Below are 48,082 nucleotides of genomic sequence, written 5' to 3' on the forward strand. Positions count from 1 at the left end.
AAAGTTCCACAGAATACATCTCCCAGCCCTCAGCTTCCGCCTCGGGCATCAGAATGGCGGACTTTTAATCCGCGACGGTCAGGTAATCCGACCGTTTCTGTGGACCAGTTTGCCTCCGGGATTCACACTCAGGCCATGCACGCAGAACAACTCTGCACTTGGCATGCCGCTTTCGCCCCGGTCGGGAAAAAAATACCACGCCGAGGATGGCCTCGGCGTGGTATTTCACAGGATTATCGAAGGCCTTATCGCGCAAGATTTCGAATGTCGTCTCAGTCCGGAACCGCGACTCGCAGCGACAACTCGCGCAACTGTTCGTTCATCGGCTCGGATGGAGCGCCCATCATCAGGTCTTCGGCGCGTTGGTTCATCGGGAACATGATCACTTCGCGGATGTTGGCTTCGTCGGCCAGCAGCATCACGATCCGGTCGATCCCAGCAGCACAGCCACCGTGCGGCGGTGCGCCATATTTGAAGGCGTTAACCATGCCGCCGAAGCGCTTTTCGACTTCATCCTTACCATAGCCTGCGATCTCGAAGGCCTTGAACATGATCTCGGGCTTGTGGTTCCGGATTGCACCCGAGACCAATTCATAGCCGTTGCAGGCTAGGTCGTACTGATAACCCAATACCTTAAGCGGATCGCCCTCCAAGGCCTCCATCCCGCCTTGCGGCATTGAGAACGGGTTGTGCTCAAAATCGATCTTGCCGGTTTCGGCGTCTTTTTCGTAGATCGGGAAATCGACGATCCAGGCAAAGGCAAACCGGTTCTTGTCGGTGAGCCCCAGTTCGTTGCCAATTTCCATCCGCGCGCGTCCGGCGACGGCTTCGAAGGTCTTGGGCTTGCCGCCGAGGAAGAAGGCGGCATCGCCAACGCCAAGGCCAAGCTGCTGGCGGATGGCTTCGGTCCGTTCGGGGCCAATGTTTTTGGCAAGAGGTCCGGCAGCTTCCATGCCGTCGGCACCGTCGCGCCAGAAGATATAGCCCATGCCGGGCAGGCCTTCTTTTTGGGCGAAGGCGTTCATGCGGTCGCAGAATTTGCGGCTGCCGCCACCGGGGGCCGGGATGGCGCGGATCTGGGTGCCGTCTTGTTCCAACATCTTGGCAAAGATGGCAAAACCGGAGCCAGCGAAATGCTCGGACACGATCTGCATCTTGATCGGGTTGCGCAGGTCGGGCTTGTCGGTGCCGTACCACAGAGCCGCGTCACGATAGCTGATCTGAGGCCAGTCCTGATCGACCGGACGGCCACCGAATTCGTCGAACAGGCCGGTCAGAACTGGCTGGATGGTGTCGAACACATCCTGCTGGGTGACGAAGCTCATTTCAAGGTCGAGCTGGTAGAAGTCGGTGGGCGAGCGGTCGGCGCGCGGGTCTTCGTCACGGAAACACGGCGCGATCTGGAAATACTTGTCGAATCCCGAGACCATGATCAACTGTTTGAACTGCTGCGGGGCCTGCGGCAGGGCGTAGAATTTGCCGGGATGCAGGCGGCTTGGTACCAGAAAATCGCGCGCACCTTCGGGCGACGATGCGGTGATGATCGGGGTCTGGAATTCGGTGAATTCTTTGTCCCACATCCGTTTTCTGATCGAGGCGACAACCTTGCTGCGCAACATGATGTTATTGTGCAGTTTTTCGCGGCGAAGATCGAGGAATCGGTATTTCAGGCGGGTTTCTTCGGGATATTCCTGCTCGCCGAACACCATCAGGGGCAATTCGTCGGATGCGCCAAGGATTTCAATGTCTTGGATGAAGACTTCAATCGCGCCGGTGGGAATTTTTGGGTTCACCAGCGCGGCGTCGCGGGCTTTCACCACGCCGTCGATGCGAATGCACCATTCCGAGCGGACGCTCTCGACCTGTTTGAAGGCCGGGCTGTCGGGATCGGCCAAAACCTGTGTGATTCCATAGTGATCGCGGAGATCGATGAACAGAAGTCCACCGTGATCCCGAACGCGATGAACCCAGCCGGACAGGCGGACGGGCTGGCCAACGTTGGCGGTGGACAGGGCGGCACAGGTGTGGCTGCGATAGGGGTGCATTTTTCGGGCCTCGGGGGCTGATCAAGGGTTTGGGTCGGTACACCTTGCCAAGGGCCAAGTGTCAAGGGGCGGCCGCGGCAAGAGAAAAAGCCGCGTCGGAAAAACGTCGGACTTTTATCGGACTTTTGTCGGACTTTTGCATCCGGCGGGCTGGGCGGTGCGGGTCACGCCGCAATCTGCGGGAGTGCCGGGCCGGAGAGATGATAGACCTCTCTGGCCCGGCGCTTTGCCGTGTTGTGGTGGGCTCTGATCCCACCGGTACGTTAACCCTCTTGCAGGGAACGGACCTCGATCTCGTTCTCGCTGCGGGCCTTCATTGCCAGCGCCGCGGCATGGCTGGCGGCGAGGGTGGTGAAGTACGGGATCCGGTCCATCAGTGCCACGTTGCGCATGGCGCGACTGTCTTCGATCGCTTGGGCGCCCTCGGTGGTGTTCATCACCAAGGCAACCTTGCGGTCCTTCATGACGTCGACGATGTGCGGACGGCCCTCGTAGACCTTGTTCACGATCTCGCAGGGGATGTCGCCGGTGGCCAGATAGGCGGCGGTGCCCCGGGTCGCGAGAATGGTGAAGCCCAGACCGGTTAGGGTGCTGGCGGCCTCAAGCAGTTGCGGGGTCTTGTCGCTTTCCTTGATCGACAGGAACACCGTTCCCGAGAGGGGCAGAACCGTGCCCGCGCCAAGCTGTGCCTTGAGGAAGGCCATGTGGAAATTGGCATCCGCGCCCATAACTTCGCCGGTGGAGCGCATTTCTGGCCCAAGCAGCGTGTCGACGCCGGGGAAGCGGGCGAAGGGCAGCACGGCTTCCTTGACCGCAAACCGGTTGGTCGGTTGCGGCTTCAGTTCAAAGCTGGACAGTTTCTCGCCGGCCATGACCCGGGCGGCGATGGCGGCAATCGGGCTGCCAACGGCCTTGGCCACGAAGGGCACCGTGCGCGAGGCGCGCGGGTTGACTTCGATCAGGTAGATTTCGCCGTTCTTGACTGCGAACTGGATGTTCATCAGGCCGACAACATTCAGGGCAAGCGCAAGGGCGCGGGTCTGCACCTCAAGCTCGGCAATGATCTCGGGCGGCAGCGAGTAGGGTGGCAGCGAACAGGCGCTGTCGCCGGAATGGACGCCGGCCTCTTCGATATGCTGCATGATGCCCGCAACGTGAACGTCGGTGCCATCGCACAGGGCGTCGACGTCGATTTCCACGGCGCCCGACAGATAGCTGTCGAGCAGGACCGGGCTGTCGCCAGAGACGACCACGGCTTCGGCGATATAGCGCTGCAACTGCGGCAGATCATGGACGATTTCCATCGCGCGGCCGCCCAGCACATAGGAGGGGCGGATCACCAGCGGATAGCCAATTTCAATGGCGGCGGCGAAGGCCTGTTCATCGGTGGAGGCGATGGCATTGTGGGGCTGCTTGAGGCCCAGCTTTTGGACAAGTTGCTGGAACCGCTCGCGATCTTCGGCCAGATCGATGGCGTCGGGCGTGGTGCCGAGGATCGGGATGCCGGCCTCTTGCAATGCGTTGGCCAGCTTCAGCGGGGTTTGACCGCCGAACTGAACGATGACGCCATGCAGGGTGCCATTTTGCAGTTCGACCCGCAAAATTTCCATCACATGTTCAAAGGTCAGCGGTTCAAAATACAGCCGGTCGGACGTGTCATAATCGGTCGACACGGTTTCCGGGTTGCAGTTGATCATGATCGTCTCATAGCCCTGATCGGTCAGGGCATAGCAGGCGTGACAACAGCAATAGTCGAATTCGATGCCCTGACCGATCCGGTTGGGACCGCCACCAAGGATGACGACTTTCTTGCGGTCAGACGGGCGGGCTTCGCATTCCACATCGCCCATGACGGGGGATTCGTAGGTGGAATACATATAGGGGGTCTGGGCTTCGAATTCTGCGGCGCAGGTATCGATGCGCTTGAACACGGCTGTGACGCCGAGGTTGATGCGGGCCCGGCGGACCTGCGCTTCGTCACGACCGGTCAGGGTGCCGAGGCGGGCATCCGAGAAGCCATACATCTTGAGGCGGCGCAGGCCGTCTGCATCAAGGGGCAGACCATCGCGGCGAACCTGCGCTTCGATGTCGACGATCTCGCGGATCCGGGCCAGGAACCATGGGTCAAAAGCGGTGGCGGCACCGATGGCGTCATCGGACAGGCCGTGCCGCATGGCTTGGGCGACGACGCGCAGGCGGTCTGGGGTTTTCAAGGTCAGGGCGCGGGTAACGGCGGCGGGATCGGGGGCGCCGTCGATGGTGATCTCGTCAAAGCCGGTCAGGCCGGTTTCCATCGAGCACAGCGCTTTCTGGATCGATTCGTGGAAGGTGCGGCCAACGGCCATGGCCTCGCCCACCGATTTCATCGCGGTGGTCAGTTCCGGCTTGGCGCCGGGGAATTTCTCGAAGGCGAAGCGCGGGATCTTGGTGACAACATAGTCGATGGTCGGCTCAAAGCTGGCCGGGGTGACACCGGTGATGTCGTTGTCCAACTCGTCCAGGGTGAAGCCGACCGCCAGTTTGGCGGCGATCTTGGCAATCGGGAAGCCGGTGGCCTTGGATGCCAGTGCCGAGGACCGCGACACGCGCGGGTTCATCTCAATGACGACCATCCGGCCATCGGCGGGGTTGATTGCCCATTGCACGTTGGACCCGCCGGTTTCGACGCCGATCTCGCGCAGCACGGCAATCGAGCCGTTGCGCATGATCTGGTATTCTTTGTCGGTCAGGGTCAGGGCAGGGGCGACGGTGATGCTGTCGCCGGTATGCACGCCCATAGGATCGACGTTTTCGATGGCGCAGACGATGATGGCGTTGTCGGCCTTGTCGCGGACGACCTCCATCTCGAACTCTTTCCAGCCGAGCAGTGATTCGTCGATCAGGATTTGGCTGACCGGCGAGGCGTCGAGGCCGGTGCGGCAGTAATGTTCGTAATCTTCGCGGTTGTAGGCAATGCCGCCGCCGGTGCCGCCAAGGGTAAAGGCGGGACGGATGATTGCGGGCAGGCCGACATAATCAATGGCGTCCATGCATTCCTGCATGTTGGTGGCGATGGTCGCTTTCGGATTTTCCAGCCCGATGCGGTCCATGGCCTCGCGGAACAGCTTGCGGTCCTCGGCCATTTCAATGGCTTCGCGCTTGGCCCCGATCATCTCGACGCCGAATTTCTCAAGCACACCCATCTCTTCCAGCGCGAGGCTGGTGTTCAGACCGGTTTGGCCGCCCATGGTGGGCAGCAGGGCGTCGGGGCGTTCTTTTTCGATGATCCGCGCCACAACGTCGGGCGTAATCGGTTCGATATAAGTCGCATCGGCCAGTCCGGGATCGGTCATGATCGTCGCCGGGTTGGAATTGACCAGGATGACCCGGTAGCCTTCTTCGCGCAGGGCCTTGCAGGCCTGGGCACCGGAATAGTCGAATTCGCAGGCTTGCCCAATCACGATGGGACCCGCGCCGATGATCATGATGGAGGAGATGTCGGTGCGTTTGGGCATGGGGAACCTGCAGATCGGGGACGTACAAAATCCCGCGGGTTATAGCTGAGCCCCGTCGCTGTGCAAGAGAAGGCTTGGGACGCAAGCCCATCTCTGCGAATAGAATTTGTGACGTAACGGTAAGTAATGTGCTATCTAAGCCGTTATTGTTATCGGGTTGGTTGGGCGGAAGGTATTGTAAACCATGTTGAATCGGATAGGGAGGGTCGTGTTCCCGGTGGTTGTGACGGCGGGCTTTGCCTTGTCGGCGGGGGATGGTGTCGCATCGACGCTACCCGCTCATGAACTGGAAAATGACGGCTATACCCTTCTGGGAAAGAAGTGGGGGAATCCCGCACTAGGTACACCCGGCGGGGTGGTGACCTATAGTTTCATGCCGACCGGCGCGTCTTGCGGGCTTGAATACACCGGCTGCACAGTGACGTCGTTTTCAGATATGTTCGCCACCTTGACGGGATGGGCCGATGTCGTGACCGACGCCTTCGCCGCATGGTCGTCGGTCGCGGATATCAGTTTCGTCCAAGTCGCCGATCACGGTGGAGATTTCAACGCCTCTGGTGCTTATGGCGATATCCGGATGGGCGGACATTCAATGGGGGAAAGGGGCAGGTCTTTGGCGCATGCGTTTGCGCCGCCGCCGAATGGCACCAGCGCCGCTGGCGACATCCATCTGGATACCGAGGAACCGTGGGCCATCGGGTTTGGCGGTCTCGGATTTGACCTGTTTCAGATTCTAACCCATGAGATCGGCCATTCGATTGGTCTGGGTCATTCGCCCTCGACCGAGGCCCTGATGTACGGCATTTACACGACCCGCTTTCGCGGATTGCAGACTGAGGACATCTTGGGTGCCGTCGCCATTTACGGCGCAGCCCCGGTTAGCAATGTCCCACTTCCGGCCAGCTTGCCCCTCATGCTGGGCGGGGTTGCCCTGATGGGGATGCTGCGGTTGCCGCGGCGCATCATGGGATAAGCTGCGCCGGGATTGCCGGTGCAGACACCTATTGCGGCGTGTCTGAGGTATCGGTGCCGTGCGCCGAGATGGCCGCGCGGCACCGATATAGGGTTAGGCTGAGGGGGCGCGATTGGCCTCTAGTGCGTCAAGCCGCGCCTTCAGCGCCTCATTTTCTTCGCGGGCTTTCTGCGCCATGGCGCGGACGGCATCAAATTCTTCGCGGGTGACAAGGTTCCGTTCGGCCAACCAGCGGTCAATCAACCCCTTCATGGCGGTTTCGGCTTCGTCCTTGGCCCCTTGGGCGACGCCCATCGCGTTGGTCATCAGTTTGGACAGATCGTCGAGGATCTTGTTCTGGCTTTGCATGGTATGCTCCTGTTCCGGTCTTCCCATGATATGGCGACCCTTGAACGCAACCTCAAGGTTGACTTCCGCGATGGGCGATTGGCAAGTGGCGCCATGATATTCGCCTTGCCCTTCCCGAACCTGAGCCCCGAGATTTTCACCATCGATCTGGGCGGGTTTTCCTTTGCCCTGCGGTGGTATGCTTTGGCATATATCGCTGGCCTGTTGATCGGCCTTGGCCTGCTTCGGATGGCGCTGTCCCGTCCGAACCTGTGGCCGGGGGGCGTGGCGCCGATGACGTTGGAGCAGGCCGAGGCATTGCTCAGTTGGGTGGTAGTCGGTGTGGTTCTGGGCGGGCGTCTGGGCTTTGTGCTGTTTTATCAGCCGGACTATTATCTGGCGCATCCCGGCGAGATCCTGAAGGTCTGGCAAGGCGGGATGGCCTTTCACGGCGGATTGACCGGCGTAGTGGTGGCCACGGCGCTGTTTTGCTGGCGGCACGGATTGTCACCGCTGAGCGTCGCCGATGTCATGGCTTTGGCGACCCCGCCGGGGCTGATGCTGGGCCGAATTGCCAATTTTATCAACGCCGAACTGTGGGGGCGTCCAACCACCCTGCCTTGGGGGGTGATCTTTCCGGGCGACCGGGCCCAGAGTTGCGGGGCGGATCTGGTGGGGCTGTGCGCCCGGCACCCGTCGCAACTGTATGAGGCCGGGCTGGAAGGGCTGATCTTGGGCGGCGTGCTGCTGTGGCTGGCCTTTGGGCGCAAGGCGCTGCAACGGCCGGGGCTGATCGCGGGGCTGTTCTTCATCGGTTATGCGGTGGCGCGGATGGTTGTGGAATTGTTCCGGCAGGCCGACCCACAATTCGTCACGCCGGACAATCCTTGGGGGCATGTCTGGCGCCTTGGCGAGGCGGGGCTGAGCATGGGCCAATTGTTGTCGCTGCCGATGCTCTTGGTCGGGATTGGACTTTTGATGTGGTCGCTTCGACCAGCGGCCCGATGACGGCGCTGACCGAGATCATCGCACGCCGAATCGCGGCGGTGGGGCCGATGACGCTGGCCGATTACATGGCCGAGTGCCTGCTGCACCCCGTCCATGGCTATTACACCACCCGCCCGCCCTTTGGCGCCGAGGGCGATTTCATCACCGCGCCCGAAATCAGCCAGATGTTCGGCGAGATGCTGGGCCTGTCATTGGCGATGGCATGGCTGGATCAGGGCGCGCCCAGCCCGGTGGCATTGACCGAACTTGGTCCGGGGCGTGGCACCTTGATGGCGGATATGCTGCGGGCCGTGCGCAACGTGCCCGGCCTGTCCGACGCCGTTGAGGTCCATTTGGTCGAAGCCTCGCCGCGCCTGCGCCTTGCGCAAGAGCGCACCTTGGCGGGGTATGCGGTGCAGTGGCATGACCGGATCGAGGACCTGCCCGAAATGCCGCTGTTGCTGGTGGCCAACGAATTCTTCGACGCGCTGCCAATCCGCCAGTTTACCCGAAGTTCCGGTGGTTGGCGCGAAACGCAAATCGTTCAGGAGGCCGGAACGTTGCGCTTTGCGCTTGGCCTGACAACCCGGCCCGGATTTCTGGAGCACCGCATTCGCGATACGGTCGAGAGCGATGTGGTCGAGCATTGCCCGGCAGCGGGGCCGATTATGACGGTTTTGGCCCGGCGCATCGCGACCCACGGCGGGGCCGCGCTGATTGTTGATTATGGCGGCTGGCACAGTCTGGGCGACACGTTTCAGGCGTTGCGCCACCATGCCCCCGAGGATCCGCTGGCCCGGCCCGGTGCCGCCGATCTGACCGCCCATGTCGATTTTGAAGCGCTGGCCTTTGCCGCCCGGGTGGTCCCGGACATTCAGCTCAGCGCCCTGACCCCGCAAGGGGTGTTGTTGGAGCGTCTGGGCATTACCGCGCGGGCGCAGGTTCTGGCCCGAGGGTTAACCGGCGCCGCGCTGGAGGCGCATGTCGCCGCACATCGCCGCTTGACCCACCCCGAGGAAATGGGATCATTGTTTAACTGTATCGCTCTGACACCGGGAGGGTCCCAGTTGCCACCGGGTTTGACTGCATGACATTGGAAATTCTGACCTCTGCTGCGATGAGGCCGGTTCAGCATGGCTTTTTCACCCGCAAGGGCGGGGCGTCCTCCGGGGTCTTCTCGGGGCTGAATTGTGGGCGTGGCTCTAGCGACCAAACCGCTGTGGTTGAGATCAACCGTGCCCGGGTGGCGCAGGCCATGGGCGGCGACCCTGCCGATCTGTGCGGGCTGCATCAGGTGCATTCGGCGGATGTGGTGGTGGTGGATGCGGCGCCCAATGGCAGCCTTCCCAAAGCCGATGGGGCGGTGACCCGCACCCCCGGACTGATCCTGTCGGTGCTGACGGCGGATTGCGCGCCGGTGCTGTTTGCCGATTCCGAGGCCGGTGTCATCGGTGCAGCCCATGCCGGATGGCGCGGTGCATTGGGCGGGGTTCTGGACGCGACATTAGATAAAATGGAAAGCTTGGGGGCGCAGCGCGGGCAGATCCGCGCGGTGGTTGGCCCGACGATCAGTCAACGGGCCTATGAGGTCGGGCCGGATTTCTTTGACCAGTTCATGTCTGAAGACCCCGCTTATGGCCGGTTCTTCGCTGGCGGCACGGACGACCGGATGATGTTCGATCTGCCGGGATTTTGCCTGTTTCGGCTGCGCAATGCCGGGGTGCTTAGTGCGGAATGGACTCACCATTGCACCTATTCCGACCCATCTCGGTTCTTCTCCTACAGACGAAGCGTGCACAATAAGGAAGCAGACTATGGCAGGCTTGTCACAACAATCAGGCTGTAGCGTTTAGAGCGTTATCGCACACATGCTAATCGTTAAATTGTTACATTCGCTGTGCTAGACGGAACTTGGGTGTTGTGAGTTCCTCTCATTTTTAGCGAGTGTCATCCACGTATTTTAGTTTTTTCGTATCGAGTTTGGGCCGTCCGGGCAACATCCGGGCGGCCTTTCGATTCGGGGGCGTGACGTCATGGTCCGAGCAGGTGAGACGGGTCAGGCGATGCGGCTGAGCCGATCTTCCAGCACTTCGAACGGCACGCCGGGTTCTTCCTTGGCGGCGCGGATCACTAGCGATGTCTTGACGCTGGCGACGTTGTCGGCGGCGGTCAGATGGCCGGTCAGAAAGCTTTGGAAGCTGCTTAAGTCGGGGGCCACACATTTCAGGATAAAATCGACCTCGCCGTTCAGCATGTGGCATTCGCGGACCAGCGGCCAGCCCCGGCACAGGTCTTCAAACCGCGCAAGATCCGCCTCGGCCTGACTTTGTAGACCGACCATGACAAAGACCCGCACCTCGAAGCCAAGTTCGCGGCTGTCGACCTGCGCGTGGTAGCCGCGAATAAACCCGGCTTCTTCCAAGGTCCGCATCCGCCGCAAACAAGGCGGCGCCGAAATGCCGACCCGCTTGGCGAGTTCGACATTTGTCATCCGTCCGTCGGCCTGAAGCTCTGCCAAGATTTTACGATCAATGGGATCAAGTTTCGTCCCGGCCATAGCCACCTCCGTCAATATGGAGAATCCTATTCTGTCCCGAACCTGCGCGCAATAATATTTCGCGGATTGCGTGATTTAGGGACCGTGACCCTGCAAGTCAGGTCGCGACCGCGTTGGATCGGGTCGGACCGGGATGGGGCTTTCGAAGCCTGAGATTCGTGACTATATCGGGGGGCCAAACGTCGAAAGGAAGTCCAATGTCCGAAACCCTGTCCACACCCGTGCTGATTATCGGGTCCGGTCCTGCGGGTTATACCGCAGCGGTCTATGCATCGCGCGCGATGCTGAAGCCGATCCTTGTTCAGGGCATCCAGCCGGGCGGACAGTTGACGATTACGACAGAGGTGGAAAACTGGCCCGGTGACGTCACCGTGCAGGGGCCGGATCTGATGGTTCGGATGGAAGCCCATGCCCGCGACGTGGGCACGCAGATCGAAACCGACATGATCACGGCGCTGGACTTGTCACAGCGGCCGTTCCGGGCCACGGGCGACAGCGGCACGGTCTATGAGGCGGACAGCGTCATTCTTGCCACTGGGGCGCAAGCCCGCTGGATGGGTCTGCCGTCGGAAGAGACGTTCAAAGGCTTCGGGGTCTCGGCCTGCGCCACCTGCGACGGGTTTTTCTATCGCGGACAAGAGGTCGTGGTGATCGGCGGCGGCAATACCGCGGTGGAAGAGGCGCTGTTCCTGACCAATTTCGCCAGCAAGGTGACGCTGGTGCATCGTCGGGATAGCCTTCGGGCCGAAAAGATCTTGCAAGACCGCCTGTTCAAGAACCCCAAAGTCAGTATCCTGTGGGATCATGCGGTCGAGGAAGTGACCGGAACCAGTGACCCGCTGGGGGTGGAAGGACTGCGCGTGCGTCATGTCACAACCGGTGAGATCACGGAAATCCCGTGCAAAGGCGTCTTTGTGGCGATTGGCCATGCGCCGGCATCGGAATTGGTGAAGGATCAGGTCGAGACTCACCTGGGGGGGTATGTTGTGACTCGCCCGGGCAGTACCGCCACCTCTGTGCCGGGGGTGTTTGCTGCGGGCGATATTGCCGATCCGGTCTATCGTCAGGCGATCACAAGTGCGGGCATGGGCTGCATGGCCGCGCTGGATGCGGAACGGTTTCTGGCCGAAAACGACGGCTAAACAGAACGGGAGTATTGGATGCCGCATCGGGAGGAGGACGGCGCGGGTGGCAAAACGGTCGCCACCGCACGCCCGGCGCAAGTCGGGATTGTCTGGCTTGTCTGCTGTTGCCTCGCCGGTGCGGCCCATGCGGCATCATTGGCCCCCAGCGGGTCGATGTGTGCATTCGGATGTGTCTCCGAAGGGCTGAACCCAACGGATGGCGGTGCCGACGTCCGCACCTTCGCCGATCCGAAGATCTTTTCTGATCAAGATTTTATTGGGGATTATCGGGTGACGCCTGAGATTTTTCCAGAATTTAAGACATCACCGGCATTGCCGTTCGCACCCGTGGGCACGCCCGGGACCGTTATCGATCCGTCCCCGGGCAAGTGAGCGCGACTGCGCTTACTGAATGTGAACCGGCGTCAGGTGATTTTCCCGTGCCAGCGCAAAGGCCAACCGACGGTTGGCCACCAGTGCCAGACGTTCTCCATCCGCATCGTGGACGGCGAATAGCTGTGTGACGCCATCGACCTGCTCTTGAATTTCTTGCGGCAGGTCACTTGTGGCGACGGGGCGGATATAGACGATCGGGTGTGATTGATCCGCTTTGGCAACGGTCTGAGGGGTGATCATGACTCGGTCTCCTTTGAAATCTCGATACGGCGCACAACGGTTTCCGGGGCAGAGCGGCGCAGATCAATGTGTAACAACCCATGATCCATGGACGCGCCCGTCACCTCGACGGAATCGGCCAGAACGAAGCTGCGCTGGAATTGCCGGGCAGCAATACCACGATGCAGGAAAACCCGTTCGGTCCCGTCATCATGTTGCCGGCCGCGCACGACCAATTGGCGATCTTCGACTGTAATCCCGAGATCATCGTCCCGAAACCCGGCCACGGCCAAGGTAATTCGGTACGAATCCGTCGATGTCTGTTCGATATTGTAGGGCGGATAGCCTTCGTTGCCAGTTTTTGCGGTATGCTCGACCAAGCGTTCGAGCTGCTCAAACCCAAGCAGGAAGGGGTGGGTCCCCAAGGTAAGTTTCGTCATGGACACGTCCTTGAACAAGCGACTGTGCGATCTGGCCCCGGATTCGGCGACCTTCTCCATCAATATGGGGAGTGGCGGCACTGCTTGCAAGCCGAAGGCCTGTGGCGCAACAGGCCGTACCCTGACGCCCGGTGCGCAGAAACAATTCCGTCGCGCGCCGATCTGTGGTTGAACAGGGGGTAGGCCAAAGTGCGGCCGTGTTCCGTTCGATTCGCCGTTGAAGGAGACCGATGACGTTTTTTCCTCTGATCCCACCCGGTCTTTGGCCCCATGTCAGACCTCGCCGCGCTCCGCTTGCAACCGGGGTGGCGCGATGAACGCCTATGGTGAAATGAGCCATGATGATGTGCAACTGGTGAAGCTGGATGTGTTGCGCCGCGAACATCGCGATCTGGACGAAGCCATCCATGCGCTGGAACTGTCGTCGCGGGGCGATCACCTGACTCTGCGCCGCCTGAAAAAGCAAAAGCTGCATATCAAGGACCGCATTCGCCAGATCGAAGATGATCTGTTGCCCGATATTATTGCCTGATCTGGCAGAGGGCGCGGGCTTGGCCGCAGCAAAGGGCGTGGCGCACAAGGATTGAATTGCAGCCCGGCGTCGAGCCGGTATAGTCCATGCCTTCACCCGGCGGCGGACCCGGCGGGCCAAGCGGCGAGTTACGGCAGGCAAGGAACGGCAATGGCGAAGATTGAGGTCGGGATCATCATGGGCAGTCAGTCGGACTGGCCCACCATGAAACTGGGTGCGCAGATACTGGACGCATTGGGGGTGCCTTATGAGACCCGCATCGTGTCGGCCCATCGGACACCGGACCGGCTGTGGGACTATGGCCGCACGGCCGTTGAGCGCGGGCTGAAATGTATCATCGCGGGCGCAGGCGGTGCGGCGCATCTGCCGGGCATGATGGCGTCAAAAACCCGGGTGCCGGTGATCGGGGTTCCGATCCAGACCAAGGCGCTTGGCGGTGTCGATTCGTTGTATTCCATTGTGCAGATGCCCCGGGGCTTTCCGGTGGCGACCATGGCAATCGGTGCGGCCGGTGCGGCCAATGCCGGGCTGATGGCCGCGGCGATTCTGGCGGGGCATGACCCGGCGCTGGGACAACGTCTGGACCAATGGCGCGCCGATCTGGCGGCCTCAATTCCGGAGGTGCCGGTCGATGACTGACATTTCCAGCCAAGCTCTGACTCCCGGAAGCACCATTGGCATCCTTGGCGGCGGTCAATTGGGCCGGATGCTGGCCCTTGCTGCGGCACGTCTGGGGCTGCGCAGCCATATCTATGATCCGGTCTCGGGCGGTCCTGCGGAACAGGTCTGCGATCGGATCACGGTCGCCGGGTGGGACGATGCGGCCGCGCTGGCCAGTTTCGCCGCCGCGGTCGATGTAATCACCTATGAATTTGAGAATATTCCAACCGCTGCGCTGGATCTGCTCGAAGGGCAGCGGCCGATCCGTCCCGGCCGGCAGGCCTTGGCGGTGTCGCAGGACCGGCTGACCGAAAAAGCCTTCCTGCGCGATCTTGGGCTGACGACGGCGCCGTTCTACGACTGCCCCGATCTGGTGGCGCTGGAGGCGGCGCTGGATCAGACCGGCACCCCCGCGATCCTGAAAACCCGCCGCTTGGGATATGATGGCAAGGGCCAGGCCCGCATCGCGGGGCCTGAGCAAGCGGCAGACGCCTTCGCCGCCATGGCGGGCGCTGCGGCGATCCTTGAGGGGTTTGTTGCCTTTGACCGCGAAGTGTCTGTCATTGGCGCGCGGGGATTGGATGGGGCGGTGGCCTGCTTCGATCCGGGCGAGAACCTGCATCAAGATGGCATTCTGCGCCGGACCACCTTGCCCGCGCGGCTAAGTGGGACCCAGCGGACCGATGCCGTGTTGCTGACCGGCAAGATACTGAACGCGTTGGACTATGTCGGTGTGTTGGGGGTGGAATTGTTTGTCACGCCGACAGGGCTTGTGGTGAACGAGATCGCGCCCCGGGTGCATAATTCCGGTCACTGGACACAGACCGGCTGCACCATCTGCCAGTTTGAACAGCACATCCGCGCGGTGGCTGGCTGGCCTCTTGGGGACGGACAGCGCCATTCGGATGTCGAGATGCTGAACCTGATCGGCGATGAGGTGGACCAAGTGGCCGCGTACGCTGCGGACCCCACCGTGTCGATCCATCTTTACGGCAAGGTCGAGGCCCGTCCGGGCCGCAAGATGGGCCATGTGAACCGTCGGCTCGGACCGGCGTGATCGAGACGGGGCAGCAGCCCCGGCTGGCTGTCCGCGCCGTGTTGGTGCACGCGGGCAGGCTGTTGTTGGTCAACGCCTACCCGGGCGCACAGAGCGATCTGTGGTGCGCGCCCGGGGGCGGGGTTGAGGCTGGCGCCTCGCTGGCCGACAATCTGGCCCGCGAGGTGTTTGAGGAAACCGGCCTGCGCATCGCCGCGGGCGGGCTTTGCCACGTGGCGCAGTTCCACAATCCAGAGACCGGGTTTCATCAGGTGGAGCTGTATTTTCTGGCCCGCCTGCTGACCGGAGATTTGGATCCCGACTGGGGCGATCCAGCCGGGATCGTCACACGCCGACAGTTCTTTACGGCGGCGGATCTGTCGGCAGTGCGGTTCAAGCCCGACATCCTGCCGACATTGGCGTTTGGCACGCCTCCATGCCTAGAGCCCGGACTGTTGGAGTATATGGCCCGTTAAGCCCGCCGGAGTTTGATGGGGTCAGACGTCGCTGAACGGCTGCGGATAGGACAGGCTGGCACTGGTCATCGCAACCTTTGGCGATAACGGATAAAAGCCGGTATATTCCTGCGGATAGGGGCTTGAGAGTTTGGCCGGTCCGTTAAAGACAAAGCCCATTTTCCCATAGTAGCCGGGACTGCCAACCACGACCACGGCGTCAAATTTGGATCGCCGCGCCTCGTCCAAGGCATAACGGACCAGACTGCGGCCAACGCCAATGCCCTGACTTTCGGGGCGGACACTGATCGGGGCAAGCGCAACCCAGTTTTCGGGGCTGTCGAACCGCGACATGGCCAGATGTCCGACCATACCTTCATCGTCTTCCGCGACCAGTTCAATCGCCATCGCCCCGGTTGTGCGCAACGCCGTGATCAGCCGCGATTCGTTGGGCTGACCGAATGCGTTGACCACCAGAACGGAGATGTTGGTAAAATCGTCATTTGTGACCCTGCGAATTCTTAGCAAGCTTAGAATCTCCTGACAAACTTCGACGTGACTGGCAGAAACTGTAACGCTTTTCTAAAGCGGGTGCATCGGCTGATTGTGTAAATAGCAGTTTGCCCCGGCAGGAATTGATGTCCATTGTTGCAATCTCACCCGCGCGCCGGGGGCATTTGGCGTGACGTTGCGTCGGGCTCGGGCGCGCACAAAGCTGCCGCCGTGGCGCGATGTCAGATGGCAGGCCGGTTGCGCGGGTGACCAAAAAAAGGGGGCCGCTCCCGAAAGAGCAGCCCCCCAATTTTCTGCGAACAGTGCAGCGGTGATGAATTACATCATGCCGCCCATTCCGCCCATTCCGCCCATGTCGGGCATTCCGCCGCCACCAGCCGAGCCTTTGGGCTCGGGCTTGTCAGCGATCATGGCTTCGGTGGTGATCAGCAGACCCGCGATGGAGGCTGCGTCTTCCAGAGCGGTGCGGACAACTTTGGCAGGGTCGATGACGCCAAACTTGAACATGTCGCCATATTCTTCGGTCTGCGCGTTGAAGCCAAAGGTCAGGTCGTTGCTTTCGCGGATTTTGCCCGCAACAACAGCACCGTCAACACCAGCGTTTTCAGCGATCTGACGCAGCGGCGCTTCGAGTGCCTTGCGGATGATCGTGATACCAGCGTTCTGGTCAGAGTTGGCACCGGTCAGGCCGTCGAGAACTTTGGCTGCCTGAATAAGGGCAACACCACCGCCAACAACGATACCTTCTTGAACCGCAGCACGCGTTGCGTTCAGGGCGTCGTCAACGCGGTCTTTACGCTCTTTCACTTCGGTTTCGGTCATGCCGCCGACGCGGATGACAGCAACGCCACCGGCCAGTTTCGCAACGCGTTCCTGAAGCTTCTCACGGTCGTAATCCGAAGTGGTTTCTTCGATCTGCTGACGGATCTGGGAAACGCGGGCTTCGATTTCAGCTTTCTCACCGGCACCGTCGACGATGGTGGTTTCGTCCTTGGTGATGGTGACTTTCTTGGCCGTGCCCAGCATGTCCATAGTGACGGACTCAAGCTTCATGCCCAGATCTTCGCTGATGACCTGACCGCCGGTCAGGATTGCGATATCCTGCAGCATCGCCTTGCGACGATCGCCAAAGCCCGGTGCCTTAACCGCAGCAATTTTCAGGCCGCCGCGCAGCTTGTTGACCACGAGGGTCGCCAGGGCTTCGCCTTCAACGTCTTCCGAGATGATCAGAAGCGGCTTCTGCGACTGGATCACAGCTTCGAGCAGCGGAACCATCGACTGAAGCGAGCTGAGCTTCTTTTCGTGCAGAAGGATCAGCACGTCTTCCAGTTCAGCAACCATTTTGTCGGGGTTGGTTACGAAGTAGGGCGACAGGTAGCCGCGGTCGAACTGCATACCTTCGACAACAACGGTCTCTGTTTCCAGACCTTTGTTTTCTTCGACGGTGATGACACCCTCGTTGCCGACTTTCTGCATTGCTTCTGCGATCTGACGACCGATTTCAGCTTCGCCGTTGGCCGAGATCGTGCCGACTTGTGCAACTTCTGCCGTGTCGTTGACAGGGCGTGCAGCCGCTTTGATCGCTTCGACAACTTTCAGCGTGGCCAGATCGATGCCGCGCTTCAGGTCCATCGGGTTCATGCCAGCAGCAACCGACTTCATGCCTTCGCGAACGATGGCCTGTGCCAGAACGGTGGCAGTGGTGGTGCCGTCGCCAGCTTCGTCATTGGTGCGGGAAGCAACTTCCTTGACCATCTGCGCGCCCATGTTCTCGAACTTGTCTTCCAGTTCGATCTCTTTGGCGACAGACACACCGTCCTTCGTGATGCGCGGTGCGCCGAAGGATTTGTCGAGAACCACGTTGCGGCCTTTGGGGCCGAGCGTGACTTTGACGGCGTCCGCAAGAATGTTGACGCCTTTCAGCAGGCGATTGCGGGCGTCGGAATTGAATTTGACGTCTTTAGCAGCCATGGTGGATTACTCCAGAATTTTGATGTCGGAAAGGATGAGTCGCGGGCAGCCGATTAAGCGGCTGCGGCCTGCGCGTCGTCATCAAGGATGATGCCGAGGATATCGCTTTCCTTCATGATCAACAGCTCTTCGCCGTCGACGGTGACTTCGGTGCCGGACCATTTGCCAAACAGCACTTTGTCGCCGACATTGACGGCCATCTCGATCAGTTCGCCGCTGTCTTTGCGAGCGCCTTCACCGCAAGCGATGATGATCGCCTGAGCGGGCTTCTCTTTTGCGCTTTCGGGGATGATCAGTCCGCCTTTGGTCTTCTCGTCGGATTCGATACGACGAACCAGCACGCGGTCGTGAAGCGGTTTGAATGCCATCTCTGAGGCTCCTTAGCTCAGTGTTTCTCTGTCGTTATCACTCAACATGGTCGAGTGCTAACGATCCTCAGATAGTCACCGTCCGAACACCTGTCAACGGGCAATGCCTGTAAAATCTGCGCCACTCAGCGCTGGAGGTTGGCCAGAAAGCGGTCGGCATCAGCCGAGGTTGCGGACCAGTCGCAAACCAATCGCGCCATCAGCGGTTCGGCGGGGTCATCGCCGGTCAGCGAGCCGGACCACAGGCTATAGGCCGCGCCCGCGTCAAACAGCCGTTGATGCAGGGCGCGGGGCCAGCGGGCGAAGATCATATTGGCCTCGATCGGAAAACAAATCTCGGCTTGGCCCGACGCAATCAACCCGTTCAGCAGGTAATCGCATGCCGCATTGGCCTTGGTGGCAAGGTCGTGCCAAAGGTCGCCCTCAAGATAGGCGTCCATCTGTGCAGCCAGATAGCGGTGTTTGGAAAACAGATGCGCGGCGCGTTTGCGGCGCAGTTCAAACTCCCATGCCCGGGCCGGATCGAACAGGATCACCGCCTCGACCCCCAGAAGGCCGTTTTTCGTGCCGCCAAAACACAGCACATCAACGCCGGCCTTCCAGCTTAGTTCGGCTGGCGAACAGCCCAAACGCACCAAGGCATTGGCAAATCTGGCGCCGTCCATATGCACGGGCAAATTGTGGGCCCGGGCAACAGCGCTAAGGGCCGTTACCTCATCGACCGTGTAAATGGTCCCGGCTTCGGTCGCTTGGGTCAATGAGACCGGGCCGCGTTGAACCCCGTGCACGCCGCGATTTTCTTCGCCCGCAATGGCTGTGGTCAAGGCCTCGGGCGTCATCTTTCCGTCTGGCGCGTCAATCAAGGTCAGTTTCGCGCCGCCGGTAAAAAACTCGGGGGCGCCGCATTCATCGACGTTGATATGGGCCATCGCCGTGCAGAACACCGTCTCCCACGGGTTGGACAGACAGGCCAGCGCCAGCGCATTTGCCGCTGTGCCAGTGGGCACCAGATAGACGGCTGCGTCGGGAGCCTCGAACAGGGTGCGAATCCGGTCTTGCACTTGCGCGGTTAACGCATCCTCGCCGTAAGAGGCGGCATGGCCAGTGTTGGCGCGCAGCAGCGCTTCCAGCGCGGCCGGGTGGGCCGGGCCGGTATTGTCAGAGCCAAAAAACACTAGAGATCCTCGATAATGTGGTCTTCCCAGTCGTCTTCATCGACCTCGTATTCCGGGATGGTCCAACCTTGGACCGATTCGTCGGCGTCATGCACGCTTTGGGCCGTGCCTGAGATTAGCGGGTGCCAGTCAAACAAGGGCGCGCCTTCGTGCAGCAAGCGGTAGGCGCAGGTGCGTGGCAGCCAATAGGCAATGCTGGGCAGGGTTTTCGGCGTCAGAACCACACATTCCGGAACGAACTGTTTGCGGGTCTCATAATGGGCGCAGCGGCAGGTTTGATCGTCCAGCAACCGGCAGGCAACGCGCGTGAACGCGACCTCGCCGGTATCGGCATCCTCCAGCTTGTTGAGGCAGCATTTTCCGCAGCCATCGCAAAGCGCCTCCCATTCTCGGGGGGTCATGCTGGTCAGGGGCACGGAGTCCCAAAAGCGTGGGCGCAGGTGATCGCGGGGGATAACATCGTCGGACATTGACGGAACCTAAGACTTTTTCGGACGAAAGGAAGGGGTCACAGCTGTGCCAGAAGCTCACGGGCGCGGCGGCTGTCCTGATCCATCTGAACAATCAGGGCGTCGATGCCGTCAAACGTCATTTCCGGGCGCAGGTAGTCGACCAAGGCAACAGAGAGTTCGGCATCGTACAGATCGCCCGAGAAGTCGAACAGAAAGCTTTCTAGGTTGGCCGAGTTTTCGCCAAACATGGGCCGCACCCCCAATGAGGCCACGCCGTGATAGCGCCCAGCATGCGGGCCGGTCAGCACATCGACCTCAACCGCATAGACGCCCAGTTTCGGCAGGTGCAGCCCATCAAGGCCCATGTTTGCGGTGGGGTAACCCAAGGTGCGACCGCGCTTTTCACCGTGCAAGACCGGCCCGTCGATGCGATGCCAATGTCCGAGCATGGCCATGGCGTCGCGCGGGCGACCGTCGCTTAGCGCGGCGCGGATTCGGGTTGACGAGACCGGCCTGTTCCCGTCGCGAAACGTCAGAAGGTCGGCGACAGTCACCCCGAAGCCCAACTCTTCGCCAAAACGCACCAGATCCGCGGCCGTACCGGCGCGCCCTTTGCCAAAGCAGAAGTCCGAACCAATCACGACATGGCGCAGGCCAAGACCATGGGCGAGGACCTTTTCGGCGAACTCCCGTGGCGTCAATTCGGCAAGGGCCGCGTTGAACGGCACCTGATACACCCGGTCCACCCCTAACTTTTCCAGCCGGTGCGCTTTGGTTGCCGCATTCATTAGGCGGAAGGCCGGGGCGGTCGGTGCAAAATATTGGCGGGGGTGAGGTTCGAATGTGACGACGCCCAACGGACAGGCCAGTTGCTGTGCCGTATCGCGCGCCAAGTCGATGACCGCTTGGTGGCCCCGGTGAACACCGTCGAAATTGCCAATCGCGGCGCTTGCACCGCGATCAATGTCATCGAGATCTGTAATGGTTTGGACCAAGCGCATCCCGGTTGGGTATCGCCGCCGCAAGCCGGACGCAAGTCCGGTCACGCGCGGGAGGGCGCCAGAACGGTCGCTTCGCCGCTGGTGACCAGCGTTTCACCGACCCAAGCCTCGCACCGTAGGGTCACCCTGCGCCGGTCCACTTGCATGGATTGCACGGTGACCTTGGCAGTCACCGTGTCGTCCAGCCGGACCGGTGCATGGAAGTTCAGGGTTTGGCCCAAGTAAATGGTGCCCTGACCTGGCAAATGCTCGCCCAGCAGCGCAGAGAACAGGCTGCCGCACAGCATGCCGTGAACTATCCGCTCTTTGAAGATCGACGCGGCCCCCGCCTGTTCACACAGGTGGATCGGGTTGTGGTCTTCACTGACATCGGCAAACTTCAGGACGTCATCAAAGCCAAAGCATTTGGACAGACTGCGTTCCATGCCAATGGCCATGTCTTCAAGGAAGACCGTGCTGAAAATCCTGTCGGTCATTTAGTTTCATCCTGTGCGCTGTTAGAGAAGTTTTATTGCGCACAGGATTTAAAGGCAAGCGGCGCGTTAGCGCAGGCGTCCAATCGCCCAGCTGGGTGACATTTGCACCTCAGCCAAAAAAGCGGTCAGTTTGTCCGGGTCGGGTTGACCGGCGATTTCGGTTTGCGCGGCCGCAAGTCCGCCGGTGACAAACAGGCAATCCAGATCTTCACCGATGGCGCCGGCCAGATCGGTGATGGGGCCGTCGCCAATCGCCAGAATGCGGTCGTCGGGGATGGGTTCCAGTGCCGCAAGACGCCGCCGGGCCAGATCATAGATCGGCGGGTGCGGTTTGCCGACATAAAGGCTCTCGCCGCCCATTTCGGTATATAGCGCCGCCAAAGCCCCGGCGCAGTAAATCCGTTGATCGCCGCGATCCACCACAATGTCGGGGTTGGCGCAAAGCAGCTTCAGACCCATGGTTTTGGCGCGCAGCAACTGGGCGCGATAATCGTCGGGGGTTTCGGTGGTATCATCGACCAAGCCGGTGCAAACGATGCCCTCGGCTTGATCCAGAGGCACGCGCGCGATCGTACTGGCGTCCAGTCCGTCACTCAGCTTGGTGAAAAAGGGCAGATCCCGCTCTGGTCCCATATGATAGACCGAGGTGCCGACCGCGCCGGCGACCATAGCGGCTTGGGCTGCATCGCCGGAACTGACAATCACGTCCCACGCATCGCGCGGGCATCCCAGCGTGTCCAATTGTGCGGCGACCTCGCCCATCGGGCGCGGCGCATTGGTCAAGAACACCACCTTGCCACCGGTTTTGCGGAAGGCCTGTAATGCGGCCACCGCTTCCGGGAAGACGGCAACACCATTGTGCAGGCAGCCCCACAAGTCGCAAAAGACGGCGTCATACCGGTCGGAAATCTCGGACAGGTTGGCAACGATCTGGGTCATGGGTACCTCGTAAAATGGACGCAGTCAGGGAAAGGGCGGTCTCGGTTGACGGGAATTCTATGGCAGGTTTCCCCATTGGCGGCAAAGAGAATGGCGGCAGAGCGCGCGGCTAAGCCTGCCCTCAGTTTCGTTCGAAAATCCGCCGTCCCGGGCGCCGCCGCCGCCGTCCGGTTGGAGCAATCTGAACCCGCAGTTGCAGCATGCCGATGATCTGGCGCAGCAATTGCAGCGGCGGGATGCACCGGAACAGATCGCCCATCATGCGCATGTCGGCTTTTAGGCCGCCAATCACGCCAAATTTCCGGTTCTTGCTGGTGCTTGCCACCCGCCGCCACGGCACAATCGCGATCCGCGCCCCCAAAGCGACGCAGATGCGGTTCATCCAGACTTCCAGACCGAAGGGCGGCAGCTCTGCCAGTTCGCCAAGCTGCGCGGCGATCAGATCGCGGCGCAGCATCCGTTCGCCTGAGATGTAATCGAGGCCGAGCACCTTCCAGATGCCCGGTGTATTGCCGCGCAGGCTGATGGCGATGTCGGCGCGTCCGTCGAGAACCGGCAGGATCAATGCGGCCAGATCGCCATTGACCAATCCGGTCAAATCCGAATCCAGCAACAGCACGAACGGACTGTTGGACCGCGATAACCCCGTGGCCACAGCGCGGGTCTTGCCGCCGTTCTCTGGCAGGCGAATGACCTCGACCCGGTCAAACTCCGCGGCAATCTCGGCGGTAGTATCCGACGACCCGTCATCCACTACCAGCACCCGGTCGATCAACGCGTGCGCCGTGGCGACCCGCAGAACTGCGGCGATGCGCGGGCCTTCGTTATAGGCCGGGATGATGCAAGTCACCCGGTGGTCGGTCTGCGTGCCGTTCTGGGCCATGGTGTCGTCCCCCGTCATGCGTGTCGCCGCTTTCGCCAAAAGAGCCACGCGATCACCGCGATCGTGGCAAGCCCTGCCATGATCGCGGACCCGCGCCAAATCCACGTGTCAATCTCGGCATGCGCCTGTCCAAGTGCATAACCGATCATCAAAAAGAACAAGGTTTTCGGCAGAGTGCCGAGCAGGTTGAACCACAGGAACGACCCAAACGGCATCCGTCCGGCCCCGGCTGCGATCAGTGCCGCAAAGCCCAAGGAATGGGTGATTTTGGCGAGGATCAGGGTTCGGCCGCCACGCGTTTGAAAATGCGCGGCCAAGGGTTCGATCCGGGGCTCGTCGATCCGCAGGCGGCGGCGCCAGCGATCTGGCAAAACCTGAAGACCGGACCGCCCGAGCCAATACATCCCGGCATCACCGATAAGATCGGCCAGCACCAACACAACAAACGCCCACGGAAAGGCGAAATAGCCCAGCCGCGTCAGCCACCCGGCAATGACCGACACAATCGGGCCTTCCAGAACTGCCAATGGAAACAGCAGCGCGAGGCCGTGGGACTGGAGCAATTGCAAGATGGCGTCGGTCGATGCGCTCATGATCTGCCCCTATTCGCCGGCCGCGACAGTCTCGGGGGCGTTGCGCACTTGGTTTCCGCGCCAGACGATCCCGCGTGTGGTGAAAGAGGCCAGCCAGATGGCCGGAATCAAGGCATCCCGAACCAGCCAACTAACGATGTCCAACGGCCCAGCCGGCCAGCCCGCGCGCCGCGCCAGCAGCCATTCGGCCCCATACCACAACGCCAAGAACAGGATCAGAGCAACGGAGGGAAGAGCGCCGCTCACGCATAAGGCCGCGAGGGGCGGCAAAGCGCCGGATAGGATTTCGGTGGCGAACAGCGCCGGAAAGCCCGCGCGCCGCACCTGCGCCCAACGAACCTGCCGTTGCCAGACTTCGCGGAATTTCCGATGCCCCAGAGGCTGTGGGAAAGGGTGCCGCACGACACGAACCTTTAGACCCGCCTGACGGACCAGACGGGTGCTGGCGATATCCTCGGCCAGATCATGTCCCAAAGCGGCCACTCCGCCGGCGTTCTCCAGAATGTCGCGCCGCCAGAACAGGACCTTGCCCTGCGCAAAGCCGGTGCCCAGCTCATCCGCCGCCAACTGCCAGCGATCTTGATAGGTGTTCAAGAAGGCGGCTTCTAAGGCGGCCCAAAGGCCGGAGCCGTGGGTTCCCGCAGGCGGTGAAGTGACCAAACCCGTGCCCGGGCGCCATGTGGCAAACAATGTACCGATATAACTGGGGGGCAGAGCGACATTGCTGTCAATCATCACGATCCAGTCGTGCTGCGCCGCCGCCCAGCCTTTGGCAAGGTTGTTGAGCTTGGGGTTGCCGCTGATCGGGTCCTCGCCAATCAGCAACTGCGATGGCACGTCGGGATGCTGGGCCATAATCCGGCGCACCAGTCCGATTGCTGGGTCCTCGGCACTGGCGATGCAGAAAATCACTTCGATGTCGGCGCTGCGGTCAGAAAATGTCGTTTCGAGGGTCTCCGCCAGCGTCGGGTCCAAGCCGCAGACTGGCCGCAATACGGTCAGAGGGGGCAGATGCACCGGCACCGCAGCGCGGGGGGCGGCCACACGGCGAAAGACCAAGGCGACCGAGATCAGGTGCGCGGCAGTGGTCAGGGCGGCAAACTTGGACAGAAGCATCATCAACAGGGCGGTCACGCTGCACCTCCGGTCAACGCCAAGGCACGATTTTGGCAACGGCGGCGTACAGCAGGCCGGATGGACTGGAACGCCATGACAGCTTCCCCCTCTGACGAATGCATCTGTGCTTCATCCACAGTGTTGATCGGCTCCATGATACCACATACCAGTGTTCGCAACCCGCCCGGTCCGCGATGGTTCCAAATTCATATCCTGCCACAATTTCTGGCATCACAACTCTGTGTGTTGGTACATGGTCCTCGGGTTGGCTTTTGTCTACAGCCGTTTTTCCCTGCGTCCCTGTGCTGGCCGGGTGTTGCGGGCACGCGACGGATTTGACGGATTTAGAGGGCATGCACCCTGCTGTAGCGGGAATGGTCGGGCCGACGGTAGGTGTTGCGCGGCCCGGTGGCAGGTGCCAAGATGGTGGCGCGCGCTTTGATGCGGGACGGGCCCCACGGAAGGAACCATGCATCCCATGAAGTCGTCGCGGATCGTGCTGCTGGTCCTGATTTATCTCGCCCTGATTGCCGCTGGCTTCGCCCTGTCGCTGGTTTTAAAGCACTGGTGGTCGACCGAGGCCGCAGCGCTTGCACGCCCTCACATGCAAACCGCGATGATCGGGGTGCTGATCGTTTACGTGATCGCGTCCGCGCTGCCATTTGTGCCGGGGGCCGAGATTGGCTTGGGCATGATCATGATCTTTGGCGCGCGGGCGGCACCACTGGTTTATATGTGTATGGTGGGGGCGTTGGTGCTGGCCTATCTTTGCGGCCGCTTTGTGCCGAGCCATCGGATCGCGCGGGGGCTGTCGTGGCTGGGCCTCGATCGGGCTGCGGGGCTGGTTCTTGGCTGCGCGGCGCGGGACTATGACCAGCGCACCGCGTTTCTCAAGGCGCGCCTGCCGAAACGGGTGGTGCCCTTCGTTCTGCGCCACCGATATATCGCGCTGGCGATCTTGTTGAATCTGCCGGGAAATTCATTGCTGGGCGGCGGCGGAGGATTGGCTTTCGCTGCGGGTGCCAGCCGGATTTTTGCGCCTGTGCCATTTGTTGGCACGATCTTGTTGGCCGTGGCGCCAATCCCGGGACTGGTGCTGTTGAGTGGCTTGGGGTCGTGATCCAGCCTCCCAGGGCGCACGGAACGCCCCGGAAAGCTGGGTTGATGTCTTAAAGTGTCAGATTGGGGATGATCTGCTTCTTACGGCTCATAATGCCGGGCAGAACAACGGTATCGCCGGTCACTGTCGCGCCAAAGCTTTTCTCGGCCACAGTTTTGACCACGTCGTTGGGGACCAGAAGGGTTGCTTCTTCCTTCAGGATATCGACAACAAACAGCAGCACCTCATCGACGCCGTCTTCGGTCGCCACGGTGGTCATCGTCTCCATCAGGCTGGCCTTGCGGTCGAGCGGGATGTTCGGAGCGGTGGTTTCCAGAACCGAAACGCGGAAAGACTTTCCACCGACTTCGAACTTTTTGCTGTCCATTCGGATCAGTTCAGCGTCGGAAAAAGCCGAGACGTCAGACTTGGCGGCGAACATTTCATTCGCGTAGTCGGTGACGTTCACGCCCAGATCATCGGCCAAAAGGGCGACGACTTCGCGGTCACGGTCCGTGGTGGTCGGCGACCGAAATTCCAAGGTGTCGGACAGGATGCAGGACAACATCGCGCCTTTGATGCCTTCGGGCATTTTCGCCGCATCGTCGCCCATCAGGTCAAACATGATCGTGGCGGTGCAGGCAACCGGCCGAATGGTGATGTCGATCGGACCTTTGGTTTCAATGCCGCCGAACAGCTTGTGGTGGTCAATGATCGCGAGAATGTCGGCGTCATTGATGCCCTCGGGCAATTCTGCCGGGTTGTTGGTGTCGACAATGACAATTTGCTCGCCTGCTGCGACGGTCGAAATGATCTCGGGCTTGGTCAGCGACCAACGGTCGAGAACAAACAGAGCCTCGGTGTTGGGTTCACCCAGCAGCTTGGCTTCGGCCGCGGTGCCTTTGATTTCGGACAGATACCACGCCCAGATAAGCGGCGAGCCGGTGCTGTCGGTGTCGGGGGCCAGGTGGCCGAAAACCTTGATCGTCATGATACCTGTCCAATTGGGTTTGGTCGCCGGGTATATAGTCTCTGGGGGGTGCATCTGTCTACGGGGGGAGGTCAGGGGTGTTTCGCCGCAGGATTGCCGCCGGAAGGATGGCCAATTTGCCACAGTTGAGATGCCGCATTGGCGTTATGACGGTGTGGGTGTTAACGGTTTGCTCGATTCTGTCATCTCCGAAGGACGCTGCCCATGCCCGCACCCGTTGAACCCAAGTTGATTTCTGGGAATGCCAACAGGACCCTCGCAAAGGCGGTTGCCCGGCGAATGTCCATGCACCGGGGAATGAACGTCGGTCTGGTGAACGCGCGCGTCGAGCGGTTCAACGATCAGGAAATCTTTGTTGAGGTGTTTGAGAACATCCGTGGCGAAGACATGTTCATCATTCAGCCGACCTCAAACCCGGCCAACGACAACCTGATGGAACTGATGATCATGACCGATGCCCTGCGCCGGTCCAGCGCCGGGCGCATCACGGCCGTCATCCCCTATTTTGGCTATGCGCGGCAAGACCGGCGCACCAAGGCGCGGACGCCGATTTCGGCCAAACTGGTGGCGAACCTGCTGACCGAGGCGGGAATCGAGCGGGTGCTGACCATGGATCTGCATGCGGCGCAGATTCAGGGCTTCTTCGATATCCCGGTGGACAACCTTTATGCCTCGCCGGTGTTCGCGCTGGATATTGAGCACCAGTTCAAAGGTCAGATGGCCGATTTGATGATCGTGTCCCCTGATGTCGGCGGCGTGGCCCGGGCGCGGGAATTGGCCCAGCGGATCGGCTGCCCCTTGTCCATCGTCGACAAGCGCCGCGAAAAGGCGGGCGAAGTGGCCGAGATGACCGTGATCGGCGATGTGACTGGCAAGACCTGTATCATCGTGGATGACCTGTGCGACACGGCCGGCACGCTGTGCAAGGCGGCAGAAGTGCTGATCGAAGCCGGTGCGAACGAGGTGCATTCCTATATCACCCATGGGGTTCTATCGGGCCCGGCGGTTGGGCGGATCACCAATTCGAAAATGAAAAGCCTGGTGATTACCGACACGATTGAGGCCTCAGAGGCCGTCAAGGCGGCGCCGAATATCCGCATCGTGCCGACCGCGCCGATCTTTGCGCAAGCGATCCTGAACATCTGGAACGGAACGTCGGTGTCGTCGTTGTTCAGCACTGAAACGTTGGGGCCGATTTATGAAGGTCTGTATCCTCGGGCCTAAGCGGCTGACGGGCGGTGCAAATTGGTCTGCCGGCGTCATCCGGCAGGCCTGAGTAGAAGGACGATGCTGGGATGACCCATGCCGTGACCGCCTATTGCGGTGCCGCTGTCCACGATGGTCTGGACCTGCACCCGGATCGCGCCCTCTTGGTGCGCAACGGTCAGGTGCTGGACATCGTCGTCCCAGCGATGGTGCCATCCGATGCCGCTCGCGTCATATTGGACGGGGGCATTCTGGTCCCCGGTTTTGTTGATTGTCAGGTCAACGGCGGCGACGGTGTGATGTTCAACAGCGCGCCGACGCTGGACACGTTGATCCGGATGGCGCGGGCGCATCGTGCCACCGGCACCGCGGCGATCCTACCGACCCTGATCACCGATACGCCCGCGGTAACGACGGCCGCAATTCAAGCGGTGGTTGATGCGGTGGCCGAGGGCGTGTCGGGCATCATCGGATTGCATCTGGAGGGGCCGCATCTGTCGGTGGCGCGCAAAGGGGCCCATGATCCGCAACTGATCCGGCCGATGGAGGATGCGGATCTGGCGGTGCTTCTGGCCGCAGCGGCAGCCTTGCCGAACCTGATGGTGACGGTCGCGCCCGAAGCGGTGCGCCCGGACCAGATCGCCGCCTTGGCCGATGCCGGTGTGATCGTCTCACTGGGTCACAGCGATGCCTCTGCGGGCGACGCCGATGCGGCGTTCGCCGCCGGGGCGCGCTGTGCCACCCATCTGTTCAACGCCATGAGCCAATTTTCAGGGCGGAAGCCGGGACTGGTCGGGGCAACGCTGAACGCACCAGCGGTGTCCGCAGGACTGATTGCCGACGGCATTCATGTTGATCCCGCCTCGATCAGGTTGGCCCTGCGCGCCAAGCAGGCCCCCGGTGAGGTCTTTCTGGTCAGCGATGCCATGGCGGTCACTGGCAGCGATCTGACGGAATTCACCCTAAACGGTCGCCGTATCCTGCGGGCCGATGGCCGGTTGACGCTGGAAGACGGCACCCTTGCCGGAGCGGACCTTGAGATGCTGCGCGCGGTTCAGGTCATGGTGCAGGACGTCGGAGTCTCGGTTGTGCAGGCCATTCGGATGGCGACGGGCGCCCCCGCCGCCCTGTTGCGCCAAAGCTTCGGTTTTGGCCGGTTATGCCCCGGATCACCGGCCGTGCTGGTCTGGCTGGGTCCGGATCTGGCCCGGCGCCCGTTGCCTGTGGCCGGTGATCCGGCTCAGTCGTTGGGTTGACCGCGCCCGGCGATTTTCTCGCCAATTTCATCCAGAACGGCCGGATCGTCGATCGTTGCGGGCATCTTCCACGGCTTTCCGTCCGCTATCGCGGCCATGGTCGCGCGCAGCACCTTGCCCGAGCGGGTCTTCGGCAACCGCTGGACCACAAGGCAATGCTTGAACGCCGCGACCGGCCCGATCTCCTGCCGCACCAGCGCAATGCATTCCGCTTCAATCTCGGCCTCTGGGCGGGTTACTCCGAAATTCAGGCATAGCAGCCCAAGCGGACATTGGCCTTTCAGCCGGTCGCCAATGCCGATCACGGCACATTCCGCGACGTCGGGATGGCGGGTCAGCACCTCTTCCATCGCCCCCGTGGACAGGCGGTGGCCCGCGACATTGATCACGTCATCCGTGCGCGACATCACATAAATATAGCCATCCGCATCGATCTTTCCGGCGTCTCCGGTTTCATAATAGCCGGGGAAATGAGCGAGATAGCTTTTTTGGAACCGCGCGTCGGCATTCCATAGCCCCGGCAAGGTTCCCGGCGGCAGCGGCAGTTTGATCGCGATGGCGCCAAGTGTATCCGGCCCGACCGAGTGGCCGCCCTCGTCCAGAATCTCGACCCGGTATCCCGGCATGGCCACGGTCGGAGAGCCCAATTTGACCGGCAGAGATTCAATGCCCAGGGGATTGGCCGCGATGGCATAGCCGGTTTCGGTCTGCCACCAATGATCGATCACCGGCTTTTCAAGCTGCATCTGCGCCCATTGGATGGTGTCGGGATCGGCCCGTTCACCGGCCAGATACAGTGTGTCCATGCTGGACAGGTCGTATTTGCTGATCTCAAGCCCGGTGGGGTCCACGCGGCGGATTGCCCGAAGCGCGGTCGGGGCTGTGAACAAGGCTTTGACCTTGTGATCCTGAATGACCCGCCAATATGCGCCCGCATCGGGGGTGCCCACGGGTTTGCCTTCAAACACCACCGTGGTGCAGCCTGCCAGCAGGGGGCCGTAACAGATATAGCTGTGGCCCACGACCCAGCCGACATCCGAGGCGGCCCAGAACACATCGCCCACCCCGGCCTGATAGATATTTTTCATGGTCCAAAGCAGCGATACCATATGGCCACCGGTTGGCCGGATGACCCCCTTGGGCTGACCCGTCGTACCCGAGGTATAGAGGATATAGAGGGGATCGGTGGCCGCCACGGCGACGCATTCCGCCGGGGTCGCGCCTGCTTGAAACCCGAACCAGTCCAAATCCTGACCGTCGGTCAATTGGGCCGGGTGCTGCGGACGTTGCCAAATGACTGTAAATTCCGGTTTGTGGCGGGCTTGGGCGATGGCCCCGTCCAACAGCGGTTTGTAGGGGATGACCCGACCCGGCTCAATTCCGCAGGACGCGGTCAAAATGCATTTTGGCGTGGCGTCGTCGATGCGGACGGCCAATTCATGGGCCGCGAAGCCGCCGAACACCACCGAGTGAATAGCCCCAAGACGGGCGCAGGCCAGCATGGCGACCAGGGCTTCTGGCACCATGGGCATATAGATCAGCACCCGGTCGCCTTTGACGATGCCGCGATCCCGTAATGCCCCTGCCAAGGTGGCGACCCGGGTCAACAGGTCGGCATAGGTGATCTTCTGGGTCGATCCGGTGATGGGGCTGTCATGAATGATCGCCAGTTGATCGCCGCGACCGGCTGTCACGTGCCGGTCAACTGCGTTCCAGCAGGTGTTGGCGGTGGCATCGGGATACCATCGATAAAGCGGCGCCGCGCTGTCATCCAGCGCCCGGGTGGGCGGAACGATCCAATCGACGGTCTCGGCTGCCGCAAGCCAGAAGGCCTCGGGATCGCGCATCGAGGCCGCATAGACCTGTGCATAATTGTTCATCCTGTCCTCCCTCTTGCGGCCCCCATGGCCACTGGCGCCTGCGGATCGTCTCAGGTTTCCCGTTTTGATCCGAGGCCTTGGATCGTCAATGGCGGCGTGATCATGATCTGACGCATCGTGCACTGCAGGGACAGCATCTGTGCGAGTGTCATGCAGGCCATCTGAGTGACGTGTTCGGTCGCCAGTTTCTGTATCATTGCCACATGCGTCGATTGCTCGGCCAGCAGGTCGCACACGGTATTGGCGAGCGTATCGCTTGGTTTGTCTGTCATTTATGTCGTCTCCCCTTCGGCACCTCAGTATTGATGACCTGCACGTCCGTCTGGCGACAGACCGCGCCCCCACGAACCTGATCATCGTCGCCGTAGTGTGGGATCTCTGTCCACCGCAAGGCAACGCGAAACTCACGATTGGCAGAAAAATGACCGCACAGTTGGGCGGTCAGGTCGCTTGCGATGGGCCTGCCAAAAAGGTGATATGCGTGTCGCCATAGCGTCGCCGGTCCAACACCTCTAGTCCGGGGGTGGCAGCCATGGGCGCGGCCTCCTCCCAGACGATCAGGGCCTCTGGCGCAATCCACCCCCCGGCTTGCGCCGCGGCCAGCGCGCGCTCGCCCAGTCCCAACCCATAAGGCGGGTCAAGAAAGATCAGCGTGGCGGGTGCGTCCGGGCAGGGGCCCAGCTTTGTGGCGTCGCGGCGCAACAGGCTGGCATCGGGGGCAGCACCGATCAGGCGGATGTTCTCGGCAATCAAGCTCTGTGCCTTGCGCCCGCTATCGACCAGGCGGACCTGGGCCGCGCCGCGAGACAAAGCCTCAAGCCCTAGCGCGCCGGTGCCGGCAAACAGATCCAGCACGATTGCCCCGGTCAGCGGGTCGCCAAAGCTGCCGCCGGCCAACACGTTGAACAGGCTTTCCCGCACCCGGTCGGTGGTCGGGCGAAGATGTGCCGCCGCGTCGCCCTTGCCGACAGCGGCCAGTGCCCGCCCGCGAAACCGGCCTGCGATGATCCGCACCGCCCTAACCCAACAGTGCCTTGAGCGCCGTTTTGGGATCGGCGATCAAGGATGGGTCGGGTGAGGTGCCTGCGGCCAGCAACCGCTTGGCAACCATGAAGGCACGCGGGTCGGACATGGCATCAACGGCCAGCAGGGTGGGACCGCAGTAATACCAGTGCGATACCGCGCCGGGCGCCTCGCCTTGGCGCACGATCACCCGGTCGTAACCGGTGTTCAGACCGGCGATCTGAAGTTTGATGTCGTACTGATCTGACCAGAACCACGGCTGCGGCAGATAGGGGGCCGCTGCGCCCAGCATGTTTGCAGCCACGGCTTCGGCCTGATCAATGGCGTTCTGCACACTTTCAAGCCGCATACGTTGGTCCCGATACGGAAATGCCGTGCAGTCCCCAGCCGCCCAAACTAACGGGTCAGAGGTCCGCCCGAAGGCATCGACCAGAATGCCGTTATCCATGGCGAGCCCGGCCTGCGCGGCCAGTTCCGTTGCAGGGGTGATCCCGACCCCGACGATCACCATATCCACCGGCAGAAATGTCCCATCGGTCAGGTCTGCGCCGCTCACCGCGCCGCTGTCGGTTCCCGTCAGGCGGTGCAGTCCGATGCCCTCGCGCAGGTCAACGCCATGGGACCGGTGCAGCGTGCGGAAGTAATCGGAGGTTTCCGGGGCGGCCACCCGTTGCAGGATGCGGTCGGCCATTTCCACCAGCGTCACCTCGGCGCCGCATTTGCGCGCGACGGCGGCAGCTTCCAGCCCGATATAGCCCCCGCCGACGATCAACACCCGGGCCCCCGATGTCAACTGCGGGCCCATGCGATCCACGTCGGCAAGCGTCCGCACGGTGTGGACCCCGTCCAAATTCCCGCCAATCGCAGCAGGCAAGCGGCGCGGCGACGAACCGGTGGTCAAGGCAAGCTGATCATAGGACAGGGTTTCGGACCCAAGCGTGACCGTCTGCGCCACCGGATCGATGGCCTGCACGGTTTCGCCAAGGCGCAGATCAATCGCTTGGTCGGCGTAAAACTGTTTCGGGCGCAGGTAGAGCCGCTCGCGCGTCATTTCGCCCAGCAGATAGGCCTTGGACAGGGGCGGGCGCTGATAGGGCGGGATCGGTTCCTCGCCAATCAGGGTCACGGGGCCGTCATGGCCAAGCGCACGCAGCTTGGCCACCAGAGAGGCGCCTGCCTGACCCGCACCGATCACAATAATTTTGCTCATCCGGGCATCCCGCCTTTTGCCTACTTCGCTCTGGTCCTATATCGCGAAGCGGAACGAGGCAAACCGGAAGGACTTTCTTAATGACCCTGGATGTTGGAACCAAACTGCCAGCGGCGACGCTGCATCGCAAAGGCCCAGACGGGCTTGAAGCCATCGCGTTGGCCGATCGTCTGGCGGGGCGCAAAGCGGTGATCTTTGCTGTGCCGGGGGCGTTCACTCCGACTTGCGATTCCGCGCATATGCCCAGCTTTGTCCGGACGATCGATGCGTTCCGCGCCAAGGGCGTGGACGAGATTATCTGCATTTCGGTCAATGATATTCACGTCATGGACCTTTGGGGACAGACGACCGGCGCGACCGATGCCGGGATCACCCTTTTGGCTGACGGCGATTCGACGTTTACCAAGGCGATCGGGATGGCGTTTTCTGCCCCGGAAGCCGGTCTGATCGATCGGTCCAAGCGCTATGCCATGATTGTCGACGATGGCGTGGTGACGGCGTTCAACATCGAAGCCAGCCCGGGCGTCTGTGATGTGTCCGCCGGTGAAGCCCTGCTGGAATTGCTCTGAACCACTGCCTTGAGGCGCGCCCGGCGAACGGGCGCGCCTCATTCCGCGCTAAAGCGCGTCCATTAAAGCGGCCAGCGTAACATCTCGGTCACTAATCCCGCCGACATCATGGCTGGTCAATGTCACGGTCACTGTCTTGTAAACATTGCTCCATTCCGGGTGGTGGTTCATCTTTTCGGCACTGATCGCGGCGCGTGTCATCCAACCGAACGCATCGACGAAGTTTCGGAATGTGAAGGTTTTTGTGATGGCGTCCCGGTCGTCAGCTATGACCCAGCCGGTGGCAAAGGCGGGCTCAAGTAGGCTTCGGTCGCGCAGTTTCTCGGGCATATGCGGTACTCCTTTATGTGGGATCGGTGTCCGGATCGCAGCGTCGGAACGGACCATAAGCGGTCAGAATGTCTATTTCTTCGCCCACAGCGGCGGTTTCAGCGTCGAGATACCGGGCGACGGCATTTGCAAACCCCGCGTCCCGGATCCAATGCAGCGAATGGGTGGGCACCGGCAGATAGCCGCGTGCCAACTTGTGCGCCCCTTGTGCCCCCGCTTCAACCCGGGTCAGGTGATGGGCGATGGCATAGTCGATGGCTTGATAATAGCAGAGTTCGAAATGCAGACAGGCATGGTCTTCAACGGCCCCCCAATAGCGTCCGTAAAGCGTGGCCAGACCGATGAAATTCAATGCGCCAGCTATGGGACGCCCATCTCGATAGGCCAGAACCAGCAGCAGGTCGTCGCGCAAAGTGTGATGCGCAATGTCAAAGAAGGCGCGAGTGAGATAGGGGGTGCCCCATTTCCGTGCACCCGTATCTTGGTAAAACTCCCAGAACGCCTCCCAATGGCCCGGTTCGATCTGATCGCCTGTCAGCACCCGGATGTCGCCGCCAAAAGCTTGGGCGGTGGCGCGTTCCTTGCGGATGTTCTTGCGTTTGCGGGCCGAAAGGCTGGCCAGAAAGGCATCGAAATCGGCATAGGCATGGTTCTGCCAGTGGAATTGCTGGCTGATCCGGGGCAGCAAGCCGAGGGCGGCCCCGCTTTCGGCCTCGGCCTCAGTGCAAAATGTCACGTGAAGCGATGACAGGCCATTCGCGGATGCCAACTGAACGGCCCCTTGCACCAACGCGGCCGTGCCGGTCTCTTCAAAGCCTTCCCGGGTCAGAAACCGTCGGCCGGTTGCCGGGGTAAAGGGCACCGCGATCTGTAGCTTTGGGTAATAATTGCCGCCTGCGTTGTCATAGGCTTGGGCCCAATTGTGGTCGAAGATGTATTCACCCTGACTGTGGCTTTTGGCGTAAAGTGAGGCGACAGCGATGATGGACCCATCCATCTGCGCCACCAGATAGCGGGGGGCCCAGCCGGTGCCGGGACCAACCGAACCGCTATCTTCTAGGGCTTTCAGGAATCGATAGGTGGTAAAGGGGTCAATCGGTCGACCGCCATTGACGGTTTCGGGGCATGCGCAGGCGGTCCAGTCGGCTTCCGGTATCGCGGTGAGGGATCGATGAATGGAGATTTCGATTTCAGACTCTGGCATCAGCACCAATCCCCGTACACATACTCACGATTAGGTGGGGCTCTTCTTGATAGGGTCAAGGTTCGGACGCGGTGCCGGGTAGCCTTCGAAGGTGATGTTGTCGGCCAAACGGCGGGCCGCGGCTTCGGCCTCGCGGCTTCGGATGGTCCAGCAAAGGACGGGCATCCCTTGCGTGCGGAGCGCTTGAACCCGCGGTCGGGCTAGGTCGGCGGCAGAGTGGCTGATAAACGTGGCGCCGCTGGGGGCCAACCCGGCCATGTCACGCAGAGCAGCCCAGTCTGCCGGACTGTGATCTGCGGGCCGTTGCTCTGGACGATAGCTGTCTGTGGTCAACCCGCGCGCACGATCCGGAAGAAGTTGCGCCAACAGGATTACGATGTCGGGGTTGAATGACATAACCGCTGCCGGCCCGTCGTAACCAGCCAGATCTTGAGCCACGGCTTGCGCCAAGGCAAGATTGTCAGACGGCCCGCCATGGCCACCATCGGCGGTTTGGTCTTTCAGCTCGATCAGGATTGGCGTGCGCCCGGCGACCAACTGCAAGATGTCGGTCAGGGCCGGGATCGGCTCATTACTTTGGGTCAGAGTGATGCGATTGAGCGCGTCTTTGCTGCGATCCCGGACCGGACCAGTGGCTGTCGTCATCCGGTTGAGATCCGCATCATGAAAGACCATAGCGCCCCCGTCGGACGAGAGCTGGACATCCAATTCAATCCCATATCCGGCCCGCACAGCCGCGGTCATCGCCGCGGCTGAATTTTCAGGACGCGCCGCTGCGGCATCGTGATAGCCGCGATGGGCAAGGGGCCGGGCCAGAAAAATCTGATCCAAAGCGGGGGATTGGATCATTTGATTTGGAAGATCCCGTCGATTTCGACTGCGACGCCGAAGGGCAGCGACGGCACGCTGACCGCTGACCGGGCGTGCCGCCCAGCATCGCCCAGAACCTCGACCAGCAGATCTGAGGCGCCGTTGATGACCTTGGGTTGATCGGTGAAGTCAGGGGTCGAATTGACAAAGCCGCCAAGCTTGACCACCCGCACAAGCCGATCCAGATCGCCGCCGCAGGCTTCGCGCAGCTGGGCCAGCAAGCTCAGGGCGCAATATTTAGCGGCCTCAGCACCGGCGGCCACATCCAAAGTGTCGCCCAATTTCCCCAGAATCAGCCCGTCGGCAGAAGCCGGGATCTGACCGGAAATGTGGACCAGATCGCCGGCGACCACGAATGGTACGTAGTTTGCCGCTGGGGCCGGGGCCGCGGGCAAGCTTAGGCCAAGGGCGGCAAGGCGGTCTGTGATCTGGTGCGACATTTGATAAAGACTCCGTTCGGGTTTCGCGCCCAGCCTACCTGTCGGGCAAAGGCGCGAGAAGGGCAAAAGAGGGCGGCAGGTCGCCGCTTCCCGCCGTACCGGCCCTAACTTTCGCGAAATGCCTTTACAAAATAATCACTCAGAGGCTTCAGAAGATAGGCCATGGGGGATCGATCCGTAGTCCGAATATACGCTTCGACCGGCATGCCGGGCAACAGCGTGACCCCATCGGGCAGTTTTTCGAATTCACCCTCTTTCAGGACGATTTCCGCCCGGTAGAAGCTTGTCCCGCGGTTTTCGTCACTGAACGCATCGGCCGAGACCTTGGAGACCACGCCTTCCAATTCCGGGGTGGTTCGCGCGTCGAGGGCAGAAAACCGCATCATCACCTTCTGGCCGGGATAGACCTCGTCGATATGGATCGGTTCGATTTGGGTGGCGATGACCAGCGGCCGGTTTTGTGGGATCAGGTAAAGCACGGGATCGGCCGCACGAATGACGGAGCGGGGGGCAAAGACCTGCAAGCCGTAGACAATGCCTGACACCGGCGCCCGGATGTCCAGTCGCGCGATCTTTTCCTTCAACGCTTTGCGTTGTTCAACCAACTCATACTCGCGGTACTGAATGTCCCGCAATTGCGTGATGGCGTCTTCTTGGCGGCTGGTTTCCAGCTTGATAATTTCGATTTCCAGTTCCGTGATCCGGCCTTCGCCTTCCGCCTCCGAGGCTTTCAATTCGCCCAGCGTGCCACTCAGGCTGGCCTCTTCGCGTTGTAGCGCGAGCACTTGCGCCTTGGGGACGAGACCATTGCCCATCAAGATCTGCTTGTCGGCCAATTCTTCCCGAATGAGGGTCAACTGAATATCTTGCGAAGACTGCTGGGCGCGGATGCCGTCGATTTGGTTTTCGATCTGCCCGCGCCGTTTTGCCAATTGCTCAATCTCGCGGTCCAGCGAATTTTTGCGAGCCTCGAACAGCCGTTGCTGTCCCTGCACCAGCTTCGCCACTGACGGTTGCTGATCTGCGATGGTCAGCAATTCGGCGTCGAACGCGATGGTCTCGGCATCATCCCGTTCGGCCTCTAGACGGCCGATCCGGGCCATGAGTTCATAAAGCTGCCCTTCGATGATCGACAGATCTGAGCGCATTACGGAGCCGTCCAACTGGATCAGGATGGCGCCGGTTTCGACGACATCGCCTTCGTCAACAAGGATCGTGGCAACAATGCCGCCATCCAAGTGCTGAACGACTTGTCTGTTCTGATCGACCTCGATCTGACCGCTGGACACGATGGCGCCGGACAGTTGTGAAAATATTGCCCAGCCGCCGAAGCCGCCAACCAAAAGGACCAATGCCAAGACCCCGATGGTCAGAGGCTTTCGTGCGGACCAAACGTCTGACCCGGTCGGTTCGGGCGCGGACGGCACAGCCGCCATTATCTTGGTGCCGGAGGATGCGGGCGGTTTCATGACACGCCCCCGGGGGCTGTGGCAGCTTTAATCTCGCCAGCGTTCCTGACCATTTTCGATAGAACCTCGTCGCGGGGCCCAAAGGCTTTGGTGGTCCCGGCATCCAAAACAAGAAGCAAGTCGCATTCCTGAATGGCGGCGGGTCGGTGGGCCATAATCAAAACAGCTTTGCCGTCGTTTTTCATGGTCCGGATCGCGAGGTTCAGGGCTTGCGACCCCTCATTGTCGAGATTTGAATTGGGCTCATCAAGCACAAGGATCACCGGGTCGCTGTACAGGGCGCGGGCGAGGCCTATGCGTTGAATTTGTCCTCCGGACAGACGTCCGCCTTGCATCGTGATCCGGGTGTCGTAGCCCTCTGGCAGGCGGAGGATCATTTCATGCGCGGCGGCTTTCTGTGCCGCGGCCACCACATCTGCGTCTTTGGCATTGGGATCCAGTCGGGCGATGTTTTCGGCAATGGTGCCGTCGAACAGTTGCACCTGTTGTGGCAGATAGCCAATGTGCCGTCCGAGCGTATCCGGATCGTATTGGTCGATGCTGGCACCGTCGAGCCGAATTTTGCCGCCCGCTGCGCGCCAAACCCCCGTCAGGGCCTTGGCGAGCGTCGATTTTCCGGCGCCGCTTGGCCCAATCACGCCGATCGCTTGTCCGGGTTCCAGCCGAAAGGTGATCAGGCGTAGGGTGGCTTGTTGCTGACCGGGCGGCAAAACCGTCGCCTGATGAACGTCGAGGATAGCGCGAGGTTTCGGCAGTTCTGTTCGCGGTCGGGACGGTGGGATTTCGGACAGCAACATGCCGAGATTGTGCCAGGATTTACCGGCCCCTTGCACAAGGGACCACTGGCCGACGACCATTTCAATCGGCGCAAGCGCCCGCCCCATCAGAATGGATCCGGCAATCATTGCTCCGGCTGTCATTTGATTTTGCAGCACCAAATACGCGCCAAGGGCGAGCATTGCGGATTGCAGGAATAACCGGAAGGTTTTTGTCGCAACCGTAAACGAGCCTTGCGCGTCGCTGGCGCCGATGGACAGGGTCAGTGACCGTCGGCGCAAGGTGTTCCAGCGTGAATAGGCAGCACCGCGCATCCCGAGGCTCTGAACCATGTCGGCCTCAGCCTTAAGGCGCTCGGACATCCGGTCGGCTTCGGCGGCAGCCACCATGGATTCCAAGACCGGACGCCGTGTCCGGGTTTGATTTAGAAAGGTGATGCCGACCAAAATGACGCCACCGAAAATTGCGAGATAGCCAAGGTAGGGGTGGAAGATGAAAATTCCGGCCAGAAAAATCGGGGTGAACGGTAAGTCGAAGAGCGAACTCAGCACGGGTGATGAGAGAAACCGCTGCACGGTCTCAAGATCGCGGACGCCGGCGGCAGCTGCACCGCGGTCATTGCGGGCGGCATCTTCGATGGCAGCGGAGAAAACCCGCTTGTCCATTTTTGCCTGAAAGCGGGCACCAATCCGGGCCAAAACCCGGCCCCGGACATAGTCCAGAACGCCCATCATCAGATAGAGATAGGCCACGAGGGCCGTCAGTGCGACCAGTGTCGCTTCGGACCTGCTGCCAAGCACGCGATCATAGACCTGCAGCATGAAGATCGGTCCGGTCAGCATCAGAATATTGACGAAAACGCTGAAAATTCCGACCATCCAAAACAGAGGCCTGCTTTCGGCCCGCGCTTCGCGCAACTCGGCGCTGCCGCGTGATTCGGGTGGCTGCATCGGTCAATCTCCTGTAAAGCGACTCTCGACCGCCATGCGAGACAGTCAGGAATCGCCGTCGGCGAGTTTACTATTTACACAGCGGATGGATCATCGCTGTTCACAGCGCCGCTATATACTATGTGTCGAAAGATACGAACAAGAGGTTGATCGTCCTTTGTCCATTGGTTCAAATTTGCAGCATCCGTATCGCCTGACAGCGATCCTTGCGGTGGCGGTTCTGGCGCTGGGTGCCTGTGCAACAACCAGTCCCGAAGGGGCTGAATTCAACGATCCGTATGAGCCGGTCAACCGGTCGATCCATGGTCTCAACAAGGGGCTGGATACGGTCGTATTTCGTCCAGCCTCGGCCGTGTACGGAACTGTTGTCCCAGGACCTGTCCGCGATAAAGTGACCAATTTTTCTTATAATCTGGAACTGCCCGGACAGGTTATCAATAACGTCCTTCAGGGACGTATCGATAATTCGGTGCATAATACCTTCCGCTTTATGCTGAACTCCACCCTTGGGGTTCTGGGCTTGTTCGATCCGGCCACATCCTTCGGGTTAGAGCGTCGCAAGACCGATTTCGGCGAGACGTTGCACGTTTGGGGCGCAGGCGAGGGCGCGTATGTTGCGGTGCCGGTGTTCGGGCCATCGACTCAGCGAGATTTCGCCGGCGACGTTGTGGATTATGTCCTGAATCCAGTGTCTCTGGTGCTGGTGCCGCCGGAATCCTATGCGACGGCAGCGGCTTGGGTGGGCGAAAACGCCAGTTACCGTTACGATTTCTCGGATACGGTCGATGCGTTACTTTATGAAAGTGCAGACAGTTATGCGCAGGCCCGGCTGATTTATCTGCAAAATCGCCGCTATGAACTGGGCGATGACGGCGGCGATACCTATATTGATCCCTATGAGGACCTTTACAGTGAATGATACCCAACTCTCACGCCGCAGCATTCTTGCCGGCCTGACGACACTCACCCTTCTTCCCTCGGCGGCGATGGCACTGTCTGACAGTCAGGCAGAGGCGCTGGTCACAAGTCTGGTGCAAGACATCACGACCACGATCAATTCCGGTAAGTCGACCACCGCGCTTTATGCCGAGTTCGAGAAGATCTTCGAGAAATACGCAGATGTGCCGACCATCGCACGCTTTTCGCTCGGCGCCGCGGCGCGATCGGCCAGTGCGGCCGATCTGAAAGCCTATACCAACGCGTATGCGGGTTACATTGCCCGGAAATACGGCCGGCGCTTCCAAGAATTCGTTGGGGGCAAAATTATCGTCAAAGGGGCCAAGACTCAGAAGTCCTTGGTCGTGGTCGCGGCGACCGCCGATTTGCGCGGCCAAGCGCCGTTTGCGGTGAATTTTCAGGTCTCAGACCGCAGTGGCCGCGCAGCCTTCATCAATGTGGTGATCGAAGGGGTCGATATGCTGATCACTGAGCGCACAGAGATCGGTGCGTTGCTGGATAGCGTCGGCGGTAGCATCCCGCAATTGACCGCGAAGCTGAAAACCCTTTAAGGCGCAACCGCGCAATAGGCCCGCCGCTGCTTGCTGTCCTGTGGATGCAAGCGGCGGCGGGCTTTTTTTGTTAGTTCGATTTTCGGAAAAGCCCCAGAACGTCGTTTAGAACCCGTTCCGCCAGATCCAGTGGGCTGCCCGACCCATTGCCGGTTTGTTGCGTCGGGGCGGCGTTTCGGGTTGTGCCGTTAGATGCGGTGGTGCCACCGCCATTGTCCGAGGGCGTGTCTGCCATCTCGCGCATCGGTGCTACTGGCGGGGTCATCGGAAGCGGCTTGGCGGGCAGACCATCCTGCACCCGGGCCATGGTTTCGTGCCAGATTTCAGCCGGAAGTCCCGCGCCGGTGGTGCCGGTCAGGGGGGTGTTGTCGTCATATCCCATCCACACCCCGGTGACATAATCGGCCGTGAAGCCGATGAACCACGCATCACGGGCCGCTGAGGTCGTGCCGGTTTTGCCGGCCACTTCCCGTCCGTCCAGCCGGGCCCGGGTGCCGGTGCCGTGTTCGACCACCTGATACATCATCCAGACCAGTTCCCGTGCCGCTTGTTCGGAAATCACCCGTTCGCCAATGCCCCCATCTTGGTCAATCAGGGACTCGTTATCGCCGATCAGGCGCAGGTCTGTCAGCCCATAGGGCGTGACACTGCTGCCGCCGTTCAGGATGCCGGCATAAGCCGCCGTCATTTCCAGCAGCGTCGCCTCTGAGGTGCCAAGAGCGAGGGCCGGGCCGGAGTCCACACTGTTGCGAATGCCGAAATCGCGTGCCACGCGGCGGACGTTTTCACGCCCCACCGACTCGGACACTTTGACGGCCGGGATGTTCAGACTTTGCTCCAAGGCTTTGGTCAGGGTGACCTGTCCTTCGAACCTGCGGGTATAGTTCTGCGGTGTCCAAGGGCCTGAGCCGGGAACATTGATCGTCAAAGGGGCATCGTTGACCATGTCATTCGGGCCATAGCCCAATTCCAGAGCCGTGGCATAGATGAAGGGTTTGAAGGCGGATCCGGTTTGGCGCAGGGCTTGTGTGGCGCGGTTGAACGATCCGGCGACCTTGGTCTTCCGGCCGCCGACCATGGCGCGAATGGCGCCGTCGGCCCCCATGACCACGATGGCGGCCTGTGCTTTCGATCCGGCCTTGATCTTGTTGTCGAACACGGTTTCCAGACCGGCTTCGGCAGCGCGTTGAATGCGCTTGTCGAAGGTTGTGCTGATCAGCACATCCTCGGTGGTGTCCCCGGCGAGGAACGACGGCGCGGTGCTCATGATCCAGTCGGCGAAATAGCCCCCTGCGCGCGCCTCGGCGGCTTCGGACAGTTCGGCAGGATTACCACGGGCGCGTTCGGCTTCCGCGAAGGTCAGGAAGTCTTGCTCTTGCATCAGGCCGATGATGGTCTCGGCGCGGTCACGGGATCGTTCCAGATCCGTCGTCGGTGCATAGCGCGACGGCGCCACCAGAAGACCTGCTAGCATCGCGGCTTCAGCCGGATCGACCTCGGCCGCGGATTTGCCGAAATAGCGCTGGCTGGCGGCTTCAAAGCCTCGCGTCCCCGCCCCAAGATAGGCGCGGTTCATATAGATCGTCAGAATTTCGTCCTTGGTATAGCGGACTTCCATGGCCAGCGCGTACAGCGCTTCATGGACCTTACGGCTGATGGAGCCACGACGGCATTCGGCTTCGTAGTCGGATTCTGAAATACCGCTGCTTGGATCATAGGGCGTGCCGACACACAGAAGCTTCGCGGTCTGCTGCGTGATCGTCGAGCCTCCGTGACCTTCCAATGCACCACGGCCTTCGCGCAGGTTGATTGCAATGGCGCCGAGCACGCCGCGTGGGCTGACCCCGAAATGGCTATAGAACCGACGGTCCTCAGTGGCGATGATCGCGTTCTTCAGGTTCGGCGATACCGTGTCCGTCGTGATCACGCCGCCAAACTGGTCGCCGCGCCACGCGAAGACGTCGCCGTAACGGTCCATCATTGTGACCGATCCACGCGCCCGCTGATCGACCAGTTCCGAGGCATCGGGCAAATCGCTGTAGAGAATCATCACGGCGCCGCCCACGATGGCGCCGCTCACCAGTCCGATCCGCCAAGTCACGGCCCAGATCTTGCGCATAATCCAGCGGACAAGGCGCCCGACGATGCCGAACAGTCCGCCTGAGCCGCCCCCGGATCCGCCCCGCGACCTGCCGCCTTTCTGTCGTTTCTGCGTTGCAGAAGAAGGCTTTCGCGGTCGCTTGGTGGTCGGCGCGGCAGCCACTTTGGCAGTGGCGCGCGCCGGTTTGGCGGCGCTGGCCTGTGGTTTGGCATAGCGCTTTTCGGCAACCAAAGGTCGCTTGGATTGGGGTGGTCTGCTCATCGGGCTGCCCTCTTTGCGGGGTATGCGTCTGCCACCTCGTGTACCTGTTTTCAAGGAAGATGTAGAGCCGCGACGCGTTGTTGGACGATTCATTGTTGCCTAAATTTTACGCTTAACGTCTTATTTGTGCAAAAAATACGCAACTATCCCCCAAAACTGCCACTTTTTTGAGACCCGTTTCCTTGTGGTCCGCACATCAACCACGGCTAGTGACCCCTGTAAGCATCTGCAGGTCAGCAACCTGCGTATGAGAAAAGGGCACCAAAGCGTGAAACTGATCATTGCAGCAATCAAGCCATATAAGCTGGAGGAGGTCCGCGAAGCGCTGTCCGCCATCGGCGTTCGCGGCATGATGGTTACCGAGATCAAGGGGTTCGGAACACAGTCGGGGCACACCGAGATATACCGCGGCGCGGAATACGCCGTCAATTTTGTCCCGAAAGCGAAGCTGGAAATCGTCGTCAGCTCTGCGATGGCGGAGCCCGTCGTTCAAGCCATCCAGACCGCTGCAAAGACCGGCAAGATCGGTGATGGGAAGATTTTCGTTCTGGATGTCGCTCAGGCTGTGCGGGTGCGCACCGGCGAAATCGACGCGGACGCGCTTTAACCCGAACTTCGGGCAGATTGAGGGAAAGATGACGAATATCGCGAAATTATTCGGATTTGTGAGCATCCTAGCCAGTTTGGCAGCCCTGCCGGTTGCTGCCCAAGAGGCCGTGGTCGACCTCGTGGAGGTCGTGCCGACCATGGACAAGGGCGATGTCGCTTGGATGCTGGTCTCGACGCTGTTGGTTTTGTTCATGATCCTTCCGGGTCTGGCCCTGTTCTATGGTGGCTTGGTCCGCTCGAAAAACATGTTGTCGGTGCTGATGCACTGTACGGTCATCACCGCGCTCGTCATGGTTGTCTGGGTTGCCTATGGCTACTCGATGGCTTTTGGCGGCGGCACCGGCCCTTACTGGGGCGGGTTGAGCAAGATGTTTCTGGCGGGGGTGACCATGGACAGTATGGTCGGCACCTTCACTGAGGGGGTGGTCCTGCCGGAATATGTCTTCATCGCCTTCCAGATGACCTTTGCCGCCATCACGCCAGCCCTGATCGTCGGCGCATTTGCCGAACGGATCAAGTTCTCGGCGTTACTGGTGTTTGTTGTGCTCTGGGTGACGGTCGTCTATTTCCCAATCGCCCATATGGTGTGGGATAGCGCCGGCCTGATCTTCAACATGGGGGCCCTCGACTTCGCAGGTGGCACAGTGGTGCATATCAATGCCGGGATCGCGGCACTGATCGGGGCCATTCTTGTCGGCAAACGCGTGGGCTATGGCCAAACCAACATGGCGCCCCATTCCATGACGTTGACCCTTGTCGGGGCAGGTATCCTCTGGGTGGGCTGGTTCGGCTTCAACGCGGGCTCAAACCTTGAAGCCAATGGTGGCGCGGCGCTGGCGATGATCAACACGTTCACAGCAACGGCGGGCGCAATCCTTGCTTGGTCTCTGATCGAAAGTCAGACCCGCGGCAAATCTTCGATGCTGGGCGCTGCGTCGGGCATGGTGGCCGGGCTTGTGGCGGTCACACCCGCTGCAGGCACCATCGGTCCGGTGGGCGCCATCGCTTTGGGCGCGATTTCATCCAGCATCTGCTATTTCTTCGTGGACGTCGTGAAGCACAAGTTCGGGTACGACGACAGCCTTGATGTGTTCGGGATCCACGGGGTTGGCGGCATCGTTGGTGCAATCGGAACCGGCATCTTCACCGCCCCAATTTTCGGAGGCGTCGGTGATGCCGACTACTCCATCGCCGGCCAGACCCTAATCCAAGCCCAAGCTGTGGGGATTACGATAGTCTGGTGCGGGGTCGCGTCGTTCGTCCTGTATAAATTGGTCGATCTGACCATCGGCCTTCGGGTCAATCCGGAAGCCGAACGGGAAGGCCTTGATCTCACGTCACACGGAGAGAGCGCTTACAACCACTGATCGGGCTTGTCCCATCATCCACACATCGACAGGTGGCGCCGAACACGCCGATGCCACCTGCCACCTACGAGGTCTGTTGTTGAAGGGGGTGCAACTCTCTGGACTGACCGTTTTCTGACCGATGGAGCCGCTTCCGTCACATGAAAGGAACTGAAAATTGAAGCTGATCATAGCAGCGATAAAACCGTTCAAGCTTGAGGAAGTGCGTGAAGCACTGACCGCCATTGGCGTGCGCGGCATGATGGTGACCGAGATCAAAGGGTTCGGATCGCAGTCGGGACACACCGAAATTTACCGGGGCGCAGAATACGCAGTGAACTTCGTGCCCAAGGTTAAATTGGAAATCGTCGTCAGCGCCGCCATGGCGGATCAGGTTGTCGAAACCATCCAGAGAACCGCGAAAACTGACAAGATCGGCGACGGAAAGATTTTCGTGCTCGATGTTGCCAGCGCGGTCCGTGTCCGTACCGGCGAAACCAACGACGACGCCCTGTAAGCCCTTAACGATCGAACAAGAAGGTAAGACCTTATGAAAATTCACAAGATTCTACTGGGTTCGGTGGCAATGGCGGTTCTACCCGTGCTTGCCGTTGCCCAGGACGCGGCAGAAGTGGCGGTCCCCGTTGCGGTGCCGACTGACGTCGTCTTCATCCTGAACTCGCTGCTCTTTCTGATCGGTGGCTTCTTGGTGTTCTTCATGGCCTGTGGTTTTGCCATGCTCGAAGCCGGGCTCGTCCGGTCCAAGAACGTGGCCATGCAGTGCACTAAGAACGTGGCCCTGTTTTCGCTGGCGTCGATCTTTTACTACCTGATTGGCTACAACCTGATGTACCCATTGGGCGATTGGGCAATCGAGGGCGTTCTCTCGGGCCTGTTCCCATCGGTTGGCGTGCTTGAAGCCGTGGGAATCGATGCATCGGGTGCAGACGACTACGGTTATGCCTCGACCGGGTCCGACTTCTTCTTTCAGCTGATGTTCTGTGCCGCGACCGCGTCGATCGTCTCTGGTGCCGTGGCAGAACGCATCAAGCTGTGGCCCTTCCTGATCTTCACCGTCATTCTGACCTCGATCATCTACCCGTTGCAGGCCAGCTGGTCTTGGGGCGGCGGCTTCCTGTCCGAAGCAGGCTTCTCGGATTTCGCAGGTTCGTCGATCGTGCATTCGGTTGGTGGCTGGGCTGCCTTGACCGGCGCGCTGATCCTTGGTCCGCGGATTGGCAAGTATAAAGATGGCCGGGTTCACCCGATGCCGGGCTCCAACCTGACCTTGGCGACGCTGGGAACGTTTATTCTGTGGCTCGGTTGGTTCGGGTTCAATGGCGCCTCGCAGCTTGCCATGGGAACCATCGGCGATGTCGCTGATATCAGCCGGATCTTCGCGAATACCAACGCCGCTGCGGCCGGTGGTGCGATTACGGCGCTGCTTCTGACCCAGCTTCTGTACAGCAAGCCCGACCTGACCATGGTCCTGAACGGCGCGCTGGCCGGTCTGGTCTCGATCACAGCCGAACCTCTTGCACCGACCCTCGGCCAAGCCACGCTGATCGGTGCCGTTGGCGGCGCGCTGGTGGTCTTCGTTGTGCCGATGCTGGACAAGCTGAAGATTGACGACGTTGTCGGTGCCATCCCGGTTCACTTGGTGTGTGGCATCTGGGGCACCTTGATCGTGGTGTGGACCAACGCAGACGCGACGCTTGGCAACCAGTTGTACGGCATCTTCGCCATCGGTGGCTTCACCATCGTTGCCTCCGCTGCGGTCTGGGCCATCTTGGCTGGTATCTTCGGAATCCGCGTGTCGGAAGAAGACGAAGTCAACGGTCTGGACATGGCCGAGCTGGGCATGGAGGCCTACCCCGAGTTTTCGAAAGGCTGATTTTCCTTCCAGTCAGCTGATCTAACTGCCCGGGCCTGTATTGGCCCGGGTTTTTTTATGAAGTCGGATCAACAGCAGGCATCTGGTTTTGCGCCCAAGATCAAACCCGGTGAAAGGAGAAGACCGCGACATTTATGAGAGGCGGCCCTGTGCCATCGACAACGCACCCCACATCATCAAGGATTAGGGCGGCGGACACACAGATTAACAAATTAGGGGGGGAGCTGTAGCGGTGTTTGTCAAACTAGTTGTCCGCCGATTTCATGCGGCGTCTCTGATTTCAGGGGCGCTGAATTCGTTTTCTGGATTCAGCCAGACAGGTCCGGCCGGTTGCCAGTTTCGGGTTTTTCCTGACCA

The 48,082-nt window shown here is 60.7% G+C and carries 49 protein-coding genes; 20 read left to right on the plus strand and 29 right to left on the minus strand.

Annotation, left to right across the window (positions count from 1 at the left end; genetic code table 11):
- Nucleotides 1-272: 272 nt before the first annotated feature.
- Together aspS and carB are read right to left on the minus strand one after the other, a co-directional pair.
- Complete coding sequence (gene aspS, locus BV911_RS13855; protein ID WP_086054222.1) at nt 273-2,045, minus strand: aspartate--tRNA ligase; 1,773 nt, start codon at nt 2,043-2,045, stop codon at nt 273-275.
- A 263-nt stretch (nt 2,046-2,308) separates the two neighbouring features.
- Complete coding sequence (carB, locus tag BV911_RS13860) at nt 2,309-5,539, minus strand: carbamoyl-phosphate synthase large subunit (RefSeq protein WP_086054223.1); 3,231 nt, start codon at nt 5,537-5,539, stop codon at nt 2,309-2,311.
- Between the two features lie 184 nt (nt 5,540-5,723).
- On the opposite strand from carB, the gene BV911_RS13865 reads away from it, so the two are divergent.
- Nucleotides 5,724-6,512, plus strand: coding sequence for a matrixin family metalloprotease (locus tag BV911_RS13865; protein WP_086054224.1), 789 nt, complete (start codon nt 5,724-5,726; stop codon nt 6,510-6,512).
- Nucleotides 6,513-6,605: 93 nt separating this feature from the next.
- Here the strand turns inward: BV911_RS13865 and BV911_RS13870 are convergent, their stop codons facing one another.
- Complete coding sequence (locus BV911_RS13870) at nt 6,606-6,860, minus strand: accessory factor UbiK family protein (RefSeq protein WP_086054225.1); 255 nt, start codon at nt 6,858-6,860, stop codon at nt 6,606-6,608.
- A gap of 93 nt (nt 6,861-6,953) precedes the next feature.
- On the opposite strand from BV911_RS13870, the gene lgt reads away from it, so the two are divergent.
- Genes lgt through pgeF form a run of 3 tightly spaced genes read left to right on the plus strand, consistent with a single transcriptional unit; the run spans nt 6,954 to nt 9,672 of the window.
- Nucleotides 6,954-7,847 (plus strand): prolipoprotein diacylglyceryl transferase, encoded by an 894-nt coding sequence (gene lgt / locus BV911_RS13875; protein ID WP_086054265.1) that lies wholly within the window; start codon nt 6,954-6,956, stop codon nt 7,845-7,847.
- The gene (locus BV911_RS13880; protein WP_086054266.1) at nt 7,844-8,917 is read left to right on the plus strand and encodes a class I SAM-dependent methyltransferase; all 1,074 of its coding nucleotides are present in this window, start codon (nt 7,844-7,846) and stop codon (nt 8,915-8,917) included. The genes lgt and BV911_RS13880 overlap by 4 nt, the downstream gene beginning before the upstream one ends.
- Complete coding sequence (gene pgeF, locus BV911_RS13885) at nt 8,914-9,672, plus strand: peptidoglycan editing factor PgeF (RefSeq protein ID WP_086054226.1); 759 nt, start codon at nt 8,914-8,916, stop codon at nt 9,670-9,672. Before BV911_RS13880 ends, pgeF begins: the two co-directional genes overlap by 4 nt.
- 210 nt (nt 9,673-9,882) lie before the next feature.
- Here pgeF and BV911_RS13890 read toward each other — a convergent pair whose 3' ends face one another.
- Nucleotides 9,883-10,383 carry an Lrp/AsnC family transcriptional regulator gene (locus BV911_RS13890; RefSeq protein ID WP_086054227.1) on the minus strand — a complete coding sequence of 167 codons (501 nt, stop codon included), beginning with the start codon at nt 10,381-10,383 and terminating at the stop codon, nt 9,883-9,885.
- Between the two features lie 197 nt (nt 10,384-10,580).
- On the opposite strand from BV911_RS13890, the gene trxB reads away from it, so the two are divergent.
- Together trxB and BV911_RS13900 are read left to right on the plus strand one after the other, a co-directional pair.
- On the plus strand, nt 10,581-11,525 hold the full coding sequence (gene trxB, locus BV911_RS13895) for a thioredoxin-disulfide reductase (protein ID WP_086054228.1): 945 nt from the start codon (nt 10,581-10,583) through the stop codon (nt 11,523-11,525).
- Between the two features lie 18 nt (nt 11,526-11,543).
- Entirely contained in the window at nt 11,544-11,900 is a 357-nt protein-coding gene (locus BV911_RS13900) for a hypothetical protein (protein ID WP_086054229.1), read from the plus strand.
- A 12-nt stretch (nt 11,901-11,912) separates the two neighbouring features.
- On the opposite strand, the gene BV911_RS13905 is transcribed toward BV911_RS13900, so the two are convergent.
- Both BV911_RS13905 and BV911_RS13910 read right to left on the minus strand, forming a co-directional pair.
- Nucleotides 11,913-12,143: a DUF1150 family protein gene (locus BV911_RS13905; RefSeq protein WP_086054230.1), complete on the minus strand. Its 231-nt coding sequence runs from the start codon at nt 12,141-12,143 to the stop codon at nt 11,913-11,915.
- The gene (locus BV911_RS13910) at nt 12,140-12,562 is read right to left on the minus strand and encodes an Hsp20 family protein (protein ID WP_086054231.1); all 423 of its coding nucleotides are present in this window, start codon (nt 12,560-12,562) and stop codon (nt 12,140-12,142) included. Before BV911_RS13910 ends, BV911_RS13905 begins: the two co-directional genes overlap by 4 nt.
- A 313-nt stretch (nt 12,563-12,875) precedes the next feature.
- Between BV911_RS13910 and BV911_RS13915 the strand changes: the two genes are divergently transcribed.
- The 4 genes from BV911_RS13915 to BV911_RS13930 all read left to right on the plus strand — a co-directional run bounded on the left by BV911_RS13915 (nt 12,876) and on the right by BV911_RS13930 (nt 15,266).
- Nucleotides 12,876-13,094: a YdcH family protein gene (locus tag BV911_RS13915; RefSeq protein ID WP_086054232.1), complete on the plus strand. Its 219-nt coding sequence runs from the start codon at nt 12,876-12,878 to the stop codon at nt 13,092-13,094.
- A 150-nt stretch (nt 13,095-13,244) separates the two neighbouring features.
- On the plus strand, nt 13,245-13,733 hold the full coding sequence (purE, locus tag BV911_RS13920; RefSeq protein ID WP_086054233.1) for a 5-(carboxyamino)imidazole ribonucleotide mutase: 489 nt from the start codon (nt 13,245-13,247) through the stop codon (nt 13,731-13,733).
- Nucleotides 13,726-14,811: a 5-(carboxyamino)imidazole ribonucleotide synthase gene (locus BV911_RS13925; RefSeq protein WP_086054234.1), complete on the plus strand. Its 1,086-nt coding sequence runs from the start codon at nt 13,726-13,728 to the stop codon at nt 14,809-14,811. Before purE ends, BV911_RS13925 begins: the two co-directional genes overlap by 8 nt.
- Nucleotides 14,808-15,266, plus strand: coding sequence for an NUDIX domain-containing protein (locus tag BV911_RS13930; RefSeq protein WP_168184084.1), 459 nt, complete (start codon nt 14,808-14,810; stop codon nt 15,264-15,266). The genes BV911_RS13925 and BV911_RS13930 overlap by 4 nt, the downstream gene beginning before the upstream one ends.
- Before the next feature lie 21 nt (nt 15,267-15,287).
- Here the strand turns inward: BV911_RS13930 and BV911_RS13935 are convergent, their stop codons facing one another.
- The 11 genes from BV911_RS13935 to BV911_RS13985 form a co-directional block, all read right to left on the minus strand.
- A complete protein-coding gene (locus BV911_RS13935; RefSeq protein ID WP_168184085.1) occupies nt 15,288-15,773 on the minus strand; it encodes a GNAT family N-acetyltransferase in 486 nt (161 codons plus the stop codon).
- Between the two features lie 303 nt (nt 15,774-16,076).
- A complete protein-coding gene (gene groL, locus BV911_RS13940; RefSeq protein WP_086054236.1) occupies nt 16,077-17,729 on the minus strand; it encodes a chaperonin GroEL in 1,653 nt (550 codons plus the stop codon).
- A 53-nt stretch (nt 17,730-17,782) separates the two neighbouring features.
- Nucleotides 17,783-18,097: a co-chaperone GroES gene (locus BV911_RS13945; protein ID WP_086054237.1), complete on the minus strand. Its 315-nt coding sequence runs from the start codon at nt 18,095-18,097 to the stop codon at nt 17,783-17,785.
- Between the two features lie 125 nt (nt 18,098-18,222).
- A complete protein-coding gene (locus tag BV911_RS13950; RefSeq protein WP_086054238.1) occupies nt 18,223-19,272 on the minus strand; it encodes a low specificity L-threonine aldolase in 1,050 nt (349 codons plus the stop codon).
- Complete coding sequence (locus tag BV911_RS13955) at nt 19,272-19,742, minus strand: YcgN family cysteine cluster protein (RefSeq protein ID WP_086054239.1); 471 nt, start codon at nt 19,740-19,742, stop codon at nt 19,272-19,274. Before BV911_RS13955 ends, BV911_RS13950 begins: the two co-directional genes overlap by 1 nt.
- 38 nt (nt 19,743-19,780) lie before the next feature.
- Entirely contained in the window at nt 19,781-20,725 is a 945-nt protein-coding gene (locus tag BV911_RS13960) for a bifunctional riboflavin kinase/FAD synthetase (protein WP_086054240.1), read from the minus strand.
- Nucleotides 20,726-20,766: 41 nt separating this feature from the next.
- Nucleotides 20,767-21,201, minus strand: a complete 435-nt coding sequence (locus tag BV911_RS13965; protein ID WP_086054241.1) for a MaoC family dehydratase — start codon at nt 21,199-21,201, stop codon at nt 20,767-20,769.
- Nucleotides 21,202-21,267: 66 nt separating this feature from the next.
- Nucleotides 21,268-22,140: a TIGR01459 family HAD-type hydrolase gene (locus tag BV911_RS13970; protein ID WP_086054242.1), complete on the minus strand. Its 873-nt coding sequence runs from the start codon at nt 22,138-22,140 to the stop codon at nt 21,268-21,270.
- Nucleotides 22,141-22,261: 121 nt separating this feature from the next.
- Nucleotides 22,262-23,041, minus strand: a complete 780-nt coding sequence (locus BV911_RS13975; RefSeq protein ID WP_240512253.1) for a glycosyltransferase family 2 protein — start codon at nt 23,039-23,041, stop codon at nt 22,262-22,264.
- Nucleotides 23,038-23,616, minus strand: a complete 579-nt coding sequence (locus tag BV911_RS13980) for a DedA family protein (protein WP_086054243.1) — start codon at nt 23,614-23,616, stop codon at nt 23,038-23,040. The genes BV911_RS13975 and BV911_RS13980 overlap by 4 nt, the downstream gene beginning before the upstream one ends.
- A 9-nt stretch (nt 23,617-23,625) precedes the next feature.
- A complete protein-coding gene (locus BV911_RS13985; RefSeq protein WP_240512254.1) occupies nt 23,626-24,750 on the minus strand; it encodes a ceramide glucosyltransferase in 1,125 nt (374 codons plus the stop codon).
- Between the two features lie 451 nt (nt 24,751-25,201).
- On the opposite strand from BV911_RS13985, the gene BV911_RS13990 reads away from it, so the two are divergent.
- Entirely contained in the window at nt 25,202-25,852 is a 651-nt protein-coding gene (locus tag BV911_RS13990; protein ID WP_139840094.1) for a hypothetical protein, read from the plus strand.
- A gap of 49 nt (nt 25,853-25,901) precedes the next feature.
- On the opposite strand, the gene BV911_RS13995 is transcribed toward BV911_RS13990, so the two are convergent.
- Nucleotides 25,902-26,822: a manganese-dependent inorganic pyrophosphatase gene (locus BV911_RS13995; RefSeq protein WP_086054245.1), complete on the minus strand. Its 921-nt coding sequence runs from the start codon at nt 26,820-26,822 to the stop codon at nt 25,902-25,904.
- A gap of 204 nt (nt 26,823-27,026) precedes the next feature.
- Here BV911_RS13995 and BV911_RS14000 point away from each other — a divergent pair, with 204 nt between their 5' ends.
- Entirely contained in the window at nt 27,027-28,046 is a 1,020-nt protein-coding gene (locus BV911_RS14000) for a ribose-phosphate pyrophosphokinase (RefSeq protein ID WP_086054246.1), read from the plus strand.
- 71 nt (nt 28,047-28,117) lie between these two features.
- Nucleotides 28,118-29,284 (plus strand): N-acetylglucosamine-6-phosphate deacetylase, encoded by a 1,167-nt coding sequence (gene nagA / locus BV911_RS14005; protein WP_086054247.1) that lies wholly within the window; start codon nt 28,118-28,120, stop codon nt 29,282-29,284.
- On the opposite strand, the gene BV911_RS14010 is transcribed toward nagA, so the two are convergent.
- The 4 genes from BV911_RS14010 to BV911_RS14025 form a co-directional block, all read right to left on the minus strand.
- A complete protein-coding gene (locus BV911_RS14010; RefSeq protein WP_086054248.1) occupies nt 29,269-31,164 on the minus strand; it encodes a propionyl-CoA synthetase in 1,896 nt (631 codons plus the stop codon). The two genes, nagA and BV911_RS14010, sit on opposite strands and share 16 nt — an antisense overlap.
- Nucleotides 31,165-31,214: 50 nt before the next feature.
- Nucleotides 31,215-31,436 (minus strand): hypothetical protein, encoded by a 222-nt coding sequence (locus tag BV911_RS14015; protein WP_086054249.1) that lies wholly within the window; start codon nt 31,434-31,436, stop codon nt 31,215-31,217.
- Between the two features lie 169 nt (nt 31,437-31,605).
- Nucleotides 31,606-32,178 (minus strand): 16S rRNA (guanine(966)-N(2))-methyltransferase RsmD, encoded by a 573-nt coding sequence (gene rsmD / locus BV911_RS14020; RefSeq protein ID WP_086054250.1) that lies wholly within the window; start codon nt 32,176-32,178, stop codon nt 31,606-31,608.
- A gap of 4 nt (nt 32,179-32,182) precedes the next feature.
- Complete coding sequence (locus tag BV911_RS14025) at nt 32,183-33,397, minus strand: NAD(P)/FAD-dependent oxidoreductase (RefSeq protein WP_086054251.1); 1,215 nt, start codon at nt 33,395-33,397, stop codon at nt 32,183-32,185.
- A gap of 80 nt (nt 33,398-33,477) precedes the next feature.
- Between BV911_RS14025 and BV911_RS14030 the strand changes: the two genes are divergently transcribed.
- Nucleotides 33,478-33,966: a peroxiredoxin gene (locus tag BV911_RS14030; protein WP_086054252.1), complete on the plus strand. Its 489-nt coding sequence runs from the start codon at nt 33,478-33,480 to the stop codon at nt 33,964-33,966.
- A 48-nt stretch (nt 33,967-34,014) separates the two neighbouring features.
- On the opposite strand, the gene BV911_RS14035 is transcribed toward BV911_RS14030, so the two are convergent.
- The 6 genes from BV911_RS14035 to BV911_RS14060 all read right to left on the minus strand — a co-directional run bounded on the left by BV911_RS14035 (nt 34,015) and on the right by BV911_RS14060 (nt 40,006).
- Nucleotides 34,015-34,296: a 4a-hydroxytetrahydrobiopterin dehydratase gene (locus BV911_RS14035; protein WP_086054253.1), complete on the minus strand. Its 282-nt coding sequence runs from the start codon at nt 34,294-34,296 to the stop codon at nt 34,015-34,017.
- A 13-nt stretch (nt 34,297-34,309) separates the two neighbouring features.
- Entirely contained in the window at nt 34,310-35,500 is a 1,191-nt protein-coding gene (locus BV911_RS14040; protein WP_086054270.1) for a GNAT family N-acetyltransferase, read from the minus strand.
- A gap of 30 nt (nt 35,501-35,530) precedes the next feature.
- The gene (locus tag BV911_RS14045; protein ID WP_086054254.1) at nt 35,531-36,349 is read right to left on the minus strand and encodes a glycerophosphodiester phosphodiesterase family protein; all 819 of its coding nucleotides are present in this window, start codon (nt 36,347-36,349) and stop codon (nt 35,531-35,533) included.
- Complete coding sequence (locus BV911_RS14050; RefSeq protein WP_086054255.1) at nt 36,346-36,810, minus strand: RidA family protein; 465 nt, start codon at nt 36,808-36,810, stop codon at nt 36,346-36,348. The genes BV911_RS14045 and BV911_RS14050 overlap by 4 nt, the downstream gene beginning before the upstream one ends.
- Before the next feature lie 104 nt (nt 36,811-36,914).
- Entirely contained in the window at nt 36,915-38,246 is a 1,332-nt protein-coding gene (locus BV911_RS14055; RefSeq protein WP_086054256.1) for an HlyD family type I secretion periplasmic adaptor subunit, read from the minus strand.
- 29 nt (nt 38,247-38,275) lie between these two features.
- Complete coding sequence (locus tag BV911_RS14060; protein ID WP_086054257.1) at nt 38,276-40,006, minus strand: type I secretion system permease/ATPase; 1,731 nt, start codon at nt 40,004-40,006, stop codon at nt 38,276-38,278.
- Between the two features lie 157 nt (nt 40,007-40,163).
- Between BV911_RS14060 and BV911_RS14065 the strand changes: the two genes are divergently transcribed.
- Together BV911_RS14065 and BV911_RS14070 are read left to right on the plus strand one after the other, a co-directional pair.
- Complete coding sequence (locus BV911_RS14065) at nt 40,164-40,925, plus strand: VacJ family lipoprotein (protein WP_240512255.1); 762 nt, start codon at nt 40,164-40,166, stop codon at nt 40,923-40,925.
- Nucleotides 40,918-41,514 (plus strand): phospholipid-binding protein MlaC, encoded by a 597-nt coding sequence (locus BV911_RS14070; RefSeq protein WP_240512256.1) that lies wholly within the window; start codon nt 40,918-40,920, stop codon nt 41,512-41,514. The genes BV911_RS14065 and BV911_RS14070 overlap by 8 nt, the downstream gene beginning before the upstream one ends.
- A gap of 70 nt (nt 41,515-41,584) precedes the next feature.
- Here BV911_RS14070 and BV911_RS14075 read toward each other — a convergent pair whose 3' ends face one another.
- Nucleotides 41,585-43,876, minus strand: a complete 2,292-nt coding sequence (locus tag BV911_RS14075) for a transglycosylase domain-containing protein (protein ID WP_086054260.1) — start codon at nt 43,874-43,876, stop codon at nt 41,585-41,587.
- 268 nt (nt 43,877-44,144) lie between these two features.
- Between BV911_RS14075 and BV911_RS14080 the strand changes: the two genes are divergently transcribed.
- The 4 genes from BV911_RS14080 to BV911_RS14095 all read left to right on the plus strand — a co-directional run bounded on the left by BV911_RS14080 (nt 44,145) and on the right by BV911_RS14095 (nt 47,725).
- Entirely contained in the window at nt 44,145-44,483 is a 339-nt protein-coding gene (locus BV911_RS14080; protein ID WP_086054261.1) for a P-II family nitrogen regulator, read from the plus strand.
- A 28-nt stretch (nt 44,484-44,511) separates the two neighbouring features.
- On the plus strand, nt 44,512-45,852 hold the full coding sequence (locus tag BV911_RS14085; RefSeq protein WP_086054262.1) for an ammonium transporter: 1,341 nt from the start codon (nt 44,512-44,514) through the stop codon (nt 45,850-45,852).
- A 157-nt stretch (nt 45,853-46,009) separates the two neighbouring features.
- Complete coding sequence (locus BV911_RS14090; protein ID WP_086054263.1) at nt 46,010-46,348, plus strand: P-II family nitrogen regulator; 339 nt, start codon at nt 46,010-46,012, stop codon at nt 46,346-46,348.
- Nucleotides 46,349-46,381: 33 nt separating this feature from the next.
- On the plus strand, nt 46,382-47,725 hold the full coding sequence (locus BV911_RS14095; protein ID WP_086054264.1) for an ammonium transporter: 1,344 nt from the start codon (nt 46,382-46,384) through the stop codon (nt 47,723-47,725).
- Nucleotides 47,726-48,082 lie beyond the last annotated feature (357 nt).

It is taken from the genome of Pseudoruegeria sp. SK021 (assembly GCF_002119405.1).
GTDB lineage: Bacteria > Pseudomonadota > Alphaproteobacteria > Rhodobacterales > Rhodobacteraceae > Meridianimarinicoccus.

Bases quoted from the DNA above. Each gene is read 5' to 3' on its own strand.
- aspS (WP_086054222.1), bottom strand. From the start codon at position 2,045: ATGCACCCCTATCGCAGCCACACCTGTGCCGCCCTGTCCACCGCCAAC.
- carB (WP_086054223.1), bottom strand. From the start codon at position 5,539: ATGCCCAAACGCACCGACATCTCCTCCATCATGATCATCGGCGCGGGT.
- BV911_RS13865 (WP_086054224.1), top strand. From the start codon at position 5,724: ATGTTGAATCGGATAGGGAGGGTCGTGTTCCCGGTGGTTGTGACGGCG.
- BV911_RS13870 (WP_086054225.1), bottom strand. From the start codon at position 6,860: ATGCAAAGCCAGAACAAGATCCTCGACGATCTGTCCAAACTGATGACC.
- lgt (WP_086054265.1), top strand. From the start codon at position 6,954: ATGATATTCGCCTTGCCCTTCCCGAACCTGAGCCCCGAGATTTTCACC.
- BV911_RS13880 (WP_086054266.1), top strand. From the start codon at position 7,844: ATGACGGCGCTGACCGAGATCATCGCACGCCGAATCGCGGCGGTGGGG.
- pgeF (WP_086054226.1), top strand. From the start codon at position 8,914: ATGACATTGGAAATTCTGACCTCTGCTGCGATGAGGCCGGTTCAGCAT.
- BV911_RS13890 (WP_086054227.1), bottom strand. From the start codon at position 10,383: ATGGCCGGGACGAAACTTGATCCCATTGATCGTAAAATCTTGGCAGAG.
- trxB (WP_086054228.1), top strand. From the start codon at position 10,581: ATGTCCGAAACCCTGTCCACACCCGTGCTGATTATCGGGTCCGGTCCT.
- BV911_RS13900 (WP_086054229.1), top strand. From the start codon at position 11,544: ATGCCGCATCGGGAGGAGGACGGCGCGGGTGGCAAAACGGTCGCCACC.
- BV911_RS13905 (WP_086054230.1), bottom strand. From the start codon at position 12,143: ATGATCACCCCTCAGACCGTTGCCAAAGCGGATCAATCACACCCGATC.
- BV911_RS13910 (WP_086054231.1), bottom strand. From the start codon at position 12,562: ATGACGAAACTTACCTTGGGGACCCACCCCTTCCTGCTTGGGTTTGAG.
- BV911_RS13915 (WP_086054232.1), top strand. From the start codon at position 12,876: ATGAACGCCTATGGTGAAATGAGCCATGATGATGTGCAACTGGTGAAG.
- purE (WP_086054233.1), top strand. From the start codon at position 13,245: ATGGCGAAGATTGAGGTCGGGATCATCATGGGCAGTCAGTCGGACTGG.
- BV911_RS13925 (WP_086054234.1), top strand. From the start codon at position 13,726: ATGACTGACATTTCCAGCCAAGCTCTGACTCCCGGAAGCACCATTGGC.
- groL (WP_086054236.1), bottom strand. From the start codon at position 17,729: ATGGCTGCTAAAGACGTCAAATTCAATTCCGACGCCCGCAATCGCCTG.
- BV911_RS13945 (WP_086054237.1), bottom strand. From the start codon at position 18,097: ATGGCATTCAAACCGCTTCACGACCGCGTGCTGGTTCGTCGTATCGAA.
- BV911_RS13955 (WP_086054239.1), bottom strand. From the start codon at position 19,742: ATGTCCGACGATGTTATCCCCCGCGATCACCTGCGCCCACGCTTTTGG.
- BV911_RS13960 (WP_086054240.1), bottom strand. From the start codon at position 20,725: ATGCGCTTGGTCCAAACCATTACAGATCTCGATGACATTGATCGCGGT.
- BV911_RS13965 (WP_086054241.1), bottom strand. From the start codon at position 21,201: ATGACCGACAGGATTTTCAGCACGGTCTTCCTTGAAGACATGGCCATT.
- BV911_RS13970 (WP_086054242.1), bottom strand. From the start codon at position 22,140: ATGACCCAGATCGTTGCCAACCTGTCCGAGATTTCCGACCGGTATGAC.
- BV911_RS13975 (WP_240512253.1), bottom strand. From the start codon at position 23,041: ATGACGGGGGACGACACCATGGCCCAGAACGGCACGCAGACCGACCAC.
- BV911_RS13980 (WP_086054243.1), bottom strand. From the start codon at position 23,616: ATGAGCGCATCGACCGACGCCATCTTGCAATTGCTCCAGTCCCACGGC.
- BV911_RS13990 (WP_139840094.1), top strand. From the start codon at position 25,202: ATGCATCCCATGAAGTCGTCGCGGATCGTGCTGCTGGTCCTGATTTAT.
- BV911_RS13995 (WP_086054245.1), bottom strand. From the start codon at position 26,822: ATGACGATCAAGGTTTTCGGCCACCTGGCCCCCGACACCGACAGCACC.
- BV911_RS14000 (WP_086054246.1), top strand. From the start codon at position 27,027: ATGCCCGCACCCGTTGAACCCAAGTTGATTTCTGGGAATGCCAACAGG.
- nagA (WP_086054247.1), top strand. From the start codon at position 28,118: ATGACCCATGCCGTGACCGCCTATTGCGGTGCCGCTGTCCACGATGGT.
- BV911_RS14010 (WP_086054248.1), bottom strand. From the start codon at position 31,164: ATGAACAATTATGCACAGGTCTATGCGGCCTCGATGCGCGATCCCGAG.
- BV911_RS14015 (WP_086054249.1), bottom strand. From the start codon at position 31,436: ATGACAGACAAACCAAGCGATACGCTCGCCAATACCGTGTGCGACCTG.
- BV911_RS14025 (WP_086054251.1), bottom strand. From the start codon at position 33,397: ATGAGCAAAATTATTGTGATCGGTGCGGGTCAGGCAGGCGCCTCTCTG.
- BV911_RS14030 (WP_086054252.1), top strand. From the start codon at position 33,478: ATGACCCTGGATGTTGGAACCAAACTGCCAGCGGCGACGCTGCATCGC.
- BV911_RS14035 (WP_086054253.1), bottom strand. From the start codon at position 34,296: ATGCCCGAGAAACTGCGCGACCGAAGCCTACTTGAGCCCGCCTTTGCC.
- BV911_RS14040 (WP_086054270.1), bottom strand. From the start codon at position 35,500: ATGCCAGAGTCTGAAATCGAAATCTCCATTCATCGATCCCTCACCGCG.
- BV911_RS14045 (WP_086054254.1), bottom strand. From the start codon at position 36,349: ATGATCCAATCCCCCGCTTTGGATCAGATTTTTCTGGCCCGGCCCCTT.
- BV911_RS14050 (WP_086054255.1), bottom strand. From the start codon at position 36,810: ATGTCGCACCAGATCACAGACCGCCTTGCCGCCCTTGGCCTAAGCTTG.
- BV911_RS14055 (WP_086054256.1), bottom strand. From the start codon at position 38,246: ATGGCGGCTGTGCCGTCCGCGCCCGAACCGACCGGGTCAGACGTTTGG.
- BV911_RS14060 (WP_086054257.1), bottom strand. From the start codon at position 40,006: ATGCAGCCACCCGAATCACGCGGCAGCGCCGAGTTGCGCGAAGCGCGG.
- BV911_RS14075 (WP_086054260.1), bottom strand. From the start codon at position 43,876: ATGAGCAGACCACCCCAATCCAAGCGACCTTTGGTTGCCGAAAAGCGC.
- BV911_RS14085 (WP_086054262.1), top strand. From the start codon at position 44,512: ATGACGAATATCGCGAAATTATTCGGATTTGTGAGCATCCTAGCCAGT.
- BV911_RS14095 (WP_086054264.1), top strand. From the start codon at position 46,382: ATGAAAATTCACAAGATTCTACTGGGTTCGGTGGCAATGGCGGTTCTA.